Origin of the sequence: Halobacillus trueperi (assembly GCF_003386945.1) — a bacterium.
Taxonomy (GTDB): domain Bacteria; phylum Bacillota; class Bacilli; order Bacillales; family Halobacillaceae; genus Halobacillus; species Halobacillus aidingensis.
This window is the reverse complement of the sequence record NZ_QUAE01000001.1, coordinates 114,711-170,521: the sequence shown is the minus strand read 5'-3', so window position 1 is coordinate 170,521 and position 55,811 is coordinate 114,711. Positions and strand designations below refer to the sequence as shown.

Sequence of the window (55,811 nt, the reverse complement as noted above, 5' to 3'; positions counted from 1 at the left end):
CTTCCAATCCACCTGAACGCATGTCATGATTCGTGCGCTCAGCAAGGTTTTTCTGCTTCGCATTCATCCATGCTTCTCCTTTTCTTAAAGTACCTTCCAGGCTGACAAGGGTGATATCAGAAAAACCGGCATATAAAAGCAATTCAGCGATGGCAATGCCAGCAGCACCTGCTCCATTGATGACGACTCTCGCTTTTTGTTTCGTTTTCTTAACCACTTTCAATGCATTCAGCAATGATGCTAAGACGACAATGGCCGTCCCATGCTGATCATCATGAAAAACAGGAATATCCAACTCTTCTTTCAATCTTTCCTCAATCTCAAAGCATCGTGGAGCTGAAATATCTTCAAGATTTATGCCAGAGAAAGTAGGAGCCAGAGCTTTGACGATTGAAATGATTTCTTCAGGGTCTTGTGTATTCAGGCATATAGGAAATGCATCAATGCCCGCGAATTTTTTGAACAACAAACTCTTGCCTTCCATGACGGGGAGAGCGGCTTTAGGGCCTACATTTCCTAGTCCTAATACAGCTGTTCCATCAGTTACAATCGCCACCATGTTCCCTTTGGACGTCAACTCATCTGCTTCGTCCGGATTTTCTTCAATGGCTTTACTGATCTCTGCCACCCCCGGTGTGTAGACAAGACTTAACTCTTCTTCTGTATCCACCGGTAACTTGCTGGTGATTTCGATTTTCCCACGATAGGCTCGGTGCAAGTCTAGTGTTTCTCTTTTTCTATTGTCTTTGTGCATATTCATTCCTCCATCTACAAGAAATCGCTTTCAAGGTGTGATTCCATCATAGGAATAAACAAAGACCATGCCTACCATATGAAAATAATGATTTTATTGTAATTAAAAAAAGCAGCCTGAGGCTGCTTTTTTCATTGATAGAATGTGGAATGAAGGGCTTTCGATCCATTGATATGATATTGATAGACAGGGCGCCCTACTCCATAGATCAGCGTTTCTTCAAGGATGTCCTCGGATGTTAAAAACTTTAAATATTTCCTCACCGACACCCTGGATATTCCCGTTTCTTGAGCGATGTCGTCGGTAGAAAATGCCGTTCCCTCTTTCTTCTTAATGACCTCAATAATATGCTCCAAGGTATTTTTCGTTAATCCTTTCGGTAATGGAATGTTTTTATCCTTTGAATATTCATTCTTACGGAAAATCTGATCAAGCTCCCCTTGGTTCACTTTCTGCTTATCTTTTAATACAGAAGTATTTTTTTGATAGTGAAGTAAAGCGTCTTGAAAACGATTGAATTCAAAGGGTTTGACCAAATAATCCACCACCCCGAGACGAAGGGATTGTTGGATCTTCTCCTTCTCAGAAGCGGCCGTAATCAAGATCACATCCAAATCATCCTCCCTATTTCTAAGCTCTTTCAACCATTGCAAACCATTTTCCCCAGGCATATAAACATCCAATAACACGAGATCAATGGCAGCCCGGTCCAGCCAGTCATGAGCTTCCTCCGTGTTAGCGGCTGTTGCGATTAACTGAAACCCCTGAAGCTGATTCAAATATTTGCGATTCAATTCAGCCACCATGGGGTCGTCTTCTACGATTAGTACGCGAATCATTCCACATCCTCCTTCGCTTCAAATGGGATGATGACACTCACTGAGGTTCCATTTTGCCAATTGGACTCGATCTCCAATGAACCTTCCAATGACTCCACACTCGTTTTCACCAAATGTAAACCATACCCACGATTGTCGCCTTTCGTTGAAACACCCTTCCTGAACATTTCTTCTTTGAATCGTTCTTCAATCCCACTCCCGTTATCGCTTATATCAATGCTTAACAAATCATCCACATATGATAGGTCAACAGAAACTTTTTTTCCTTCTTCCGTATGGAAACTCTCAATCGCATTATTTACTAGATTTCCTATAATGGTAATCAGTTCATGGGTTACGTTTGAATCCTCTGCCGGGGGAATGATCGTTTCACATTGAACTGTCAAATCGACTTGTTGTTCCCTTGCATAACTGCGCTTCCCAATCATAAATCCAGCCAAAGCCGGGTCCTTAATTTTATCCGTCAACGAGGTGGTCTCACGAACTTGATGGTCGACCAATTGTTTAATGTATGTATGGACCTCCTGATAAGATTTCATTTCAATCATTCCAAGCAGCACGTGCAGTTTGTTCTTGAACTCATGAGACTGAGCCCGAAGAGATTCCGCATACAAACGTACACCAGTCAGCTGTTCAGCCAGTCGATTCACCTCTGTCTTATCCCGGAAAGTCGAAATCGCCCCTACAACAGCTCCATTCACAATCAAAGGAACCCGGTTCACGATAATGGAAGACCCTTGAATGTTCTGCTCTTCATCCACTTCAGCCTCCCCCGTTTGTAAGACACGATCGAGCTTCGAATCAGGAAGATATTCAGCAATCGCAAGTCCCACCGGTTCCTTTTCATAGATGCCTGCTTTTTGAAAGATTTCCTTGGCTGAATGGTTGATAAACGTAATGCGAGCCTCCTCATCTACCGCAATGACCCCTTCTCTCACCGAATGAAACATCCGGTTTCGTTCCTCATAAATCTTCGCAATCGCTGCCGGCTCCAGCCCAAACAGGCTCTTCTTGATGTAGCGCGCCAGAAGAAACGCACCAATGACACCTACGAGGCTTCCGATCAAGGATCCGATTAAAATGTTTTGATGGTTCTTCTCCAATGCAGCTTCCACGGCATCTAAGGAAAGCCCTGTAGCGACCGCTCCCATTTGCTCCCCATCCCTTCCATAGATCGGGGTGAACGCACGCACAGAATGTCCGAGCGTTCCTTCCGAAATGGAAATATACTCTTCGCCGTTCAGAACTCGTTTTTCATCTCCCCCTACAAATGCTTGACCAATCCGCCCGGGGTCTGGATGGGATTGACGGATTCCCTCCATATTCATAACGACGACGAACAGGACGTCACTCGCCTCTTGAATACTCATGGCATAGTCCTGGATCGTCCCTTGAATTTCTTCACTTTCCAACTCTTGTTGAACAATTTGTGATTCAGCGACCGTCCGTGAAATAATCAATGCTTTCTCTTCCAGCTGTCCGCGAATCTCATCACTCGTATTTTCTGTAATCAACAAATCTGTGATTAACAAAGAAAAAAACACAACAAGTAGAACGAAGAAGATAATGATGGTGCTCAATTTAAATCGTGGTTGTTTCATGTCCATTCTCCTAAATAGGAAGTGATTAATCGTACATGCGTCATTAAACAATAACCGTTTTTCAAAATTGTATCAATTTTTAGTATAATAACAAATGTCAGATACAAATTGAAGGAAGGAGTGAGTCCATTGTCAAAAGGACTGATCTTCGATATGGACGGAACACTGTTCCAAACCGAACGAATTCTTGAGGTTTCGTTAGAAGAGACCTTCAACCACCTGAAGGACAGAAGCGAATGGCACGAGGAGACCCCGCTTCAAAAATACAGAGAAATCATGGGGGTACCGCTGCCAACGGTGTGGAAAACGTTACTCCCTAACCACTCGGATCATCAAAGGAAAGAAATCAATGCATATTTCTTAGAAAAACTCACCCTCAATATTCAAAAAGGAAAAGGCGCGCTCTACCCACAGGTGGAAGAAGTCCTGGAAGCTTTGTATAAAGAAGGCCACTCTCTATACATAGCAAGCAACGGTCTGATTGATTATTTACGTGCCATCGTCGAATACTATCGTCTAGACCGATGGGTGACAGAAACGTTCAGTATCGAGCAGATCGACTCGTTGGACAAAACAGATTTGGTGGCGGCCATTAAGGAAAAATACAACTTTGAGCAGGGAATTGTCGTCGGAGACCGCCTATCCGACATTCATGCCGCTAAGAAAAATGGCTTGACTTCTGTAGGCTGCCGGTTTGATTTTGCTCAAGAAGACGAGCTCGCCAAAGCGGATCATGTCATTGATGACTTCTATGGACTAAACCAAGTGATACGAGAAATAGAAAAGATGTACGTTTGACGAAGACATAAAAAATCAGCTTTCCTTAACGCGAGAAGCTGATTTTTTATTGGATACTTTTAAATAGACCGTTCAAGTAATCAAGGTTCTCATATGTTCCTTATTCAATAATACTCAAGAAGGAATAGAAAGGACTTCTTCTAATTCGGGATTCTTCCTTAGCCAAGTATGATGGATCCTTTAGCCTTTTTTATTTCCACCCTTAAAAAAACCTGAATCCGAGGCAGGATTCAGGTTTTAATCGTTTATTTAATTTTGCCTGGGGCTTGTTCGTTAACCACTTTCGTGCGGTCATTTTGAAGAGCAATCTTCAACGTTGGCGCTAACGTACCGCCAAAATGAGACATTTGGTACTCTGGAGATGTACCGCCAAGATCAGCAATGTTCTTGCCATCTAAGTCATGGAAATTATAGAAGCTGATTACTTTCCCGTTCGGAAGCACCATCCAGGAATATGCTTGGTAGGCATGGTTTTCTGGGTTGGCAAGGACAAGGCCACTGTCGTTCAGTGGCTCATAACCTGTTGTCAACTGATCAGAAGAAAAGCCGTACAATCCGTCCGGAGCAGACAAATCAGGACCAAATTTGTGCTCGTGGGTGTTTGTGAACAAGTAGTACTGGTTGCCTTTAGTCACGATATGCGGACGCTCAAGCTCCTGGTTCACGTAGTTCGCTTCAAGAAGGGGCTCCATTGCTTCAAATTCTGTGTAGCTGTCATTGGTCGCTTCTGCGATTCCAATTGCGCCGTTGAACAGTTTTGCAAAGTCTTCATTTACAAAATCGAAAGAGCTTTGGAAGTCTTCGCTGCCGATATAAGCTCGGTCGAGCGTTCGTTCTGCTGGTGTACCTGCAGAGTTTCCTTCAAATAGAATGTAGTCTTTTCCTGTTTTCGGATCTTCGAAGAACCAAGGGTCACGGAACGTGTAGCCGATGTCTCCGGCTTCCGCCTGCCCTTCGGTCTGATAGTACTTACCTTCCGGTTCAAGGATGATCGAGTGGTCGAAGTTAGAGAAAGAGATTCCTTTCCCCTTCGCTTCCACGTCGCCTGTTGCAAGCGCTAAACGCTGTTCGTAGGTGACGTTTTCCTCTCCTTTACGTCCAGTTGCTGTATAGAAAAGGTTCAGCTTCCCGTCTTCAATCATCGCAGAACCAGCCCATTGTCTGGAACCATAAGCCTGCTGTGTATCAAAAGCTTTCCCGCCAAGCTCCCAGTTCTTGCCATCTTTTGAGTAGAAGTAACGAATTGTCGCTACGTCGTGACGCTTACCAGGAAGCAACTCAGAGTCGGCCGTCAATGAGAAAATCACGTAGTATCCGTTTACCTTTGCGACAGAACCATCTTTCTCGCGAAGTGGCCATGTGTCCCATACGTGCAGTTCAGGAGCCATTTTTTCAAAATCAGGCTCAATATAAGGAGCGGTTGTATCATCTGTACGTTCGACCTTGGATGCATCTTCAATCGTCCAGTTGGATGTACCGGATGTGTCAGCAGAAGCGGCTGGAGCAAACCCGAAGGATAATGTCGATACAATCGCAGTTGTCAGCAATACATTGCGGGGCATAAATTTCTTTGCGTTCATTTGTTCTTCCTCCTTTTTATTACAAAAAGATTACGATAAATGCTTGTTAAGAAAGAGAAGCTAGCCGATAAGCTAGCTCCTTCCTGCTTTATTATCCGTGAATTTCGCCTTCGCCCATAACACCCTTGATTTCAGAAGTGTCATCTTTAAGCTTCAGCTTCAACGTCGGCGCAAAAGATCCACCAAACTGGAAGTCGCCATTTTCGTCATAGAATTCGTTGACAAAACTGATGACTTGTCCGTGTGGAAGAACCGCCCAAGAGTATGCCTGGAATGGATCTTCTTCAGGGTTCGCAACCACAAGACCTGTACCGTTCATCGGCTCATAATCACCGAATAGAGAGTCGGCATGGAAACCATAAAGCCCGTCTGGACCTTCCAGGCCGGGAGCGAACGTGAACTGATGAGAAATGGTGAACAAATAATAGTCGTCACCTTTCTGCACAACGTGCGGACGTTCAAGCTGTTGGTTTACACCGTCAGCTTCAAGAAGTGGTGGCATAAGTTCAAACTCTGTCAGATCATCATTTTCTGCTTTCGCAATACCAACGTTTCCGTTGTAATCTTCTGCACCAGCTGGAATAGGACCATCAACGTTACCTATGTTATCGGCCTCCAGTGTCTTATCTGTGCCGCCAGTATTACCTTCAAAGATTAAGTATTCTTCGCCTGTTTCAGGATGCTGGAAGAACCAAGGATCACGGAAGGAATAAATGATATCTCCCGTTTTCTGTGCTTGTGTTTCGTAATAAACGCCGTCAGCTTCTGCAAGGATTTGGTGCTCTCCATTGTTCTTTACTTGGAAACCTTCTTTGTTGTCATAATCCATTTCGAATGTCGTTTTCGCTAGACGCTGTTCGAATGTAGGACCTTCATCTTTCCGACCGGCCGCTGTATAGAACAAATGGATTTTATCATTTTCGTCGATCATCGCAGATCCAGCCCATTGGCGAAAACCAAGTGCTTTATCTTCATCATAAGGAACCGTTCCCATTTCCCAATCTTTACCATTCTTAGAATAGAAAGTACGGATAACGGCATGGTCATGACGGCCGGCCCATGTGTACTCTTTGCTTGCAGTAAGAGCGAACTGGACATAACGGCCATTGATTTTAGCCAGAGAACCATCGCGATCACGAAGCGGCCATGTGTCCCATACCCAGTAATCCGGGGCCACATCTGTGAAAGAATCGATGTTTGGTGCGGTATTTTCGTCTGTCAACGTAAAGTTTGAAGCATCCTCCCGGGACCACGTTGGAGTATCCTCCGCTGCTTGTGCTGAAGAAGCTACAGGAAATGCTGTGAAAGCACTGGACACTACAAGTGCTGTTAAGGCTAGTTTGGATAAAATAGATGATTGCTTAGTCTTCATTACTTAACCTCCCGATAATTTGTAGTTGGGGTGTGCTCCGGAACACACCTTAACTCTAAGGAAGCGAAAAGCACTGGTCAACGGAAGATTTCCCGTCATCTCTTTAAGGGTAAAAAGTCACGAATAGCTTATGAAGTATACATTGGTAACGTTTCACTTTAAAGTTGGAAAGGGTTACAATGTTTTCCAAAATGAGAGGAAATACATAGATTCAATGTAAAATTAACCCATATAAATGAAGCTTAGGGTTTGGTTTAAAACTGGCCATATGAAGGAGTTTAAAAACTTATGGGGTTCTATTCTCCCCGTTCATAAGGAAAGATTACACTCCCTCATTTTTCATGTATCCGATTTCAAAAAATGTTGATCTATCAATGGTTAAACATTGTTTTACAATCATTGAGATAACATTTACAACTAGTTAAAATGGTAGAAAAATTGAATCAATCGGTTTCCTGAATTTTTCTTCATTAAGTTTGAGTCATAATAAGTGAATAGATGCACCTCTTATCCTACGTCCTAGTTGAAATCAGTAAAGTCATGCCTTGAACTTTGTATCCGTGTAGACTTTTCTTTGAAATTCGACAGTCATCTTTCGTGAGTCCCTCCTCCCTCCTGAGAAGGTTAATTTTTCACTAAGAAATAAAAAAAGAGAAGGACAACCGTAAAGGTCCCTTCTCTAAAATCATAAAATCACACATCACCTCTTCTCCCGTTCAAGAATCCGATCCACTTTCGCTTCCACTCTGTCCAGCTGACTCTTCTTTCTTTTTACAGAAAGGAAGATCGATACTGTTCCTATGATCACTCCGATTAACAATACAAAAAATAGAAGTTGAGCGATCATATCACCGATAATGAAACTGCCTGCACTCTCCACTTCTGAACTCCCCTTTTTCGTTCTTCTACCATTATTTAACGTACTTCAAATCAAACGTTTCTTCCCTTTCGCCCCATTCAATGGTCACCTGGATCTCATGATTTTCCTTTGTCACCGCGCAGCCGGAGCAGAAGTTCCCCATTTGTTGAACCATCCCATCATTCAACAAAACGTAGTCTCCCTCTCTACCGCCTGTCGGACTGTCCAGGTTGTAATTGATATGTTCCGGAGCTTCGCCTTCACCTACATAGGTGATATGAAGACTTGTCGATTCACTGTCTTCTGATTTTACATCCGCGATATATTCGACCTCCCATTCTTCGCTTTCTTCTTGAAAATGCAAGGTCTTCTGCCCAAAACACCCTGTCAATACCAAAGCGGTCAACAAAAACAAAATAACCTTAGGATACTGCATGACATGGGCTCCTTTCTTCATTGTTCACATGCATCAAGGACACAATCCCATCAAAAAATACGGTCGGCCGATGAAGATAACTTCCTCACCTGTCTCAAATAAAACGTCATGTTTTCATCCTCATCCCATTGATATGTAAAAGAGAATTCATCCGCTACCTGTCCAGCCAGTGTCCGGAACAAATCACCGGCAACAAACAGGGCATCCCAAATATGTTCCAGATCTCCGTCCGCATAAGTCGCTTCATACATCGCCCAAAATTTTTCGGGTAGAAGCTTTTTGAAATAATTCCCGACCTTCCCCGTAGAAACTTGAAAATCCGTCTGCGTTCCTATCCACCAGGAAACCATCTGATCCAAGTCTCTGCGGATGACACACTCCAACATGAACTGTGCATACGGCATTTCATTGCGCCACAGGCTTTTCGCAACATTCTGCTGACACCACCAAAAATTGTTGCAGCGGGCGAGATACTCCTCTTCCGTCGGCTTTTGCACATGATAATCTTCATCAGTCGCATCAGGAATTTCAGACAGACAGTCATCCTTGTCCATCAAAGGGACGGTCAGCTTATCGTCCCCGTAGTGTTCCTGCATATGAGGAATGGTTTCTATATGTAAATCGATCCGGTTACCATCCGTAAATAGCATCAAATAGCCATAAAAGTCCGCAAACTCCCCATCTTTGCCCTGATCATTTTTATCCGGTTCCTGCATCATCAGCCTTTCACCGAACACATCCACCCACTCCTCATCTTCCAAAAAAGAATTCGTTTCCGTCACAACGTAGACGATGTCATAATCCTGAAAAAGATCTTCTTTTAATGTGGGATTCGTTCGTGAACCATTCATATATACCGCCCGGATCCGCTCATCCTTCTCGGCGACACTCAAAATCAGATCCATCATTTCCTTATCTGATCGCATTCTTTGCTCCCTCCCCTTTACAGTCCATCTTTATGATCCGAATAAACTTCGTATCTTTCCTTCCACTCTCGCCTTTTCATTTCTATAAATACACTTTTCTTCAGACTAATCCATGATAAAACGAAGAAGAACAAATATATGAAAAATGGATTTTCCTGCTGGATGATCTTTTCCTTCACTTGCTTCCCTCCATATACAAGAGCATAGTTTTTTTCCACCTTCTCAATAATAAAAAGAAAAGGAGGTTCCGAAATGCACAGACGTCTCCAATGGCTATTGGCGTTGAACCTTTTCCTTTTCGTATTGTTCAGCTGGGGAGTGATGACAACACCACCCTTCCTCACGGCTATGGATGAATGGGGAATGAAGATTACAGCAGACTCAGACGACCAAACCACCATCCAAATCGCTCGTTTCTTCTCTATAGTAACCAGCTACAAGGTTTGCCTCACTACAGGCTTTATCGTTTCTTTTATTTTTATTTATTTGAACAAGTACCGAACCAGCTTTTTCATCCTATTAGGAGCCGCATGTACCAAGCTCATCAGTGCAGGTTTGAAAGGTTTCTTCAGTCGAGAGCGCCCTCTTGTCGATTCTTTTGTATCAGTCAATGGGGGTGCTTTCCCGAGTGCTCATATGATCTATGCGGTCTTCCTGACAGGGTCCCTTTTTATCCTCTTCTCCGTTTACTTGAAACGTACAGGACGGGGGATTCTTATGCTGGGCGGGTTTCTTGTTGTTGGAATGGTTGGGTGGTCCCGCGTCCATCTCGGCGCTCATTATATAAGCGATGTGCTCGGTGGTTTTTCCATCGGAGTCGTGTGGCTTCTTGTGATGTATCTTTTATCACAAAAGAAAATTTCTAATGATGTTCGGAGGGAAGATTCTTGATAATATGCTCTACGATGTTCTCCACGCTCAGCGTTCCATCGACGACAAGATCGGCATCGGGTTTAATGGACTGGAGCATTTCTACATAAGCTTCTCTTCCATCATTCAAGTAGTATGTCAATTCACCCTTTACGGAGAGCCCTTCACCATCACGAAGCAGTCGTCTAGCCATGGCTATATCTAAAGGTGTATGGATGTAAACCGAATAGTCGATCCAAACCTTCAATTTGTCGTGCTTATAGGAAAATGGATAATCCAGAATGAGAAAAGAAGCGCTTTTTGTTGATTGGATATCCTGAATCAGTGGATCCAGATTCCATTGATTATAGTCGGGGCCCTTTTCCACCCACTCGGTAATGTTTTCCGGTGCACCTTCAAATTCATACGTATCAAAGAAAAGCGCTTCAGCTCCAGGCAAACGTTCTTTGAGTTTCTCCGTAATCGTCGTCTTTCCGCCACCCGAAACAGCTGCCACTGCAATCACCATTGGATGAGTCATTGGTCCCTCTTCCTGAATTTCACTAGTCGATTTCTTTTCCCATGTACCGACATCGCTTCATCTCCTCATGATAGAATCAAAGTATAATATTCCTATAGAAAATTTTAACATAAAGGAGAATACATATGTCGCTGAAGGAAGAACTGAAAGCATTAGAAAACCAACACATACAGTTGAGCACCCGCGAATCCACAGAAGAGCTTGATCACATACTGGCCGATGACTTTTGGGAGATTGGAAGTTCCGGCGTTCCTTATGATAAAAAGTTCTGCCTGGAGCAAGGGGTCGTCCTGACTGAGATGACTCTCCACCATTATGAAATCCAGCCTCTATCAGAGGATACGGTCCTCACTACGTATTATGTCGAGGACACGACAAGAAGCAGAAATACTCTCCGCAGCTCCATTTGGAAAAAGATCGATGGGCGCTGGCAATTGTATTTTCATCAAGGAACCATTACGGATTTACAAAAGGATGAGTATAAAGAAAGGCGTGGACGTTAATCAAGTCATTTCCCAGTCAAAAGTCCTTTTTAAATCCATATACGTTTGTACGCTTTGAGTGATGGGTACAACATAGGAAGAATTTTGAAGAATAGGAGGTTTCGCTATGGGTTCAAAGTCCCTTCATTCTAATCGAAATCATACTAAAAAACGTAACCTATGGTCCGGAGTCTTGTTCGGAATCGGCCTTGCTGCATTTATAGACGAAACGATTTTCCACCAACTGCTTAGATGGCACCATTTTTATGATCAATCCACTACAGACATCGGACTGATTTCAGATGGATTGTTCCACGCGTTCAGTTGGTTCGCAACCATTGGCGGTCTGTTTCTTTTTGCCGATCTAAAACGGAGGAATGGCTTATCACTGAAACGGTGGTGGGGCGGCGTTCTGCTTGGGGCAGGGTCTTTCCAGTTGTATGACGGGATCATCCAGCATAAACTGATGCGCCTGCACCAAATCCGTTATGTAGAAAATGTGATCCCTTACGACCTTGTGTGGAACATATCTGCTGTGCTTATGATTGCTGCCGGTCTTTTCCTTCTTAAACGTACCAGCAAAAAAGGAGCCCCTTCCCATGCATGAGCAACATTCAAGCGGGGGTGGACTCCTTTTTGATTTGGTTCTGTCGTTACCATTCCTGCTTGCCATCCTCTTGTACGTAGGAGCAGGCATCGTTTCTAATCGTTCCCGTCATCTGCAGGAATGGCCGGTTTGGCGACATGTTTTTTGGTCCATCGGAGTGTTATGTGCAGGTATAGCTGTCATCGGCCCGCTAGCAGACCAAGCGCGCATCGACTTTCGCGCTCATATGATGGGGCATTTACTTTTAGGCATGTTCGCCCCACTCCTGCTCGTCCTTGCAGCACCGATGACTCTGTTGTTAAGAACGCTGCCCGTTTCTACTGCCAAAAAGATATCTTCTCTCCTGAGAAGTTCTTATGTACGTGTCATCAGTCACCCCGTCACAGCTTCCATTCTCAACATCGGCGGGTTGTGGGTGCTTTACACAACAGATTTATATCACATGATGCACGACAACCTATGGATTCACATTCTCGTCCATCTGCACGTGTTCCTGGCAGGGTACCTTTTTACAATGGCTATGATTTACATTGACCCTGTCGCTCACCGCTACAGTTATTTGTATCGGGCAATCGTATTCATCTTCGCTCTTGCAGGACACGGGATCCTGTCGAAATACTTGTATGCCTCTCCGCCAGAAGGAGTCAGTCAAAGCCAGGCAGAGACAGGGGCCATGCTCATGTACTACGGGGGCGATGCGATCGATGCCATCCTTATTTTCATCCTTTGTTGGCAGTGGTACAAAGCTACTCAACCGAATAAGAGACTGGCAGCAAGTCCATGAAAAGGAACCCCTACCAAGTTTGATCTAGTTGAGCCGCATAAAAGGAAATGGCTTTTTTATACTTTTCAATCCAGGGACTTTCTGCATGAGAACCCAGCACCGCCAGCAATTGTTCCACCGCTTGGGGGGACTGCTTCAAGTTGTATAAGGTCATCGCGTGAAACACCTGAATCGCGGGATTCCCTGGAAATTCTCGTGCTCCCTTTTCCAGGACCTCCTTCGCTTCATAATACTTCCCGATGCACCTTAGACTGCTTCCCCACTGAATATAGGTCTGAGTTCTACGGTCGCCTTGTATTCCATGGTCAATGGCTTTTTCATAAAAGGGGATGGCTTCCCGCTCCATCCCTTGCGCATCATGCGATACCGCACACAAATAATTCAACTCTGCGTTTTCCTCGTCCCGTTTCAAGCGTTCCAATGCTTCAACTCCAGCCTTCTCAACCTCACCTTCATCCAATAAGAACTGGATTTGATTCATAAAATCCCCCTCCCTCAATGAATTGATATATTCTTTATTCAGTTGATATATTTTGATTTGGTTTGATATATTTTCAATTCTGTCGATAAAATTTCATTATGGCCGATATCCCAACGATTGACTCAAAGCTTCTGCAAATGATCAATCCAGGCATCCAGCCGCCTGCGATCCCCCGGTCCTTCCAGCAGCTTATCGTAGATCCGGTACCCTTCCACATCGTGCTCACGTAACCAGTTCAGCGACTTTTTCGGACCGAGGTACCAGCGTCCGATCATCTCAAAATAAATTTCAAGACTTTCCTTCACCAGCCAGTGAAAGCGATAGCGGCCTTCCATATCCCCTTTTCTTGAACGTATCTTCATCTTGGTCAACCAATCTTTCAAAAACTGCTTCTCCTTCGGCTGCAAAGACGCCGGTCCCTCGTTGAAAATAGAATCAATCTCTGTCATCCATTTTTGGGCAAGGCCATGATCATCAACGAGGACCTCGGCACGATGGACTTTCAAAAAGTTGGCCGGCTCTTTCATATCATCCGTCTTGTGGACCCACACATCCAAAAGCTTGCCACTGAACGTTTCCACTTTATTCTGCGTTTCCAGCTTATCGGAAAAACCAATCAAATCGACATCACTCTCATTCGTAGAGTCCCCGGTTTGATAGGAACCGTACAAGAATACGGTATGACACTTATAGGTCTCTCTCATATGTTCGGTTGCTTTTTCTATAAATGCTTCTCTTTCCATCGCTTCATTTCCCCTTTTCTTCTACAATCAGGATGAACTTCTTAGCCTTACAAACTTCCTTTTCCCGACTTGAACCACAACCCCGTCTGTCACTTGCACCGTTTGATTGGTATCCGTCACTTTCTCCTGGTCGATACGGACACCGCCATTCTTGATCATCCTTCTCCCTTCACTCTTGGAAGGTAAAAGTCCAAGTTCTTTGACGAGATCGACAACGTGTATTTCCTCTTCTCCTTCCCACATCACTTCAGGAATTTCATCCGGCATCGCTTTTTTCTGAAAAACATTGATGAACTGTTCTCGGCTTTGACGAGCTGCCTCTTTTCCATGAAGCATTTCGACAAAAGAAGCGGCAAGCTTCATTTTGGCATCCCGCGGGTGAAGCGTACCTTCATCAAGCTTCCGTTTCACTTCCTGCACTTCTTGAATGGATAACGGAGAAACAAGCTCAAAATACTTCGTGATCAGCGCATCAGGAATCGACATCGTTTTACCAAAAATGTCCTGCGGCCGCTCATCCACCCCGATGTAATTGCCTTTCGACTTCGACATTTTCTCCACACCATCCAGCCCTTCAATCAACGGCATCAACAGGACGACTTGTTTTTCCCTGCCGTAATGCTCCTGCACCTGGCGCCCGAACAACACATTGAATTCCTGGTCGGTTCCACCGAGTTCGATGTCTGAGTCCAGAGCGTACGAATCGTACCCTTGCATGACCGGGTAGAAAAACTCATGAAGGTGGATCGGCTTGTTCGCTTCGTACCGGTTATGAAAGTCATTGCGCTCGAGCATCCTTGCCACCGTCACCGTACTCGCCAGTTTCAACACTTCTGAGAACCCAACTTTGGAAAGCCATTTCGAGTTGTAATGGAGCTCTACTTTTTCCATGTCAATCACTTTGCCGAACTGTTCAAAGTAAGTTTTTGCATTGTGCTCCACTTCTTCATCCGTCAAAGCCGTCCGGGCGATTGACTTGCCCGTCGGATCACCAATCTTCCCTGTGAAATCGCCGATGATCAGCTGAACCGTGTGCCCGAATTCCTGGAACTGTTTCAGCTTATTCAACACAACGGTATGTCCAAGGTGGACATCCGGGGCGGTCGGATCGAGCCCCAACTTCACCTTCAGCGGCTGCTCATTTTTAATCGACTTCGCAATCTTCTCTTTGAACTCTTCTTCCGGAATGATCGAGGAGACACCATAAGATAGAACCTCCCATTGCTTTTCCCATTCTCTTTTTTGTCCATCATTCAATTGTTCCATCATCTTACAGCCCTCCATTTTTTAGAATATAAAAAAGACACGCCCCATCATGGGACGTGTCTTCATCACGCGTTACCACCCAAGTTGAAGATGAATGTTTCATCTTCCCCTTAAAAAGATAACGGATTTACCGTCTTCCACTACTCACATGAGTTTTCGTAAAAGAAGCTCCAGAAGGTAATTCATGAAGAGGTGTGTATCGACTCCCACCAACCGTCGACTCTCTGACAACAGGGATCTCTTCACTACTGGGTTTCTGTCATTGCCGTAGTTATTAAAGTTAGGATTATGTTACGCGGAACGGAAGAAGATGTCAATGTTTTTCTGAATATTTTATTTCTTATGAAACACCCTCCCTCCGTTTCTTCTTTGGAGGAAAAACACACCTCCAATATTGACCGCACCTACGAGAAAAAGGATGCTTGTAAAAAAAGTAGAGGCTTCAGAAACGGGAGTTGTCTTTTCTTGGGGGATGTTCCTTCATAAATTCAGTATAGAAATTTTTTCTTCACTCTCTTCTTGAACCGTGTCACCCATTAGTTGGACCATCCCATTTCCCGCCACCACTGGTGTGAGAAAGTCAGCCTCCGGGATATTTTCCAAAAGAAGCATGAACCTGCCGCCTTTCTCTTGAAAATCTTTCGCCCAGCTGACATCAAACCGATCGATTCCGGCTGTAATTTCCTCTCCGACCTTTCCTTTAAGTACTGCTTCCACATCAAAAGGATAACCATCAAAGATAAATTCACTACCTTCAGATCGACGATCAAAATCGTAAGTCCCGATAACGATGACTTCCGCCCGGTCAACAACCTCTTGAGGATCAAGTTTTTCGTAACTGGTGGCAGAGACCTGCAAAGGAATGCTGCACAGAAAAACAATAATAAGTAACCCGACGTAACGTCTCATCGTACCATCCTCCATTCGTCCATGATTAAGACTCCTGACGCTTCCCAGCGATTTGTCCTATATGGCTGAAAAGTAGCTGTACAGAGATCACCGACAAAAGGAAAACGATTCCCGGTGCCGCTGAATCCCAAATGGACGTCACAATAAAAAACAAAAGTGATGAAACAAGAGCTATCAAAAATATGTATAAAAACAAGCTGATGATGTAATTCATTTTAAATCCTTTCTCTACGATTTCAGTCATAAAAATACAGGAATGGAACAGATGAAAGCCACTCCATTTTCCACCTTTTAGCCAACCAATACTATATTCACCCTATCATAATTTCATGTGAAAAAGGAAAGCGCCCGTAGAAAATACGCTCTCACCGAGCATTTTTTCTACGGGCACTTACTAAGGATTAGTGGTCAACATTTAAAAGGTTTGGGCCGCGTCTTTCGCCCTTGCCATTGCATGTTCTCTAATGTTATCCGCCTGACCCGGATTCGCCGCATGCCCTTCGACAAAAAGACCATCGAAGGACGGGACGCCGAAAAATTGCATAATGATGTTCAAATACCGGTGCCCCATTTCCATTCCAGCTGCAGGTCCTTCCGAATAAATCCCGCCACATGCCTGGATGTGGAAAGCTTTTTTATCCGTCAATAGACCGACCGGACCCTCTTCTGTATATTTAAATGCTTTGCCCGCCACGGCCACCGCATCGATATAGGCCTTCATTACAGGAGGAAAAGAGAAGTTCCACATCGGGGTGACAAAGACGTACTTGTCTGCGGAAATGAATTGATCACTCAACTCTCTCAGTCGTTCGACCTTCCTATTTTCTTCGTCTGAAAGGTTATCTCCCGACTGCAATTTCCCCCACCCGCTGAAAATATCAGCATCTATGTGCGGAATATCTTCTCTATACAAGTCGATATGAATGATTTCATCGCCTGCATTCACTTCTTTGTATGTGTCAATAAAAGCCTTACCCACCCTCATGCTGTAAGAGGCCGTTTCATCGTGTGGATGTGCCGTGATGTATAAAACCTTCTCCATAGGATCCTACCTTTCCATTCAAGATAGTATAGTTTGTATAGAAACGACCATTCTTACTAATAAATGCAGATAAAAAATAGAATCCATCTTGGTTGAGATGGATTCTTATCATTTTCCATTATTCCTGCTCCGTAGTAACATCATACTGATAAGGGTTTGCCGCTATATTTATTCTTGCTTCATCTGTAAGGACAAACACTTCGTCCGTCGCAACTTCTTGGTTCACAGGGGAACGTCCATCGTAGTGGAATGGGGTGTCTTTCATTCTGCCGCCTCCTTCACGCCTTTTTCATTAGCATCCGCTTACGAAATTCGATTATTCTACACTCTTGTTAAAAGGGCTTCTGTTCGGTCCTCGAGTGGATCTATGTTAAGTTTTTCTCTCAGAAAACCTTTCATATTTCTTTTCAAAATAGAATCCCCTAACCTGAATGGTGAAGGGGTTTGTTAAAACATTCCTTAACTATTATACCGCATCCAGTTCGCCTCTCAGGCCTACCTATTCAGATATTACATTGAATAATACTCATTGAAGAATGACTATCATGATTCGTATGTAGCAAAAAGGAAGGATGTTGATTATGAAAAAGTGGCTCAAGTATATGCTCCTTAGTCTCCTGGCCCTGATTAGTATTGGAGTTCTCTTCTTTTTCATCTGGACTCAACAAACCTACGAACCATCGGAAGAGATGACCCGTCTGGTGAAAGAGTCCAAGCAAACAGACGGTTGGGTCGTCCATGAACCTAGAGGTAATGCTAAGGGTGGAATCATCATATATCCTGGAGCAAAAGTCGAGCCAGAAGCCTACAGCTATCTGGCTCAACAACTGGCGAGCAGCGGGTACATCACAGGGATTCCTAATGTAACTCTGAACTTACCCATATTGAACACGAACAAAGCTGATGAAATGATCAATCGCTATCCTGAAGTTGCAGAATGGTATGTGGGAGGTCATTCCCTCGGCGGAGTCGCCGCTGCCTCTTTTGTAAAAGAACATCCTGACAAAACAGACGGATTGATACTCCTCGCTTCATATCCGACTGAAGGAAGCAGCTTCGCAGATACGGAAACTCTGATCCTATCGATCTATGCGGAGAATGATGGGTTAACAACAGAATCCAAAATAAAGGAAACGAAGCCATTGCTTTCTTCGGAAACTAGGCTTTATAAAATCGATGGGGGCAACCATGCCCAATTTGGTATGTATGGTGCTCAAAAAGGGGATCTGCCTGCTGACATCCCTGCAAAAAAGCAGCAGGAAATCATCGTACGTACAATCCATGAGTGGATCCAAAATTAATACTGATACGCTATAAAAGCGGGGCTTCCTCAGAAGTCCCGCTTCTTCCTTTTATTTCACTCGTATATTCGATCCGATTTGGAGGTTTCTAGCATCTATTCCAGGGTTTAATTCGTACAAGTCACTTACGGTAACCCCCTCGTGGAGGCCGGCAATGCCATAAAGCGTATCGTAAGGAGCGACCGTATGGTAGTGGGCGCTCTCAGCTGGTGAAACGCGGACTTCCTGACCTGGCTGCAAGTTCCAAGGGTCTATACCTGGATTTAATTCAAACAGTTCTGTGAGCGTCACCCCTTCATGAAGATTTGCGATGCTGTACAACGTACTTCCCGGTGTAACGGTATGAAATTCTTCATTCGGATAATCATCTTCATCAAATGTTTCCTCTGTTTTCACTGTAATTCGAGACCCTGGTTGAATGATGTCTGCATCAATTCCTGGGTTCCATTTGAATAAATCATCAACGGTCACGTCATCATATTGTTCTGCAAGGCTCCAAAGCGTGTCCCCTTTTTCAAAGGTCACTTGATAGGTTTCCGCCGAAACACTGTAAGCTCCAGCCCCAAGCGTCATCCCTAAAGCGAGTACAGGTGCCAAAATCTTCTTTTTGTTCATCCATGGACCCTCCTTAAGGTTAAAAATGCTTTCAGTATTTGTGTTTCGGTTTCGCTTGTCATCTAAACGTAATATTTTGAAAAAATATAGTTTCTAATGCTCCCTTGAACTATGTAGGACAAAACAAGAACCTGTAAAAAAAGTACGTTATATTGTTGAAGGAGGAAATCAATGTTGTGGTTGATTTTCACTGATCCAGGTGATCGCTTCCAACCGCGTGATACTCGTTGATTTACTCTCTTTACTTTAGTTCCATAGTGCACCGAAGCCAACTCTCTTTTTCTATTTCTCCCCCCTTCCTATCCATACAAATACAATCTTCCAAGTTTAGAAAAAACAATCATTACCATGAAAAAAGCCAGCACTCCTGCTGGCTTCTTATAACCTTCATTTTTCAGCAGGGATTCGATTTTATTAATGAAAGCCACCGAATCCCCCGTGGTTCCCTTGATTTCTAGAATGTTGACGTACTTTGTCCTTCTGAATTTCTGCTTGATCATACCGTTTTTCAACAGAAGTACGCTTTTGTTTATTCATTTCATCTCCGTGAAATTTGTTCCTGTTCCATCCGAAAGCATCGCGCAAAAATCCGTACAATAGTGGCACAACCAACAAACCGACAAGGCCGAGAAAAAACCACATATGCGAAACCTCCTTTTCGTCTTATTACATGTACGTAAAGCCATCAGGATAAGTTTCATAATTCTTCTAGAGCCGTAGCTTCAGCCTATGTTACAGTGGGAAGGCATGTCGTTTTGTTAGGAGGTTTAGGAATGAACATTCAAAACCCTGCAGGTCTATGGGTCCGTGTTTTTGCAAGAGTCATTGACGGAATTCTCATCACCGTAACTTTAGGTATTCTTTTCTATCTCTTTTATGGAGATTTCTTCTATCAAGGATTAACATGGGTGGATATCTTTGGCATTGCTTACGTGGTAGGCTTACCTGTCCTATGGTCCGGATATACCCTTGGAAAACGGGCGGCCGACAACCGGATTGTCCGTGTGGATGCTAGTAAAAACGTACATATCGGAACTATGCTTCTGAGAGAAGTCGTAGGAGGCATGATCTATTCCTTCACGTTTGGCATCGCCTTGGTTGTCAGTGCCGTAATGGTCGGAGCACGCAAGGATAAGCGAGCGATACACGACTTCCTTGCTGGTACCTATGTAACCGAAGATAAACCGGAACAGACCTAATGTCCAAAGCCCTCCTTATTATGAGGGCTTTTTCTATTCATCATCCGGATTAATGATTGCAAGAACTTGATGATCTTCCCACTTTCCATTGATTTTCACATTCTTTCTCGCAATTCCTTCTTTATGAAAACCTGCTTTTTCTAACACACGGATGGATGCTTTGTTATGAGGCATGACTCCTGCTTCTATCCTATGTAAATGGAAATCAACAAAGGCATGATTAACGAGAAGCCTTACAGCCTCTGTCGTAAAGCCTCTTCCATTGTAGTCTTTATCGAGAAAATAACCGATGAACGCACTTTGCAATGAACCACGGAGGACTTGGAACAGATGGACTGTTCCAAGAAGCTGATCGGTGTCTTTATGAAAAATCCCAAAAAAGTACTCCGTGTCCTCGGCAAGGTTTCCACACGCTCCCTCTGCCCTTCCACCGTATAAAAACCATCCGCCCTCCCCATAGAATACTGTTCAAAAAATGAGCGGTTCTTCTCTTCAAAAAGTAGCAAATCTCGGGCATCAAGATTTGCTAATGTTTTAATATAAATAGACGGTCCGATCATCACATGCCTTCCCCTCCCCCTGGTCCTCCACGCCAGCCTTTTTCCCGTGCCACCGCGCGTTCCACTTCTTTTTCCTGCTCCGTCTTTTGCACGGGAGACTGTCCTTGGCGTTTTTTGGTCTTTCTCCTGTCTATGAAAATCATTAAAGCTATGAACAAGACAAGAAACAATCCCCATAAAATGTTCGCAAGCATGGAACCTCTCCTTTCCTGTGCTGATCTTAGGAAAATACTACCTTTTTCTATTATTTCAAAACGTATCCATCCCTTCAATAAATAGACGCCACCATCATGGTGACGCCTGTAATCATTGGATGTTCTTCTTGTCCTTACTAAGAACATAAACCTCATATTCATCGTCTCTAATCGGAGCTGTTTTTTCTCCGGTTTGGATGAAGAGGTCAATCTCTTCTCTAATTTCTTCAGCCATCTCCTCCGCACTTCCATCTGAGCGATCAAGGGAAGTTTTAATTTTGATTTGCAGCGGATACGGATGAAATGAGTGAGCAAAACCTGTGACTGGATATTGTTCAGACTCCATCATTGCCTGGGCAATATCATGGATGGCTCCCGTTTCTTCCCAAAGAATTTCCTGTTCCCTTGCTTTCTTTTCTACTTGCCGGATATCAAGTTCAGGTTCTTCGTTATATTCATGCCCCTCTTCCAACATGATTTCTTCCAAAAGACTTAATCGCGTTTCTGTTTCTGGAACAATCACATTGATATACACTCCCTGAGTCGGGTTCATCTGGACTTGGACAGGGAACATGAGCTCAAAATTTTCCTCTTTCAATCGTGTTATTAGCTTCTCTTCCAGCTCCTTCGTATTTTTATAGTACTGTTCCATTTCCTCTTCGGTCACATCCGACTGCTGAACTCTTTCTTTAAAAGGCTGCACGGAGACCTCATAGTCATGAAAGCCGTTCTTTTCTAAATGTTCCTCAACAATGGTTTGGACCTTCTGTTTCCCATCCTCCATCTCGATCAGTTCGACTATCACTTCCTTGTCATCCCCGCTGACCTGCATGTTCCCGATCTGATACCCTTCTTTTTCAATCGTTTGAGTGGCTTCACTGAAAAACGTCTCCATCCGTTCCATACGATCTTCTTCCTGCTCGATAAACTGACTGATGTAAGGAATTTTAGCAACGACGTGTTCCATCGCAGGTGTGAACAACAATCCACCTAACAAAAGAACAACGACAGCAGCCGCCATCCACAAACGCCCGATTGTTCTCTTCTGTTGGGGTGTAGAACTCTGCAAACGGTGGAACACCTGGTTCTGATGCTCTTCTTTGAACTTCATCTGCTGGACCTTTTCAGGATACTTCCATCGGTTACTCAAATGCCTCTCCTCCTTTCAACATTCTTTTCAAACTGTTCCGCGCCCTGTGAAGTCTGGTTTTGACCGTGTTCACATTGACACCTAAAAGCTCAGCGATTTCCTCCACCGATAACTCTTCGTAATAATAAAAGATGATGACTTCTCTCAATTTCACGGTAAGTTTCAACACTTTTTGAAAAAGGACCTCATTTTCCTCTTCTTTTAAAACTTGTTCAATAATACTGTTAGCTTCCTCTCCTTTTTCCATCTTCATCGGTTCGAATGGAATCAGGTTCCGAAACGACCAGCTTCTGACGTGGTCTTTGCAATGATTGACCGTTATGCGATACACCCAAGTCTTGTAGCTCGATCGATGTTCAAATGTATGTAAATGTTGATAGCAGCGGATAAATACTTCCTGCGCCAAATCCTCTGCCAGTTGCTTCTCCTTCACATAAGTAAAAGCAATTCTCACGACCATGTCCCCATAGGATTCCATTAAGCCGGCTAACATCTCTTTATCTGTTCTTCGCTTCATATGTTCCTCATTCATAAACGTTCTCCCCCCTTTTTTCATTACCTTTGACGAAATCGGACGTCACGAGGTTCCATAAAATTCTTATGTGCTCATCTGAAGGTTATTCTTTTTACATACATGCGGAAATTTCTTACTATGAAAGTCATAAGGAGTGATAAGGATGAAAGAACAAGCGTGGACAAAAGAAGACATTCCTTCTTTAAAAGGTCAAACGGTGATTGTAACTGGAGGGAACAGCGGTTTAGGGTATGAATCTGTGAAAGTTCTTTCCAAACGGGGAGCGACCGTCATTCTTGGCTCAAGGTCGATGAAACGTGGACAGGAAGCCTATCTGTCCATTCAAAAGGAAAACCCGAACGCGGATATTGACGTCATGGCACTAGACTTAAGCGATTTACAATCAATAAAGGCATTCACAGATGCCTTTAAAGAAAAGTATGACAGATTAAATCTTCTGCTTAACAATGCTGGTGTGATGACCACCCCTTATGGAAAAACACATGATGGTTTTGAACAGCAGCTGGGTATCAATCACCTCGGTCACTTCGCACTGACAGGGCAATTGTTCGAAACATTAAAGAAAACGCCAAGCGCTAGAATCGTCAATATATCAAGCAATGCCCATAAATCTGGAAAAATGAATTTTGATAACCTCATGTTTGAAGGTGGAAAAGGCTATACACCAATGAAGGCCTATGCCCAATCTAAGCTTGCCAATTTATTATTCACTCAAGAACTGCAGCGGAAAATCGAAAAGAACGGTTTAGACATGACCGTAACGGCCGCCCATCCCGGTATTGCTAGCACCAATCTCATGAGACACATTGAAGATAAATTCCTCTTTAAGATTCTTGGACGTTGCTTGCGCCGATGACGCAGAAGGCAACAGAAGGAGCACTTCCTGGGTTAAGAGCAGCAACAGACCATGACGTCCAAGGAGGAGAATACTTCGGCCCAGGAGGCAGATGGGAAATGAAAGGTAGTCCTGTCGCCGTCTCTCCAATTACGAAGTCGTACGATGTTATGGACGCCGATCAATTATGGAAAGTATCCGAAGAGCTTACTGGAGTTACCTATCCTTTCAATAATTAATATTAGCTATTCAAAGCTGAAGAGGCCGTTCTCTTCAGCTTTTTCATTTTAAGAATACAGACTTCTAGTTGAATAACCTTCCTTTATTTGGAATAATAAGAAAATAAAGCCGCGAAGAGGAGGAACGAAATGTCTAAGAAAAAGATATGGGGACTCGCTTTTTCTATTAGTCTGCTATCTATGCTTACCATCTATGGACTGGCGATGGACTTCGAATTTTTGAAATATGAAGTCAATGAAAAGCATCAATTGGTTATGTACGATGGCTTAAACGGACCAAATCCGATCATCAACTCTGATGTAAGCGAGGAACAGGAAAGCCTGTCTGTTATGGGTTCCTACATGAGTCAATTCAATCGTTGGTTTCTTGCAGGCATACTGATCGCTCCATTTTTTATTGCTTCTTATTATCTGCTGTTCAGTGAAAAGTGGATGGGGGACCATCCAAAGAAAAAGAAGTACCTTTCTTGGACACTCTCCGCCAATGGAGTGGTCATCACCATTGCAGTCTTTGTCTGGGTCCACTACATCGAACTCGTGAACGAAGCCTACCATAACGTCTTATTCTGAATCCCGATATAGGAAGGCATGATAAGGGACTAGAAGATATTCTTCCGCCTCATTTTCAAACAGGGTGAGATTGGTTTCAAAATGACTGACCTCTAGTTGAAAGTGAAATAAACAAAGATGGAAGTCCTTCATCAGACTTCCATCTTTTCCTTTTACCCAATTAAAATATCTTCTTCCGGATGTTTAACAAGATCAGGAGATTGCTTCGCAAAAGCGAAAGCGAAGGTCAAAGGCCCCAGTTTACCAATCAGCATGGTCCCAATTATCATCACCTTACCTACTAAACTCAAGTCTCCTGTTAATCCCATGGAAAGCCAGACAGTCCCAAAGGCAGAGACACTCTCAAACAAAATCGTTAAAAACGGTGCATCTTCCGTCAAATTCAAAACAAATGTCGTAAAAATGACCACACACATGCCCTTAATGGGTAGAGCCAGAGCTTTGAGAATAATATACCCGGACAGGCTGGCAGACCCAATCGAAAACCCGGCACTGTTAAAGGATGATCTGAAATGAAACACACTTGCATAAATGCCTTGAAACCAACCATATTCAGGAACCCACCGGATCGCCAAGAAAACGACAGCGTTACATTCTACAATAGATGAGAAGATGAGCAACCGTTTGGCAATCTTCACCACACCACTGATCTGCACTGATTCAAGTCCTGTTTAATAATCAGCCGATGCTTCAACCTTATTTTCTTACCGACAGCGATATAGATAACAACGGCAGCACATGTCATAATGCCAAGGCCTCCGAATTGAATAAGCAGCATAATCACCATTTGTCCAAACATCATAAAGGCTGTCGCCGTATCCAATACGATTAAGCCGGTTACTGTCATAGCAGAAGTGGATGTAAAGAGCGCATCAATAAAACTTATATACAATAGCAATTCAGCACCAAATAGATTGAGGACAACAACCGTCACAATCAAAATTTTGAGGTGGGGACCATAATAACCTTTCATTAACAGACCGACATAGTATCTATACACCTTTTATCTCTAAGCTCGAACAGGCGAAATCACATGAACCTGTTCATCATCGCCGCGACTGCGAAGGATCAGTGGGCTCATTGTCCCGTTGTAAAAGAGCTGGATGTCCTCTCCTTTTGTAGCCCTTAATGCTTCTAACAAAAAAACGCTGTCGATATAAACATCCATGGTACCCTCCCCTGAAGCTTTTATTAAAGGAATGTTTTCCTCAATCATGCCCACTTGTGGGGAAAAGGAAGAAATGTTCAGTGTCTTCTGCTTTGTTAAACGCAATTTAATTTGGTGGTTCCCACTATCTTTCGCAAACAAACCAGCTCTGTCCACACTATACATCATACGATTCTTATCTAGGACCAGTTCTGCCTTTGAAGATTTGGATAAGAGAGCTTCCATATCGGGGAATGCTCCGTCAAGCAACTTTGAAATCAATGTCACTTCGCTCGCTTCTATTTTGAATAGTTGATCGGTGATGTGTATCTTCAAACATTCCTTTGTATTCTTAAAAAGTTTCACCAGCTCTCTCAACGTCTTCATAGGCACCGTACACGAGTAATCCTTCCCGCTATTTAGCGTTTTCTTCACAAAAGCCAATCGGTAAGAGTCCGTGGCCATAGCCTGCACCTGATTCTCTGAGAATTCCAAATGAATGCCTGTTAATACGGGACGACTGCCTTCTTTAGCTGCAGCAAAAAGCGTTTGGCGCACCAACTCCACCAAATCCATACTATCCATCGAAATGGAGCCATCCCATTCGACATCCGGGATATGGAGATACTCTTCGGTTGAGAGCGCAGATAAGGAAGTTTTCACTTCCCCGGATTCCATAATCATACGTCCGTTTACTTTCTTCATGTGTACAGGACCAGGCATTTTCTTTACCAAATCCTGAAAAAAATCGGCTGATAATACACAAGCACCTGTCTCAACCGATTCGAACCCACCTTTATGGACGGGTATGACTTTCTTTATCATGATCTCTCCATCACACCCTTCGAGAACAAGTTCCCTTTCCCTTACCTCCATCTTTATTCCATTCAAGACAGGAAGCAGCGACTTTTTACCGAGAACAGAGGCTGTTTCTGAGACTGCTTCCTCCAACGTACCTTTATGTATTCGCAATTCCATGGAAAGACCACCTCCCTTTCTATACTTTACATTCGACACGAACGTACGTTTGACCTTCTTTTATAAAAAAAGAACTCCCTATATTTATAGACAGTTCTTTTACCCTTACCCAACAACCGGTGTGCCACGTTTATTCTTTACATCTTCGATGACCTGCTGATGATCTTGAAATATGTAATCGGGAAGATCATCCAGATAAAAGAAACGATTACTCAGGGACTCTTCATTCTCCTTCACAAACTCCCCTTCATAAGAACAGCAAATAAAACAAATTTCTACGATTGCAGCCTGATCTCCATTTCCAAAGACTTTTTGCTTATGAGGACCAGAGTAAATGCCATACAATTCCATCTCGTTTAATATCAATCCTGTTTCTTCAAAAACCTCTCGCCGAGCTGTCTCTTGAACCGACTCATCCAGTTCCATAAAACCGCCAGGCACTCCCCAGCTTCCTGAATCTGTCCGCAATTGCAGCAATAATTGGTTCTTTTCGTTAAAAACAAGCGCTCCTGCGACGACCATCAGCACCTTCTCATGACCGACCATGGAACGCAAATGACGAATATAATCCATTGCTTTCTCCTTTTTTATGAAGATTCTCTTAATTCTCTATGCATCACATCAACCTTCTGCATCCGTCCGGATACACGATAATCATTCGTATTCAAGCGGAAATAATGACGGGCCCCCGTATAAGTGGTGTACCAAAGGTTATTAATGATGACCATATCTCTTGTTTTTTCATCGCTCTTAATTGGATGGAAGGAAGATCCAAACCGTTCATCTTTCCGTTCAATAACGCCTAACATGCCTTTTTCATCTAACCACATAGCTAATATATCCTTCATCATTTCCGCCCCCTTATTTAAGCTTGAACGACTGTTAACCGACCCCGTTCATCAACTGTGATGGTTCCTATGTTTTTTACGATCACTTTAAGGGGATGAACCTCAGAAACCAGATCAGAAAAAATCCACCGTCTTCCTGGTTCAACGAGAAGGAGATAACAATCGCTTCCATCATCTCCCATAAAATTCAGATATGCCCTGTTTATCGGATCGTTGTCTCTGGATGTTAAGCCGATGCGCTGCAATTCTTCACCAGCTTTTAGAACATGGCTCACCGTCAAACTCATTTCACTAATGTTCAAAAGCGTTTGCATACAAAATGGACCTGCTTGACCTGGGGATTGCTCTCTGGCAATGAACTCCACAATGTTCCCTGCTGGGTCAGTGATATAAAAAGAACGGCCTCCTAGCCTCTCAAACTCGATTTCATCCCTATCGTTTTCCGTATTCAAGGATACTTTTTCCCTCACCCAGTCCTTCGCTTCTTGAAACTGGTTGGAAGGAATATTGAATGCAAAGTGGTAAAAAGGCTTACGCGCTTCTTTTTCTTCCAAGAACTGAAGGACACTATGGCCAACCTTGATAGATAAACATCCTTCTTGTCGTTCGATTTCTGTGAAATTTAAAAGGTCAATATAGAAACGTCTCATTGAATCTATTTCTCTCGCTTTCAGTATTACAGATTCGATTTCCACATCGCTCACCTTCCTTATACATCAAGGATAGCGATTCTTCGCAAAAATCACCTCAGGTAGCAGAATGATTTCATCTACGACTTCAGATGGATAAAAGTTCCTCTGGTAGAATCGTCCAGGGACACATGGGGACCAGTGATCGCCAGTATGACTCAACTCAAAAACTTTCAGGAGAAGAAGCATTTGATGCCGTTATTTCTTGAAACTTCATTCCATCTGTGTCCGTAACTATAAAAGAGAGGAGGGAATCAGGATGTATTTCCCATCAAAAAAAGATGTCTTTTACACCATCACCATCTGGGGCGTCGTCCTTTTTATTGTTTGCATCTACGTCTTCGGAGAAGAGCCCATCGGTTTTCAACTCGTTTCTTACCGTGATCCTTTAGGTTATGTATTGGCAGGGCTGACCATTGGTGTTTTATTGTGGATCTGGTTCCATACAGGATACAAAGTGAAAGATGGGTGCCTTTTCATCCACTCCGGCCCCTTACGAAAGCGTATTAAAATCGAAGACATCACCAAAATCAAACCAACCAAAAGTCCGATGTCTGCGCCATCCTTATCTTTAGATAAACTGGAAATCTTTCACGGAAATTATAAATCCACCTTAATTTCACCACAGAATGAACAAAAGTTTGTTGAGGTTTTATCAAAAGAGAATCATCAATTAGAAATTGATTGTACACTAAAAAAATGAAGTCACCTTTTTCTTCTTTTCATATGGATAGGAATGCTCCAAGAAAATCATCATACAAAGAAACTTAATTTTCCAGGCCCTAAAAGCTTTGCCGTGATAAACGAGAGAAGCACAGAGCCCCCCTTACCGGATGACCATCTTTCCGTTCGATTCCTGCAAGATGGATAATTCGATATATGTCCATAGTCGATTCAACCAATAAAACAGCATCATCGCATACGCGATATGCTTCCTAGCGAAAGGTCTTCCAGCTTCGTATATGTATTCGGACTCCTTTCCTCATAAACTCTAACCCGATTGACCTCAAACGCTGGAAAAGGACGAAATTCCTTATCCGCAGCCGGCGCCATATCGATCAGATCTTGTTTAGACAAACCATGGCTCGTCTTCGCCAGTGTCATATGAGGGACGAAATGATTCAACTCAAAATAAGTGTCGATTTGCTCCCGTGTCGGGGCAGCGACTCGTACCATTTGTTTATGTAGACCATAGAGTTCCGCCGAGCACACACTCAAATAAAGCACATCTTCTCCAAAAAAAGCGGGTGCGCCTAATTGAATCCGGAAAGGCTTCGTTCTCAGACATGTTTCTCTCACTTTATCCAACCATTTCCGGTCTGGAGTTAAACCTCCTTGAGCCTTCAAGGTGATATGAGGCTCGACAACATCTGTAATCGTATTTCCGGTCCACATCTTTTGAAAGTGAATGACCTTCTCTTTAAAACCTTCCGGTGGTACCAGACCGATGAAATGCTGCATCTCAGCTCCCCCTACTCAGGAATGTATTTGTATCGCAACAAACGGCGCCCCTAGCACCCATTTGCTGACCATCCCCATATTTCATCCGTGTATAATAGTTATTCATACTCTCCTACCATTCCTATCCTACTTTCAAATCACCTGAGCTCGTCTCAACCGTTAAATGGAATTCCCCTTCTGCCTTCGTGCCCCGCACTTCATTTTCCTTTTTCACTTCATAATTAAGGCCCGTCCAATTAATCTGCGCTTCTCCCGAATTCGATTGGTAAACGAGTTTACAAGAGGCCGGTTCTTCCTCATAGAAAAAGCGGATGTCCCCGCTTGAAGTAGAAGCTGTCACATCCCCCAGCATTTTTGTTGCTTGGATGCGAATTTCCCCGGACGAGGACCCGAACAGGCCTGTGCCGTAATCAAACTTCTCCCCAAACACTTCCCCACTGCTTGTATGGATGTCCGTGTTCCCACTACGGACCTTTTTCAGTAAAACATCCCCACTGGACGTTTGAATCTGCAAATTCTCGTGAACCACATCTGCAATCGTCACATCCCCGGGACTCGCGGTAAGCGTGGAATGATTGATTGCTATGCCTTTGATGTCGATGTCACCGGAAGACGTATCTACCATTAAAGATCCCACAGTTTCCACTGGAACTTCTATTAAAAGTTTCATATCTTTCCGCATTTGAATCCCGAACCGCGTTTTTTCCTCCGTCACTCTCAATGTCAAATTCTCTCCCTGCCGCTCATGGAATAGCTTGAAGTACTCCTTGTCTTTTTCATAAACGGTACCAGATAAGGTGATGCTCCACGCCTCACCATCCACTTTCACGATTTCCACATCCACAGACGTTGACTCCACATGAAGGTTGTTGATTTCCTCAGTAAACCTTTCTTGATTATGTAGCTGATAGGTCTTTCTTCCATTGGAGCGCTGGTAAAGAAGCGCTATACCAACACTCGCAATCATTAAAACCAGTATAAATTCCATTAAAAAGGACTCCTTTATCATTCAGATTGACTCTTATCCCCATAAAATTCGACAAAAGTTACCAATTCCCTCCCAACTAAAAATCCCTGGTCCAAAATGACCAGGGATTCGTATTTTCTCATCTGCTTCCTTGTGTTGGTTCAAGTCCTTTAACTCGACGCCAATGTCCTCTATCACATAAACACACGATTTTTCACCCTCACCATCCGAACGCGATTATATCTTTGCACGATAATAAAAGGAAGATTGAACAAAATCGCATAGGCTACCATGATCCAGCCCGCCCACGGCGGATTGAACAAAAAGAAAAAAGGAGCAGTGAACATCTGGGCCCAATGCGACAACTCCGAACGATTCGTCTGCTTTTCAAAACGATCCCATTGCGAAGGGTTGCGCAAATGTGCTGCTGTTTTCCCTCTTCGAAACCACTTCCGCGCTTCAGGAAGCCGATCTTTCCACTTTTTCACACCCAGACGCTCATAAACCTTCGCCTGCTTTTCCCACGTTCGCACACGATATAACCCAGCGAAGGCATTCACAAATGCCTCCGGAGCAAGAGAGACAAAACTACTCACACCAAGGTGGATGCACAGCCAGGCGACTATATTGACAACCATTAAGAGGAACTCCTTTTTTTATCAACAATCGAGCGCCCTTTCCAAGTCGTTTGCCGCACGAAAAAGGTCTTCCACAACGAGTATGCAAAAACAAACACGAAAAAAGAGAAGTGTAGTGGGAACAACAGGGCATCATACCATTTGAAGTTACCGATCCCGGCCCAAGTCCTATGAACCAGTACAGCTAAGGCCACATACCCCGCAGCGCCCCACAACCCAAGGACAGGCAGATTGATTAGAAAAGATAAAACGGCGGTGAGCCACACGACGTTCGCCATCGTCATAATCGGTGACGCTGTTTTTGCTCCTGTCGAAAAGCTTTTGGCCCAGCCCTCAATTACTTGTTTCAGATCCGCCTCATACATCCGCATATTCAATACACCACAACCGCTATAGGCTTTCGTTTTTAACCCCTTGGAAGCTGCTAATCTGGTAAAGGCCAGGTGTTCAACAATCTCTCCTCGGATCGCTTCATGACCTCCAAGCTTCCAATAGGTATCAGCAGCTATGACGAGACAGGGACCGAAACCGCCCTGGGTCCCGAGTTTATCTTTCAACACCGTCGTTAAACCGGAGGATGCGATAACGACCAAATGAAAAACGCCGGATAACTTTTCCCAAAACGAGCGCATTTCGTGATAAGGATGAACGGTCAGGACAGAACCTTCGCCGTCGAAAGCATTCACCAGACGGTCCGCCCCTCCATCAGAAAACCATGTATCTGCATCCAAAAACACGAGCGTCTTTCCTTTCGCTGCTTTAGCTCCGTTATAGCAGGCCCAAGACTTGCCCACCCAGCCGGGAGGTAACGGAGGATTGTCCACCACTTTCACGCCAAAACTCTCGGCAACACCTTTCGTCGAATCCTCTGAATCGTCATCGACGACAATGATTTCCCGTTGAGGTTCTGTAGACACTAAAGTCGGCAGCAGACGTTTCAAGTTTTCCGCTTCATTACGGGCTGGAATGATCAATGTGTACATCTCTGTATTCTTACGTTTTCCTTTAGGAAACGATAATTTATGCCAAAAAAGTAGCAGGGTTGATAAAACTGCCAGGATCATTCCCCACATTCCGACCACCTCCCTATGTACTTCCATTGTCACCTCAGGAACTCTTGATTATACAAGGACGAGAGCGGGTACAATGGTTATTAAAAAAAGAGGGTTCAATGATGCTTAAATTATGGATGGCACGATTACTGCGACTTTTCCCCAATCAGGCGGAAAGAAACCTGATGGTCCCGTTTCAATATGTACATAAGAAAGTAGACTTGATTGTCGATATCGGGGTGAAACCTATATCCATCAGCTTGTATTATCCGGCTGCACCTGATGGGAAGCGATTCCCTGTTTATATGAACATGCACGGCGGCGCCTTCATTATGAATGAAAAAAGAATGGACGACCCGTACTGTCGTTTCCTTGCGAATGAATCAGGATGCGTTATCGTCAATGTCGACTATGCAAAAGCGCCCGAGTATCCTTTTCCAAAACCTGTCGAGCAGTGTTACGAGATTTACCAATGGCTCAAAGCCCATGCAGAAGAGCTCCATCTTGATCACGGACAAATGATGGTCGGCGGGCAAAGTTCAGGCGGGAATATGGCCGCTGCCCTTTGCCTTCTATTGAAAGAGCGCTCCGAACGACAGCCGCTTCTGCAAGTACTGTCCTATCCGATGCTCGACTTCGTCACCCCGCACGGCGATAAACCAGAGCCGGATAAATGGCGGGCGAAGTACCCGGAGGCCGCCCATTTTCTCAACTATTGTTATGTCCCAGAAAAAAATCAAGCGGAGCACCCGCTCGCTTCCCCCGTAAAAGCAGAAGAGGTCGATGGGCTGGCTCGAGCGCTTTTCATCATACCTGAATATGATGCTTTTACAATGGAAGGAAAAGCCTACGCAGAAAAGTTGAAACAAGCGGATGTCGATGTAGACGTACACGTTTTTGAAGGGTGCTCCCACGCTTTCACCCACCAGGGACCGCGGGATCAAGCAGAAGAAGCATGGCGTATGATTGCTAAAACGATGCGCCAGGTCACAGAATCGTAACAAAACCTGACCGATTATCCTTTGCCACCCCCTGCTTTTTGACTTATAATGACGGTTAGTGTCGTATTGAGTTTTATTAAAGCAGGTGATCCATTGTTAGAATATAAAGTGTTAGGCTCCGACCCGTCCAAGGAGTATGTCATCTTCCTCCATGGCATCGGTGGAAGCGTCAACATATTTTTCCCACAGATGAAAGCATTCCGCAAGTCTTTCAATATCATCGTCGTGAATTTACCCGGTCACAAAAATTCACCGAGTTTGTCCAGTTATAAAGAGAAGTTTTCCTTTGAAACCGTTACAGACGAAGTCCTCGGTGTCCTTGATCACCTAGGGGTGGAAAAGGCCCACTTCGTAGGGATTTCTCTAGGTTCCGTCGTCATTCAGCACGTCTTGTCCACCGCCCCTCACCGCGTCCAGACCGCTGTGTTAGGCGGAGCGATCACAAGAATCAACCTTTTAGCGAAATTCCTTCTTGTATTGGGGACGATGCTGAAAAATGTCACCCCGCACTTGTATTTGTATTCATTGTGCGCACGCATTTTAATGCCGAGAAAGAACCATAAAGAGTCCAGAGATGCCTTTATCCATGAAGCCTCCCAAATGAAAAGGGAAGATTTCTTAGGGTGGTACAACATCGTTTATTCGGTTCCGGACACGTTTACACACGTGAATGAGAACGCCGCCTCCGTCCCGAAATTGTATATTACAGGGGAAGGCGACCACATGTTCAGAGATGATGTGATGAAAGATACACGGCACATGCCGAACACATCCTTCCTCCTTTTATCTGAGAGCGGACACGTCGTGAACTTAGATAAAACCGAATCGTTTAACAAACTGGCCATTTCCTTCATTCAGTCGGAAGGTCAGATGGATTTGAAGAACGTAACGGAAGAAGTCATCAACTCCAATCACTAAGAAAAGCGCCGGCATCACGCCTGGCGCTTTTCTTTTATTTGGACTCTACATGCTTGACCCATCGAATCGCCCAGTACAAAACAATCCAGGGAAGAATGAACTTTGTTACCCATTCCACAATCGTCATCAAGGTGAGCAAAATAAAATAAGGGTTCACTCCAAATTGCGGGAGCGTAAAGTAAAGAACGACGATGAACGCCAAACCAACCATGCCATCTTTCCACTCTATTTTCCTGCTTCCTATTTGCATCTTCCAACACCTCTTGCCGGGTTTATATAAACTTCCAATACCTTAGCGATGTGTACTTTTCCGCTTCCTTACTTCCATATCCTTTTTGACTATGAGAGAATGCAAATCCCTTTGCTTCATAGAAAGGAATGCCCTGATCATTGCCTTCCTGTACAGAAACCCATAGCTTCTTTGCTACGCACTCCTTTTTCTGCTGTTTAACAAAAGCTTCCAGCAGCTTTGTCCCGATCCCTTCCCTTTTTCTGGAGGGATCAAGGTACATGACATAAAGCTCACATGCCTCTTCATCGATCATCCCGCCTCCACAGGCGCCGACAACCTTCCCCTTGTCTACAGCAACAATATATCCGCTCCATTCTTTTCCTGTATGCGTGACCTCATCCATGATCCTTTCCCGTGTGTAAAACTGCTGGATGATTTGTTCTATGTAATCCGCCGGGTATAAATCCGCATAAGTGGTGCGGTTACCCTCTGAACAGACACGCACAATCCCGTCAACGTGAGGCGGTTCTGCTTTTAAGATTTCCACGATATCTTATCTCCTTTCTAATCTTTTTATAGCTCTATGGAATCGTGTTTCCTCTGATTTATTTAAAAATCCCAATCTCTCAAAATAAAAATTGAAAGATTGAGCTTTCGTTCGTTTAATTCCACGCTGGATGGTTTGATACACAGCCACAAGCTAGTCATCATTTGATTCTCAAAAAATGGTGACTGTCGTTCGAACTACATCCTCTACTTCCATTATACCGCCAATAAAAAAAGATTTACAGACTACCTTTCCAGTCCTTCATCTCCTATACTGTTACATACAAATCTAAATAAGAGGTGTTTCCGTATGAATGAAAAAAAAGATGTCATCGATCGCGGTCCTTTCTTTCATGGTACGAAAGCAGAATTGAAAATCGGAGACCTATTAAGGCCACAGCACTTATCCAATTACCAGGACAAAAAATCCAACTATATCTACTTTACTGCCACATTGGATGCGGCTAAATGGGGGGCTGAATTAGCGAAGTCTACCTCTCAAGAGCGAATTTACATTGTAGAACCATTAGGGGAGTTTGAAAATGATCCGAACGTGACGGATAAAAAATTCCCTGGAAACCCAACACGTTCTTATCGATCAAAATCACCTTTGAAAATAACAGCTGTGTTAAGTTCATGGGAAAGACATTCTGATGAAGAAATAAATCAAATGCTTACCTTTTTACAAAAGTTACGTGAACAAGGAAAAGATGTGATCTACGATTAATTTTTATCACCTATGAATTTAAAACCCCATTCATGAATTCGTATAATGAATGAATTTCTTAGAAAATAGAAATGACCATGAAGATTCATGGTTGTCTTAAAACTTGAAGAGACCCTCTATCTAGAGGGTCCCCCTACGCTTCCCCCTACGCTTCCCCCACATTCACCCATTATCGTCTCTTACATTCCTAAGAGGTGCTTTTGAGTTCTGCCTCTTCTTTGAAATACCCGGATTTGCTTGGCATAAGAACCAATTTGATCTGCCAAAAGCTCAGCACCAGTAATAACATCGAAGCAGCAATGATACTGTATCGAACCGGAATGATCTCACCTGTAAAACCAATCAATAAAATAAAGATGACCTGAAGAACACTTTGAAAGATTCCATATATGCTGGAGATTCTCCCCATCATTTTCACCGGAACGTTATTTTGATAAAAAGTCATAAACCCAGTACCAGAAAAGGAGTTGAAAAATCCTAAGATCATAAATCCAATGGCTACCGTCCAGAAGGAAACGGAGAAAGCATAGACTAAATAACCAACCGATACCAGCAAATATCCACTGGCCATTAAAGCTTTGATCGACAGTTTTCCAGCCACAAGCGACACAGTAGCTGCTCCTAAAATAGAACCTACCCCTGTAAGACTTATGAGTAAACCGTAGTCTGTCTCAGACAAATGTAATACCTGTTGAGTAAAGACAACCTCTTGCGCATCCATACCAAGGGCAACAATCATAAACAATTGAGCTAAGAAGTACACTTTTACAATGAAGAGGTTGCTCTGACTGAATCTAAACACTTCTTTCCAATCGCTTCTTAACATCTTCAAACTAAATGTATGTACGGTTTGATCAGCCTCCGTATTCACGTTTGGTAATAAATACACCATGATACCAGAAACAACAAAAGAAAAAGCATTCAGCCAAATGGATAGATGTACAGATGTAATAAGCAGAAGTGCACCAGAAATAGCCGGGCCGATCAAAAAGGCACTTGAAGTAATCAAACTTCTAAAAGAGTTGAATTGTTTCCGTCCCTTCTCAGGAACAACCTTTGTAATATAAGTAATGGCTGCCGGTTCAAAGAACGCTTTTGAAATGGAGAGGAAAAATAGACACACATAGATCGGCCAAATTGAATTGAAAAAAGGAATAATCGCAACTAAAGCTGCACGAATGAGGTCTGTGCCAATCATGATTCTTCGTATGTTCAAACGGTCGATCATACTCCCAGACCAAAATTTCGTTACCATCGAAGCGATTGGACCAATAATCCATAATCCAGCTACTGCAGCAGCTGACCCTGTGAGTTGTAAAACTAAGACATTTATGGCAACAAGATAAATAAAGTCCCCTAGAGTAGAGATGCCCAATCCAAACAGTAGCAAAAACGAATTCTTCTTTTGGGAGAAGCTTGATTGACGAATAATAACACCCCATTTAAGAATCCATTCTACAAATATTGGGAATTACCTGTGAATATGATTAGTTGTCACAAAACATTCATAACTAAAATAGCACGCCTCCGTCCTGCAGACCTCCACACTCTTGGTCTGAACGTAAATATCCAATAAAATTTTATATTTTTTTACTTGAATAATTAGTGAATCACCTGCTAAAATTAGGGAACATTTGTTAATAGTTACCATTTCCGCAATAACATGAATGGTTAATTCAAAAAGGAAGTACCCCCTTTTTATCATCGATATTAGGATCAGCTTTCACTTTTATTCAATATCCTCTGACCACAAAGTTCCCTATTCTAAGAAAATATCATTTCCGTTAAAGTTGAACGATGCATAAAAAGGCAAGGCACGCCCTGTTATGCCTTCTAAAAATACATTTGATTAGCAACGAACAGAAAAGTTTCGGCTCTTGAACTTCCGTCATTATGAAGTCCCTTTACATTCTAGTAAAGGGATTAAAGTTGCATCATCATTTTTTTAGGAGGCATAAACAATATGAGATCTGTAGGTGTAAGCTTAGTTATTCTTGCAGCTATATGCTGGGGCGTTAGTGGCGGAATTGCAGATACTTTGATGAATAAGGGGTGGGATCCTATTGTGATCTCCCTTTACCGAGGGGCTGTTGGTTTTGTGTGTTTTTTTGTATGGTTTCTTTTAAGCATGAAACAAAATAGGAGCTCCTCGAGTCAATTGTACATATGGTCCTTATTGGCTGGTGTAGGTGTGGCTGGGAATTTCACTTTTTATTTTCTTACGATCCAGGCTTCAAGCGTGGCTGTTGCTTCTACTTTAATGTACACAGCACCGGTTTTCGTCCTTGTCATCTCATTTTTATTACGAATTGAACGCTCGACTTGGTTTAAATGGGGGTGTATATTAGGGGTGCTTATGGGGATTATCCTCCTTACAGGTGCTTACAACACCGATTCGATATCCGTGGGTGTTTTAGGTGTGGCCTCCGGGCTTGCTGCCGGTCTTTCCTATGCATTATTTATCTTCGGATTTAAAAACGCCTCTTCCATCGGAAAGCCACAAACCACTTTAACCACCGCATTTTTTTCATTTTGTCTTATCCTTCTGCTTTTCGCGGACATGGGAGAAGTCGCTAGCGTAATGACCTCAAACGACATAGGCTGGTTTCTTTTATTGGGAATTTTGGGGGCTGGAATTTCGTTCATATTGTATGTCATCGGCATTCAGTGGACGGCTCCAACGACAGCTTCAATGGTCGCAATGGTTGAACCCGTAACCGCTTCGCTATTTGGCTTTCTGCTTATCGGAGATCATTTGACCATTATTCAACTTTTTGGAATGGTGCTCATCCTGTTTACAGTTGTCGTGCTTAGTTTAAGGAAGCCTTCTCAACCTTCAGAGGAAAAAATAGCGGTAAATCAACATTAAATATGCCACCCTATCATTACTGGAGACACAACCTCATCGACGACCATGTTACTTCAGATAAACGAACTCCTTCTTTTTTCATAGCACTAACCTACCATTTTACATAAAAATCCAATTTTTACATTCTTTTTACCGAACATTCACATAACCATCAAACTTCTCCTCTACTCTTTGGACAGTGTTTCCAAAAGGAGGATTTAAATGAAGAGGAGAAATAAGAACATGTTCAGAAGTTTTGTGATGTCGAGTCTACTATTAGGTGCAGCACTAATAGGTGGTGATCACTCCGTCATAAAGGCAGAAGAGACTCAAAGTTTGCTAGTCACTGAAATAGCTCCAAATATTCAAGGGCCTGAGGATTACGAGTATTTCGAAGTATATAATTCCTCTACAGAAAAAATCAATCTGGAAGACTACTCTTTCCAATATGTCTACACAGATGGAAGCTATGATGATATTACTCTTTCAGTTCCCGACTACACGGTCGAATCGAAGGAAACGGTTGTTTTATGGTTTAACAAAACAGGAGCCGCCACAGAATCCTTTCGAGAGCATTTTCCTTCTACAAGTGAAGACGTGACGATTTTAGAGTTTAGTGGTGAGGGATTCACCGGGATGTCGAACGGTGGGGACAGGGGTATTACGATTACTGACGCCAATCAAGGACTTGTGATTTCTGCCGTTTATTCGAAAGAGGAAGTTTCCGAAGATCTCTCTAAACACTTCCAAATTCAATCAGGAAATGCACAAATGAATACATATCAAACGTCCTCACCTGCTACGCCGGGAGACATTCATGCAGAACAGGTAGTCGTCCCATCTGAGGATAATTCTGCACCCGTCATCACTCATACTCCAGTCACCACTGTCGATGGTGGCCAGAATTTAACCATCCAAACGAAAATAGAGGATGATCAGGATGTCATCACTGCAACGTTGCACTACCAGACTCATCCGCAAATGAACTGGCAGTCTGTTTCGCTTACAACAGAAGACCAAACCAACTTTGCAGCCGAGATTCCTTATGAGCAATTTTTAGGAGAGTCACTTACTTATTTTATTGAAGTGACAGATGGGTCAAACACCGTTACCTACCCTGAAGATCGAACAGAACCCTTTTCAGCAGCGGTAACCATCGAAGATTCAGCAGATCCTCAATCCGTGCCCAAACTGTTACTGACCGAAGTCACACCGGACACGGTCAATGTAGGTGGCAGTGACGGGTATGAGTTTATCGAAGGTTACAACAATACCAGCCAGCCTATTAATCTTAAAGACTACCAAATCATCTACCGGTACCCCGGTTCTTCCCAGCTCGAATGGGATTTGACAGAAGACTTGACCATTGGACCTCAGCAGCCCTTTGTTATATGGATTAAAAATGGGGCCAATGATGACCTCACCATTGATGATTTCAATAAAAACTACGGAACGGACCTGACGAAAGAAGAACTGACGACCGTCTCGTCTGATGGCATGGCAAATGGCAGCCAGCGTTCCATTATTATTGCCGATGACCTCGGAACAGAATTATCTGTCAGTACGTACAACACGAATGGAATGGATACAGCAGAAAATCAAGGCATCACTTACAAGTACCCTTCTTCCGGCACATCCATGGTAAAAACAGGAACCGCCCCTTTGGGAACCCCTGGAATCCTGTTAAATGGACAGACGCCTGCAGAACCGGTAGAAGTTTCCGATGATACAGAAGCGCCGTTCATCAGCCATGAACCGATCGATTCTGTGAAAAGTGGTAATGACCTGAAGATTGAGGCTCAGGTCACAGATAATAAACAAATCAACACCGTCTCCCTTTCTTATAAAAATGTAGAGGCAGAGGAATGGATGCGCCTTGATATGAAGGCTGTCCAAGGAAAAATGGATGTTTATGAAGCTGTCATCCCTTCCAGAGATACAAGAACAGGTAACCTTACTTACAAAATTGAAGCTACAGATGGGGTCCATGTGGCAGAAACAGAAACGTACACGGTAAATGTACAAACAGCTGACTATGACGCGGAGCAGGTGCCGACACTTCTAATCACAGAAGTCGTTCCTGATTCAGTGAACGTCAATGGACTGGATGGTTATGAGTATATTGAAGTGTATAACAACAGCTCTAAAGATATGAATTTCAAAGATTATAAGCTTCGTTACCGATACCCAATGGAAGGACCTGCTGCCGACCTTCTTTGGAGTCCTGAGCAGGAAGATGTCATGATACCTTCTGGCCAGAGTGTCGTTTTTTGGATAAAAAACACAGGAAATCAAGATCAAACTGCCGGTGATTTCAATGAGAACTACGGGACAGATTTAGAATTCGGGCAGAACCTCTTTACTATCCAATCTAATGGCATGTCAAACTCAGGGAATCGCGGGCTCGTTGTAGCAACCAACACGGGACATGACATCATTACGACCGAATACAACGATGAGGCAAATAAAAAAGATCCATCTTCCAATAAGGGCATCGTTTACGCCTTTCCTACCGATGGTTCCAACAAGATGGTTAAGGTGAGCAGCGCTGCAAAAGAAGCAACGCCTGCTTCCGTAGAAACCTATCAGATCCCAGAGATTTTAGTAGAGACGATAGAAGATCAGGAAGAACCCGTACTGGAAGACCTGACAAACATCAAAGAAGTCAATGAACAAGAAAACCTTCAACTAAGATTTGATGCGAGGGATAACCAAGAAGTAAAAACCGTCACTCTCTACTACAAAAACAATACCCAAAAGGAATTCACGAGCGTTGACCTTCAAGAGGATTACGATGATGGTTTTTATCATCATACGATTTATTCCCCTGTCATGATCGGCAAAGAGAATATTGAATATTATCTAGAGGTTTCCGATGGTACAAACACCATCACAACAGAGAAGAAATCCGTCCAAATCATCGGAAACGACCAGCAGACAGGTCTTCGCCTAAATGTGGAGGATGAAAAGGTCTTAACAGGAGAGACGCTCTTGAAAGCTACCTCTTCAAGTGAAAATTATGATCAAATTGAACTGAGCATTGACGGACGTTCAGTAACATCAGAAACGTACCGATCGCTAGAACAACCAGCCTATTTTGCTTTTGATGTAAAGAAAACTAATTTGTACTTCAAGAATGGGGTAACGATGGACGACGAAACCCTTCTTATTTTTGATGATACCGTCAACACGTATCAGACCATGACAGTCCCTATTGAACCAGAAAACATTCCATACGGAGAATCGACAACGATCGCCATCAGGTCCGGAACAAAGGTCTCCCCTTTTGATCAGGAATCTGAGGAAAACCGGGATGATTTTTATGTTAAAAATGTCCGGATGGTGTTGAGTGACGGTACCGTCATTTATGATCCGAAATACAATAAGCCGGATCAAGAGCTGTCAATTGGAGATGGCGGGGCGTCCATCCCCACCCTTGAATTCAGCTTCGATTTTCCAGAAGAACCGTTCATTTCAAAAACATATAAGTGGGATACCACCGCTTATGAGGAAGGAAACCACACCATTGAAACATCTGATGGCGGGGACACCAAACAAGCAGAGGTTGTCGTCGATAATTCTGCGCCGGTAATCACTGCTTCCGTGGACGAAAATACAGAGTACAAAGGAGAATTCACACTAGATGCGGACATCGAAGATCAATGGTCCGGCGTAACAGAGGTAACGGCTCTCCTTGATGGGGAAACGATCGAGCTTCCGTACCAGACATCGTCAGCGAAGCTATCTCCGGGGGAACATCGCTTTGAAGTAACAGCTACAGACCTCGTCGGAAACCAAGCGGAGGAACAAGTAACCTTTACCGTTGTTGAAGAACACCCATATCAACCTGAAGTCCTATCTCCAACAGACGGCGCTGAAAATGTAAAAAACAATGCTTCTCTCTCTGTGAAAGTGAGCGATCCAACGGCTGATGATATGCTGGTCGAATTCTATAAAGGAGCTGAATATAAGCCAGGTGATTCGGAAATCCAGGTATATTCAAGCAGTTCAACGACAGAACCTCCTACAGAACTCAGCAGCAGCAGCGACAAATTGCTCCAGGAAACCGATATAGAAAAAATCACTTCCAACGATCAAACCTATTTCACGACGACTTCAACAGAAAAGTTCCCTTATCACCGCTTTGAAGTTGAAGTCGGGCAGGAGTTGACGGAATCGGATCGTGTGGAACTGAACTGGGAGGGAAAGTCACTCCCAGGAAGAAAGGTCTCCATGTACGTGTGGAATTTCTCTACCAGTGAATGGGACTTAAAGCAATGGAAAGTGGCAGAAGAGCAGGATTTTGCACTCACTGCCCAGCTTAAGGACATGAGCTATATTTCTGACGGAAAAGTACAAGTGCTCATTCAGGATGAAATCGCAAAAGAAACACCATTTGATTACACCCTCGTTTGGATGTCAGATACCCAGTATTATTCAGAAAGTTACCCTTACATTTATAAAGATATGGTCGACTGGGTAGCAGCGAACAAAGAAACACTCAACATCCCTTACGTTTTCCATACCGGAGACTTGGTGGATGAATGGGATGATAATCAGCAATGGAGCTATGCTGATGAATATATGAATGTGCTTGAAGGTGCCGGACTTCCTTATGGTGTTCTTGCTGGGAATCACGATGTTAATCAGAAAAACAACGATTACTCCCATTACTCCAAATATTTCGGGGCATCTCGATTCGAAAACCAGCCCACTTATGGTGAATCATACAAAGACAACCGCGGCCATTACGATCTCGTAAGTGTAAACGGCAATGACTTTTTAATGCTTTATATGGGCTGGGGCGTCACACAGGAAGACCTGGACTGGATGAACAGCGTTCTAGCTCAATATCCAGACCGGATGGCATTCCTGAGCTTCCATGAGTATCTCCTGGTATCAGGAAACCGCAGTCCGCTTGGAGAAGACATCTACAAGCAAGTCGTAGAACCAAATGAGAATGTGGTTGCTGTGTTGAGTGGCCACTATCACGACAGTGAAACACTTATTGATGAAATTGATGACGATGGTGACGGTACGGCCGACCGGAAAGTATATCAGATGCTTGCCGACTATCAAGGCGGGCCAGAAGGCGGACAAGGGTATCTGCGACTTCTCCATGTCAATCCTAACGAAAATAAGATTTATGTAAAAACATACTCGCCTTATCTGGATGATTACAATTACTATGACGCCGCCACTTACCCAGGTAAAGACGAATTCATTATCGACCTCCCTCTTCAACCAAAAGAGAAAGAGGTTTCAACAGACACATTTGAAGTCAATGTCTTCACGGATCAGGAAGTTGGAAAAGCAAGAACAGCGAAGTCCGATCATAAGGCCAAGGTTTTATGGAAGGATCTGAATGAAGAAACAGAATACAGCTGGTATGTTAAAGTCTCCGACCAATTTGGTGGAGAAACGATATCGCCCGTCTGGTCTTTTACAACAGAGGCCAATCATAAGAAAGATAAAGGAGAAGATGAAAAAGACAAGAAAAACAAGAATGACCAAGTGAAACCTTTGAAAGTGAAAGAGAAAAAAGGGAAATGGGAAATCAAACTTCCGAACACTCTAAAAAATGAAAACATAGGGGAAGCCTCCATCAGGATTAAAAATGAAGAAGACAAGAGAATCAAAGGAACAATCCTGATGAAAAAGAATGGGAAAAAGATTGAATTTACACCTGACAATACTGTATCAAAAGACGATACGTATGTTTTATGGATAGCGGGCTTAGAAGAAGAATACGTTTTTAAACTTGATTACTGATCATAGAGAAAGGGCCTGCGGATGTATAGCGCAGTGCCCTTTTTTCAAATTCACATAGGATAACACACAAACTCCACCGATTGATAAGTTTGTGTATTCTTCTCCTTCATTAATTACACCCCTGTGAAAATCGAATCGAAAATGGCATAACACATGAAAGATGCCTCGCCATCCTTACTGAAAACATAGGTTGTGATTTAATTACGAAGTCATACATAAAATAGCTTATCTATAATTATGGGGGGTTTTTATGCATAATGTTTTACTGTTCTGCGACCCAGGAATTGATGACTCACTGGCCATCATGTACGCACTTTTAAATCCAAAAATAAATGTAGTGGGTATTGTTTCAAGTTATGGGAACGTTCCTCAGAAACAAGCCATTCAGAATGTATCGTACCTATTAAAGCTGGCTGGGAGGGAAGATATCCCTATCATTGGCGGCGCAAAAAGTCCACTCAGTAGGAAATCGCTGTATTTTATCCGGAAATCCACGGGGAAGAAGGACTTGGGCCCATCCGCCCTCCAGAGACAGTAGAAGGAGAAGTCGTAAATTTCGATGAGATCTTTAAAATCATCGATTCATACGCAGACAATCTAATGATTCTGGATGTAGGAAGATCTACATCTTTGGCTATTGCTTTTTTATTGGGAGGCCAAGAGAAATTACGAAAGGTAAAGGCCATTTATTGTATGGGAGGCGCCTTTTTAGTACCTGGAAACGTTACCCCTGTTGCAGAAGCTAACTTTCATGGGGACGCAATCGCTGCCAACCTCGTTTTAAACAAATTAAATCATATCTATATCACTCCATTAAACGTTACAAATCATGCCGTCATTACTCCCGAAACCATTCAAAGCATTACCTCCCAGTCTTTTAATGCGTTTATCCCCCTTATTAAGCCGATTTTTGATTACTATACCACTGCTTATAAGAAATTGAATCCGGGCCTTTCGGGCAGTCCGTTGCATGATGTATTTACTGTGTTTGCCTTAGTAAACCCAGAACAAGTCGGGTATATCAAACGCCAGGCTTCTGTATCTATAAACTTTGATAATACAAAAGGTGAAAGTATCGCCGACTTCAGGGCGAATTCCAGTGAACAAGCGACAGAGAATACAGATCATATCGCCATATCGTTCAACTACAAGGCGTTTGTAAATGATTTTGTCACGGTGATGACTACTCGATATATATAAAACGGTTATAACCTTTTAAAATGATCAACCTCTCTCCAAAGTCCTTCTGCCATCAAGTTCCAACTATTAATGCTTATACATAAGGACAGGGCCCCTCTGCATATCTTCATAAAAAAGCGCAAAAAGGAGGGGCGAAATGATCATTCATGCTGTAGAAAATGGTGACTCCCTTTGGAAAATCGCCCAGCGGTACGGAGTCGATATCAATCAAATCATCCTTCTGAACCAACTGAACAATCCTGATATGGTCGTGATTGGTCAGGCGCTCGTCATTCCTGAGCCGAATAAAGAATACGTCGTCCAGCCGGGAGACAATTTATGGAACATTGCGAACCGCTATGGTGTCCGGGTGCAGGACTTGGCTGAGAAAAACAACATATCGAACCCAGCGCTCATTTTTGTCGGTCAAATGCTCCTTCTTCCCTTTACAAATTACACGGTTCAACCAGGCGACAGCCTCTGGAAAATCGCCAACCAGTTCGGCGTGTCAGTTTCTGAAATTGCTGAAGCGAATGGCATTGAAAACCCGGCGGTCATTTCTATCGGTATGACACTCGCCATCCCTTCCCCTCTTCGACCTGTGAAAGAAATCAACGCTTACATTACGAGAACGAATGCAGAAGGAGCGAGGGAAGTAAACACTCTCGGCAGCCATTTCACCTACCTCTCTCCTTTCACACGGACCATCCAAACAGACGGAAATCTGACAGATTTGGATGACGCAGCGGTTTTACAGGCGGCCGCTGCCCAAAACATATCCCCGTTGCTGGTGGTCACTAATTTCGTCGGAGGCAGCTTCGATTCAGATCTTGCAGCCACTTTTTTACGAAACCCTGGGATTCAAGATACCTTTATCGAAAACCTATTGGAACAGATGCGTGCGAAAGGCTATTCAGGAGTAAACTTCGACTTTGAATATGTGTATCCGGAAGATAAAGAAAATTACAATGCTTTTCTTAGAAAAGTCGTCGGCCGTTTGCGTCCGGAAGGTTTCAGCGTCTCCACCGCCCTCGCGCCAAAAGTACGCGAAGATCAGCAAGGACTGCTTTATGAGGCCCATGATTATGAAGCCCATGGGGACATTGTTGATTTCGTTGTGCTCATGACATATGAATGGGGCTGGTCAGGGGGAAGACCGTGGGCCATCGCACCAATCAACAAGGTCCGTGAAGTGCTCGATTACGCCGTCACCGTCATTCCGCGTGATAAAATCCTAATGGGCATGCCTTTGTATGGACGTGAATGGGAAATCCCATGGGTGCAGGGTACATACGCCCGAACGGTCAACCCACAGGAAGCGATCCAACTCGCTGCAAAATACGGGGTCCCCATCCAATACAATGAAGAATATCAATCGCCTTTTTTCCGGTATACCGATGAAAGTGGGCAGGAGCATGAAGTTTGGTTTGAAGACGCAAGGAGTGTGCAGGCTAAATATGATACGCTCGAAGAGTACGGTCTGAGAGGCGCAAGCTACTGGGTTCTAGGCAGCCCCTTCCCACAAAATTGGCCGGTTCTTCAGCGTAATTTCAAAGTGAAGAAAATGTGAGGTCTCCTTTCCTTGGGAGGCTTACTTTTATTCTAATATTTTCAAAGTAAATCCACCCGCTTCTACTTTTCTCTTTCTCCCGTCCACATCTACGATATAAATGAACGGCTCATCCGTGGGATGGATCTCCCCCACCTTTTGATCTCTTTCTTTGAAAAAGGAGCGGATTTCACGTTCATCCTCCGGGTCGACCTTTGCAGTCTCTTCCACATTCTGTTCATATGTAAAATCAACCTCTTCCGCTTCATGTTCCGTACCTTGATCATGAATCCCCTGCAATAAATGGATAACTTCCGCAAAACTTAAAAACAGAACCCCCGTCACGAGGCTGCTGATTAAAACACTAATACCCTGAACCCCTGTCCCAAACCTTTGGTCTAGAATAATGACAAAGAACGCAATCACTCCAAGGCCCATGATCCCAAACGCACAATAAGTCAATAGCTTTGCGATTCTATTGGATCTTTTCAATGGTCTATCACTCCCTTGTCCTTGTTTCCGCCACCCAGCTTTACCACGACATCCTGGCCTTCTTTTAGAGACAATCTTCGTGCGCAAGTAACGATGAATTGTTCGTTATTTTTTTCTCCCACTTAATGAACAAACATAGTAGAAATAAAAAAACCAAGAGGAATCGCCACGTCTTTTTCAAAATGCGCCTCCTTTACTCTTTATTCTCAGCAAGCAATTCCTTGATTTGTTGTAAATATTGGATTTGCTCATCTTGTCTATCTGTTATCCGCTTCGTCATTCTTTCCAATGTTTTCGTAATCGACCATAAGGAAAGAATGATAATGATACTTATAAAAAAAGCCACTTGTTTCCCCTCCTTCTCACTCTTTTACGGTGCAAAATTTTATAAGTTTCATAGAAAAGGAGAGCTTTTTCCCACGAAGGGATTATAGTAAAATGATAGCCATACAAAAACCAGGAGGATCTCATGAATAAAAAAGAAGGACTCGTCATTTCCTTGATTCTACTTTCCTTTGCCAGCCTGTTTATATGGTACAGCTCAGGATCGAAATCACTCACAGGACAGTCCAAAAGTTGGTCAGGTCACTATGTAGGTGATGAAGAAAACGGAACCATGTTCAGAGAGCTCATCCTTACATACACGGGAGATTCGGTTATTGACGCCCCCCCTGTTACCTACACAGTGGACACAGAATCCACGTGGGGAGGGAAAGAAATCCACTGGAAAGGAACGAAGCGGCTCTCCGGCCAACAACTATACCTGGAATCAAAATGTAATGACTGTCGCATCGCTCTCAAAAGTGAAATGACAGTCACGTTAGAATGGGAAGGAAAAAAAGAAAAACTCGTGTTGTCCAAATAAAACGTCTAGAGCGTTTGGTCTCTAGACGTTTCTTAAGTTCCTCCCGATTCAGAATCTCACGAAAACCCTTTATTTTATTGTCCTCACTTTTTCCTGCTGTTTCCTAACATTCTCTTTATGAAAAGGAGAATTCAAGTCCTCATCCACTACACTGAACACATTTTGATCGGGGTCAAAGAAGTCAAAATGCTTCATCCCACCAAATTCTTGAATGTCCGTCGTTTCAACCCCTGCATCATTCAACCTCTTGAACGCGGCTTCGATATCGTTGACAACAAAATTGAAATAGCTATTCTTTTCGCTTTTGTTAATCTCGAATTCCGTAGGCTGTGGATGGGTCACTTCAATAAGTCCGAACTGGGCGGAGCCTTGAGGAAAGAAAAACCCCGCGCCTCCCTCCCATGAATCGATCTCCTGCACACCCAAGTGTTCCTCATACCATTTTTTCGATTTCTCAAGGTTTGTCACAGGGACAAACACACTCCCCAATTGAAACATGCTAAACTCCTCCTTTTTTTTCATGGAACCACCGACCCGTAAACATCAGGTTAACAAACATCCTTATGTATTTCCCTGCTGATCTTAATCATTTCCAACCTTGATTTTCAGTAAAAGTACCGTCGTATCTTGCTTGATCATACGCTTTACTTGTGCCGCATTCTGCAAATCAAAAGCTTCCATCGAACCTGAAGATGACTGAAAATAAGCTCCCAATAAGACTTCTTCTCCTAATTCAAGCTTTATTCCTTCTTCATCAATGGCATATTCCCATGTACTGATACCCGTTTCGTTTAAAGAAAGCGGACTCTCCCTTGGCATTAAAGATACGCCTGGAGCATACAAGTGCAGCAACGCCCCATCTCCCCCGCCTCTAATGATTCCGATTCCCAACTGCCCTTTTTCAGTCTGTTCTGGATTTTTCCCATAGGAAAGTTCAACCAACGGTTCTTCTATTTTCTTACCATCGTGATAGCTTTCCACCCAGACTCTCACCCATCGTTCATCTGCTTTTGGGAGCGTGAATTCAAAATCATGAATTTGACCGATTCCTAAATCCTTGTAGGTCTTTTCATAATCCGATTCAGCATTCGCTTTAATGAAGGGGTCTGTTCCCCCAGCCACCGCACAGCCGGATAAGATGAACAAGACGACAAGGGTAAAAACCTTCTTCATGTTTCACCTTCTTTCTTTAGGGATGACCACGTGACCAGTCATGAATAGAAAAACAAGCAGTGCGATCACCAATCCACTCATGAACAACACTCCTAAGTTTTCATTGAACATCTCTTTACCAGCATGCGCCTTAGGTTCTGGGATCGGGTCTTTACGGTCTTTCACATAACTCAAATGCTCAACCGTATTTCCTCCCGCTGCAGGCTCCCACCCGTATTTCCCTTTTTCCAACCAGAGTTCAATTTCGTCTCCTTCATATATATCCATCTTACTTCCGCCTGCCATGGCAACCCATGAGGGAATGTACGTGTAAAACACTTCTATGGAACGCTCGCGATTTATAGAACCTGGAGCCTTCCTATATTCCTGAACGCTCAAGCGCATTTTTCTTAATTGCTTAGGAGAGTCATCTGTAGATAAGTCTTTCACGAGTACATCGCTCTCCACACTTCCAACGAGATGGAGAGGAGCTTCCATCTTGATCTCTTTCAGTTCTTCTGGGTCCATAGCGCCATAAGTTGTAGCAGGAATGAATAAAGCAATGAATAAAAGCATCAGGAATGGATGGAGTATCCAGTATCTCAAAAGGCTCTCCCCCTTCCAATCAAAGACTTCTGCCCCCCATTATCCCATTTTCTTTATTTTCTGTAAATTTAACCCACATTCTTCAAGGATGAAGGGAGTTGTAAAAACAATAGAGAACATATAAAATCCATATATAACTTGATATCCTCACCTGAAGGAGCATAATTGTATGTTCAATAATTTAAAAACCAAATTCAATCAATACTTTGACCGTTTGACTCCTTTTCAGGTAATCGTATTGTTCTATGCTTCTGCAGTCATTGTTTCAACCATTCTTGTAAGCCTGCCATTCTTACATAAGGAAGGCGTAGATTTAAGCTTTATTGACGCGCTCTTTACTGCCGTCAGCGCCGTAAGCGTAACCGGGTTAACCGTTGTATCAACGATGGATACGTTCAATACCGCTGGATACTTTGTGTTAATGTTCATCCTCCAGTTCGGGGGTATCGGTGTTATGACACTGGGTACATTCATCTGGCTGATGCTTGGTAAAAAAATCGGCCTGAGAAGAAGACAACTCATCAAAACCGACCAGAACCGCTCTACGTTTGCAGGGATGGTCAAACTAATCAAACAGATCCTATTGATCATTCTTCTAATTGAATTGGTAGGTGCCATCATTTTAAGCATCTACTTTACCCAATACTTCCCGACAACGGGTGAGGCCATCGTTCAAGGTATGTTCGCATCGGTCAGCGCGACCACGAATGCCGGTTTTGACATTACAGGTGTGTCCCTTGTTATATTTGAAAATGATTATTTCGTCCAATTCATCAACATGCTTTTATTAACTCTTGGTGCGATTGGTTTTCCTGTTCTTATTGAGATTAAAGATTATCTGACACATAAACAAAAGAACGTGATTCACTTTTCCCTATTTGCAAAATTGACGTCCGTTACGTTCGGAGTGCTCGTGGTCGTCGGGACCGTCCTGATCTACCTTTTGGACAGAAACCATTTCTTCGCGGACAAGTCCTGGCACGAGGCTTTCTTTTTCTCCCTCTTCCAGTCCGTGACCACACGGAACGGAGGGCTCGCCACTATGGATGTAGCGGAATTCAGCGTTCCGACTTTGCTCGTCATTTGTATCCTCATGTTCATAGGTGCGTCTCCAAGTAGTGTAGGAGGAGGAATTAGAACGACAACCTTTGCGATTAGTTTGTTAAGCGTCATCTCATACGCTCGAGGGAAAAGTCATGTGCGTGTATTCAGGCGTGAAATCGATCCGGATGATATCTTCCGTTCGTTCATCGTCATTAATACAGCCATTGCGATTACAGGCATCGCGGTGATTTTATTGAATTATTTCGAACCGCAGTTTTCTTTGATGCAGATTTTATTTGAAGCGTGTTCGGCATTTGGTACGACCGGGCTGTCGATGGGCATCACCCCTGACTTGCATACAGCCGGTAAAATCATTATCATCACTCTCATGTTTATCGGAAGGATCGGCATTTTCTCCTTCTTGTTCATCATTCGAGGGAAAGGCATCAAAGACAAATATCATTATCCGAAAGAACCGATGATTATCGGCTGACAGGAGGAAACCAACGATGAAGAAAACATTTGCTGTTGTAGGACTCGGCCGTTTCGGCGGGAGCATCTGCAGAGAACTAAGCCGGGAAGGCATGGAAGTGCTTGCTTTAGACCTTGATGAAAACAAAGTCAATGAATACCGGGACATCGTCTCTCACGCTGTCATGGCTGATTCTACCGATGAACTCGTACTCAAAGAGTTGGGGTTCAGGAATATTGATCACGTCATCGTAGCGATCGGTGATAACATCCAAGCAAGCATGCTGACGACATTAATTTTAAAAGAGATGGGCATACGCATGATCACCGTCAAAGCCCAGAACGATTACCACGAAAAAATATTGAACAAAATCGGGGCCGACCAAGTCGTCCACCCGGAAAGAGATATGGGAAAACGTATCGCTCATCACATCATATCTGATAATATTCTTGATTATATCGAGCTATCGGATGACCACAGCGTCGTCGAGGTAAAAGCAGGAAGGAAAATGAGTGGAAAGACGTTGATCGATTTAGATATCCGCGCCCAGTACGGGTGTAACATCGTAGCGATCAAACGCGGAAAAGATGTCATCGTCTCCCCAATGGCTACCGAACAAGTGAATGCCAGCGACATTCTGATTGTCATCGGAGCCGATAAAGACGTCAACCGTTTCGAAAAAAACCTCGTCGTCGAGGATTAATAAAAGCAGCAGCTGTCAGACAGCTGCTGCTTTTTTTCATGATTTGAATATCGCTTGAGTGATGCGTGTGACCACTCCGTAAACCAACCGGAACATCAACCGAAACATAACAAGACCCATGATGAAGCTGAGCCAAAATTCTCCGTGACCGGTTAAAATAGTGGTGTTCACTGAAGGAACTCCTCATCATTTTTATTAGTCTCTTCCTATCTGAAATCGCTCGTCTTTACCTTGAATCTATTACTTGTCACTCCACTTGAAGTAACGGGAAGCTAGCACAATGGAAACGACCGCAATTCCTAGTAAAATCCCGACTTCAAAGCCGAATTCAGAGATTGGAGCCTCATTCCAAGTTCCACGCAGCAACTGAATGACATAATACAAAGGTAAAACCTTCGCTACGTACTGAAGAATCGTCGGCATCATCTCCAGTGGGAATGTTGCACCAGAGAGAAAAAGCATCAAGTTTAGAAAAAGGGAGCTAATGGCTGCCGCCGACTGCGTGTTTTTAGCCAGAGCCGTAACGAACAGAGCAAACGGGAAAAAGGCGAGAATACTGATGAATAGAGCCAAAAGCGTACTACCGATATACATCGGGGGCTGAAGGTTGTACATGACCATTCCGAAAACCATAAGCAATAGGGCAGAAATGATGAAGATCACCGTTCCCTGCATCGTATGGGCGGCGAGGATCTTCCACGGTTGAAGGGGAGTCGATTGATACCTGCGGAGTACACCGGTTTCCCGGTAACCTGCGAGAACGGTACCTAAAGTGAAAAACGAAGTGGTGACAATATTGACACCGATCCAAGACGGGATGAAGACTTCAGCAAAGGTAAAAGGACCAGCCATGTCGCCGCTGAACATCGAACCGAATAACCAGATCATCACAACAGGAAATAGGAACGTCCAGAAAACACTGAGACGATCACGGAAAAACATTTTCGTTTCCAAGTTTGCCAGCTTCACAACCGTATTCATCCTGTTTTCTCCTTTTCTAAGTATTGAACGAACAAGTCATCCAGCGACCCTCGATCAAACTTGAAGTTCTTCAATTCGATATTCTCATCATGGCAGTATGTGAAAATTTGATACGCGGTCTGTTGGAGGTCCTCACTGAACACTTTAAAATCAGCTTCGTCTTTTTCCACCCGAACCACATCACTCAGGGTTAACAGGTACTCATAGGACATTCGTTCACTTTCAAACCCGATATAATGGGTCGCCACATCATCCAGTAGAGCATCCGGATTGTTCAATGCTTTCAGCTCTCCGCTATATATCATCGCAACACGATCGCAAAGCTTCTCCGCTTCCTCCATGTAATGGGTTGTCACAACGATCGTGCTGCCCTTATCTCTTAAGGTGCGGATCATTCCCCACATTTCGCGTCTTGCATGAGGATCGAGGCCCATACTCGGTTCATCCAGAAACAACAGTTCAGGCTGGTGCAGCGTAGCCAAAGCAAGGGTGACCCGCTGTTTCCAACCACCAGAAAGATCTTCGAAATGGACATTAAGTTTCTCACCAAGACCGAGCATCTCAATCAATTGATCCTTTTGTGTTTTTCCTTTATAAAAGCTTGAAAACAAATCCAGCGCTTCTTTCACCTTCATCTTCTTCTGAATAGAGGTAGCCTGGAACTGCACCCCGATCCTTCGATTCAGTTCGCGCAGCTGTTTCTCAGGATTCAGCCCCAGTACCTCCACTTCTCCAGACGTTGGTTTCTGAATACCTTCCAGAATCTCAAGTGTCGTCGTTTTTCCTGCTCCATTCGGGCCGATGATCCCGAAGATTTCCCCTTTTCTTACCGTAAATGAAAGGTTTTTAACCGCTTGAGTGGCGCCGAACGACTTGGATAAGTTTTCAACCTGGATGACGTGTTCGATGATGACCGCTCCCTTCTTTCAAGTTTTATATATGTATCTACGCGTAGATGTCAGAAAAGTTCCAAAAGAAATCTTAATGTCTCATGCCATCTACTTCAAGATATCTTTTTGAGACTTTTGCGCGGGTTAGGGAAATGATCCATCTCCGCCACAGGTAGCGTATCGAAATTCAAAATAGCAACTCACTATGTGTATGCAATTACAGGATTAGTTTTCCTCTTTTTTAAAAGTTTTCTTTATCCCGATTCCTATTGATGTACCAATCAGACCGCCTATACCGAGACCAATAAAAAGCCTCCAATCAACCTCTCCACCATCCCATAAACTTATAAGGAATATTCCTGCAAAAACACCGGCCATCCAGCCAATCCAGGACTTAAAGAATCTTTTAATAAAAGTACCCCCTTCCCATTCGGTATGTGTTTTAGTTTTTATCATCCACTATGGGGTTTTAGTATGGTTGATAAAGCAGAAACATCCAACTCTTCACTTTCAATGACAATCGCTGTCAAACCGGTTTCCGTTTTCGTTTCATGCCACTCGCCTTTTTCCCAATAGACGGCATCCCCACTACTTACAGGAGTAAACCTCTCCTCTTCACCTTTGACCATCCCTTTTCCTTCGACCACAAGCAATAGCTGTGGAACGACGGCTTGATGGTAACCGATCACTCCATGTGTATCTAAATGCATGCAACCTATGTGAGCATCTTTATGAGTCTTAGCGATGCGAGACATGATGAAATCCGATTGGAACTTTTCAACCTTTTTACCCGTTTCTTATTTAAATGAATAAATATCCATGTTTACCTCCTGATCAAGTTTGATGAATGGATAAGCTTCTTATAAGTTCATGCAGACGATTGGGAAGCCGCCGGCATATACCTCGTATAATATGCGCCTAACATAAGGAGGAAAATCGTGAGGACCCAACTTATGATGCCAAGGCCATCCAACCAGTAAGCCACAAGATTCAGTACAGCAACGGAGTAGCAGCAGATAGACGTGAGGGCTGTTTTCCATCCCTTTACCCCTGCCTTCTTACGCTTATGTACAAATACAGCCACCGATGTAAAGAGCCCTAGAAGCAACAAGCTTGAGAGAAGTATTTTCACCAAAATCAATCCCTTCTTCTTTGTTAATAATTTTCCATATAAGCCGTAAACTGAATGGAAAATCCGACTAGAAGCAGAATGCCTACAAGAAGACAACCGATATGGATCACTCTCTGAAACAACGTTTCTTCCTTCACTTTTTTAATCGTCACAAGCGGCAGCAATGTCAAGAGAACGCCAAATAGTAAAGCTAAATCCATAACTTATCCCCCTATTATTGAAATAAATGATGAAACAAACGATCTTTGCCATCAAAAAACTGCTTCATGATGGTGTAGTGGTTGGTCGCTTCAAGCGAGGTCTCTTTCATTCCGTTTTCCGTCAACTCCATGATTTTCGCATCAGGATAGGCCATTAACAATGGAGAGTGTGTGGAGATGATAAACTGGGAGCCTTCAAGAACAAGGTCATGAATTCTTCGAAGCATAGACATTTGCCGTAGAGGTGAAAGAGCAGCTTCCGGCTCATCGAGAATGTATAATCCTTTTCCTTGGAAGCGCTCGGTGAACGCTGCAAAAAAGGATTCGCCATGCGACTGCTCATGCAGCGATTTTCCTCCGAACGAATCGATGATCTTTCTTCCACCTATCTCTCTATCCAGATCTTCAATGTTCGTCGCGACATTATAAAAACTTTCCGCCCGGAAGAAGAAGGAATCCTTCGGTCTATGCACTCCTTTGGCGAGACGGAGATATTCATCTAAATTCGAGTGGGAGTCATAGCTGGAAAAATTGAAGTTAAGTGTCCCGCCCTCCGGATTAAAACCGAGCGCAATCGCCACGCCTTCAAGCAAAGTCGATTTCCCCATCCCGTTTTCACCAATAATATAAGTGACATTCGGATGTAGCTGTAAAC

67 protein-coding genes, 2 pseudogenes and 1 other annotated feature (2 of these 70 cut by a window edge) are annotated in these 55,811 nt (G+C 43.5%); of the genes and pseudogenes, 21 read left to right on the top strand and 48 right to left on the bottom strand.

The window, feature by feature from the left end:
• The 3 genes from DYE48_RS00885 to dcuS form a co-directional block, all read right to left on the bottom strand.
• Positions 1-754: the 5' portion of an NAD(P)-dependent malic enzyme gene (locus DYE48_RS00885; protein WP_115821981.1), read on the bottom strand. It extends 434 nt beyond the left edge of the window; the window shows 754 of its 1,188 coding nt (coding positions 1-754); it begins with the start codon at positions 752-754; the stop codon falls past the left edge of the window.
• Between the two features lie 131 nt (positions 755-885).
• The gene (locus DYE48_RS00880) at positions 886-1,593 is read right to left on the bottom strand and encodes a response regulator (protein WP_115821980.1); all 708 of its coding nucleotides are present in this window, start codon (positions 1,591-1,593) and stop codon (positions 886-888) included.
• Complete coding sequence (dcuS, locus tag DYE48_RS00875) at positions 1,590-3,194, bottom strand: DcuS/MalK family sensor histidine kinase (RefSeq protein WP_115821979.1); 1,605 nt, start codon at positions 3,192-3,194, stop codon at positions 1,590-1,592. The genes DYE48_RS00880 and dcuS overlap by 4 nt, the downstream gene beginning before the upstream one ends.
• 120 nt (positions 3,195-3,314) lie before the next feature.
• On the opposite strand from dcuS, the gene DYE48_RS00870 reads away from it, so the two are divergent.
• Positions 3,315-3,992, top strand: a complete 678-nt coding sequence (locus DYE48_RS00870) for an HAD hydrolase-like protein (protein ID WP_341865602.1) — start codon at positions 3,315-3,317, stop codon at positions 3,990-3,992.
• Positions 3,993-4,237: 245 nt separating this feature from the next.
• Here the strand turns inward: DYE48_RS00870 and DYE48_RS00865 are convergent, their stop codons facing one another.
• The 6 genes from DYE48_RS00865 to DYE48_RS21050 all read right to left on the bottom strand — a co-directional run bounded on the left by DYE48_RS00865 (position 4,238) and on the right by DYE48_RS21050 (position 9,344).
• Positions 4,238-5,572 carry a glycoside hydrolase family 68 protein gene (locus DYE48_RS00865; RefSeq protein ID WP_115821977.1) on the bottom strand — a complete coding sequence of 445 codons (1,335 nt, stop codon included), beginning with the start codon at positions 5,570-5,572 and terminating at the stop codon, positions 4,238-4,240.
• 91 nt (positions 5,573-5,663) lie between these two features.
• Entirely contained in the window at positions 5,664-6,944 is a 1,281-nt protein-coding gene (locus DYE48_RS00860; RefSeq protein ID WP_115821976.1) for a glycoside hydrolase family 68 protein, read from the bottom strand.
• 700 nt (positions 6,945-7,644) lie between these two features.
• Complete coding sequence (locus DYE48_RS00855) at positions 7,645-7,824, bottom strand: hypothetical protein (RefSeq protein ID WP_115821975.1); 180 nt, start codon at positions 7,822-7,824, stop codon at positions 7,645-7,647.
• A gap of 31 nt (positions 7,825-7,855) precedes the next feature.
• Entirely contained in the window at positions 7,856-8,239 is a 384-nt protein-coding gene (locus DYE48_RS00850) for a hypothetical protein (RefSeq protein WP_115821974.1), read from the bottom strand.
• A gap of 50 nt (positions 8,240-8,289) precedes the next feature.
• On the bottom strand, positions 8,290-9,165 hold the full coding sequence (locus tag DYE48_RS00845; protein WP_115821973.1) for an aminoglycoside 6-adenylyltransferase: 876 nt from the start codon (positions 9,163-9,165) through the stop codon (positions 8,290-8,292).
• 17 nt (positions 9,166-9,182) lie between these two features.
• Complete coding sequence (locus tag DYE48_RS21050) at positions 9,183-9,344, bottom strand: hypothetical protein (protein WP_167449411.1); 162 nt, start codon at positions 9,342-9,344, stop codon at positions 9,183-9,185.
• Between the two features lie 73 nt (positions 9,345-9,417).
• Here DYE48_RS21050 and DYE48_RS00840 point away from each other — a divergent pair, with 73 nt between their 5' ends.
• Entirely contained in the window at positions 9,418-10,056 is a 639-nt protein-coding gene (locus DYE48_RS00840; RefSeq protein ID WP_115821972.1) for a phosphatase PAP2 family protein, read from the top strand.
• On the opposite strand, the gene DYE48_RS00835 is transcribed toward DYE48_RS00840, so the two are convergent.
• Positions 10,028-10,555 carry a nucleoside/nucleotide kinase family protein gene (locus DYE48_RS00835; RefSeq protein ID WP_115821971.1) on the bottom strand — a complete coding sequence of 176 codons (528 nt, stop codon included), beginning with the start codon at positions 10,553-10,555 and terminating at the stop codon, positions 10,028-10,030. The genes DYE48_RS00840 and DYE48_RS00835 overlap by 29 nt on opposite strands.
• A 125-nt stretch (positions 10,556-10,680) precedes the next feature.
• Here DYE48_RS00835 and DYE48_RS00830 point away from each other — a divergent pair, with 125 nt between their 5' ends.
• The 3 genes from DYE48_RS00830 (at position 10,681) to DYE48_RS00820 (ending at position 12,428) form a co-directional block, all read left to right on the top strand.
• Positions 10,681-11,058, top strand: coding sequence for a nuclear transport factor 2 family protein (locus DYE48_RS00830; protein WP_425269274.1), 378 nt, complete (start codon positions 10,681-10,683; stop codon positions 11,056-11,058).
• A gap of 106 nt (positions 11,059-11,164) precedes the next feature.
• Complete coding sequence (locus tag DYE48_RS00825; RefSeq protein ID WP_115821969.1) at positions 11,165-11,644, top strand: DUF2243 domain-containing protein; 480 nt, start codon at positions 11,165-11,167, stop codon at positions 11,642-11,644.
• Positions 11,637-12,428 carry a cytochrome c oxidase assembly protein gene (locus DYE48_RS00820; protein WP_115821968.1) on the top strand — a complete coding sequence of 264 codons (792 nt, stop codon included), beginning with the start codon at positions 11,637-11,639 and terminating at the stop codon, positions 12,426-12,428. Before DYE48_RS00825 ends, DYE48_RS00820 begins: the two co-directional genes overlap by 8 nt.
• Positions 12,429-12,438: 10 nt before the next feature.
• Here the strand turns inward: DYE48_RS00820 and DYE48_RS00815 are convergent, their stop codons facing one another.
• The 6 genes from DYE48_RS00815 to DYE48_RS21045 form a co-directional block, all read right to left on the bottom strand.
• Positions 12,439-12,909 (bottom strand): tetratricopeptide repeat protein, encoded by a 471-nt coding sequence (locus DYE48_RS00815; RefSeq protein WP_115821967.1) that lies wholly within the window; start codon positions 12,907-12,909, stop codon positions 12,439-12,441.
• Positions 12,910-13,031: 122 nt separating this feature from the next.
• Positions 13,032-13,652: a nucleotidyltransferase domain-containing protein gene (locus tag DYE48_RS00810; protein WP_115821966.1), complete on the bottom strand. Its 621-nt coding sequence runs from the start codon at positions 13,650-13,652 to the stop codon at positions 13,032-13,034.
• Positions 13,653-13,679: 27 nt separating this feature from the next.
• Entirely contained in the window at positions 13,680-14,921 is a 1,242-nt protein-coding gene (tyrS, locus tag DYE48_RS00805) for a tyrosine--tRNA ligase (protein ID WP_244199340.1), read from the bottom strand.
• Between the two features lie 44 nt (positions 14,922-14,965).
• Positions 14,966-15,190, bottom strand: a binding site (T-box leader).
• A gap of 208 nt (positions 15,191-15,398) precedes the next feature.
• Positions 15,399-15,827 (bottom strand): hypothetical protein, encoded by a 429-nt coding sequence (locus DYE48_RS00795; protein WP_115821963.1) that lies wholly within the window; start codon positions 15,825-15,827, stop codon positions 15,399-15,401.
• 415 nt (positions 15,828-16,242) lie between these two features.
• On the bottom strand, positions 16,243-16,869 hold the full coding sequence (locus tag DYE48_RS00785; protein WP_115821961.1) for an FMN-dependent NADH-azoreductase: 627 nt from the start codon (positions 16,867-16,869) through the stop codon (positions 16,243-16,245).
• 118 nt (positions 16,870-16,987) lie between these two features.
• Complete coding sequence (locus DYE48_RS21045; protein WP_167449410.1) at positions 16,988-17,134, bottom strand: hypothetical protein; 147 nt, start codon at positions 17,132-17,134, stop codon at positions 16,988-16,990.
• Positions 17,135-17,450: 316 nt separating this feature from the next.
• On the opposite strand from DYE48_RS21045, the gene DYE48_RS00780 reads away from it, so the two are divergent.
• Positions 17,451-18,170 carry an alpha/beta hydrolase gene (locus tag DYE48_RS00780; protein WP_115821960.1) on the top strand — a complete coding sequence of 240 codons (720 nt, stop codon included), beginning with the start codon at positions 17,451-17,453 and terminating at the stop codon, positions 18,168-18,170.
• A gap of 51 nt (positions 18,171-18,221) precedes the next feature.
• Here the strand turns inward: DYE48_RS00780 and DYE48_RS00775 are convergent, their stop codons facing one another.
• Together DYE48_RS00775 and DYE48_RS00770 are read right to left on the bottom strand one after the other, a co-directional pair.
• Positions 18,222-18,785: a muramidase family protein gene (locus DYE48_RS00775; RefSeq protein ID WP_115821959.1), complete on the bottom strand. Its 564-nt coding sequence runs from the start codon at positions 18,783-18,785 to the stop codon at positions 18,222-18,224.
• 414 nt (positions 18,786-19,199) lie between these two features.
• Positions 19,200-19,427, bottom strand: a complete 228-nt coding sequence (locus tag DYE48_RS00770; RefSeq protein ID WP_115821958.1) for a hypothetical protein — start codon at positions 19,425-19,427, stop codon at positions 19,200-19,202.
• Positions 19,428-19,558: 131 nt separating this feature from the next.
• Here DYE48_RS00770 and DYE48_RS00765 point away from each other — a divergent pair, with 131 nt between their 5' ends.
• On the top strand, positions 19,559-19,984 hold the full coding sequence (locus DYE48_RS00765; RefSeq protein WP_115821957.1) for an RDD family protein: 426 nt from the start codon (positions 19,559-19,561) through the stop codon (positions 19,982-19,984).
• A 33-nt stretch (positions 19,985-20,017) separates the two neighbouring features.
• Here DYE48_RS00765 and DYE48_RS00760 read toward each other — a convergent pair.
• From DYE48_RS00760 to DYE48_RS00745, 4 genes and pseudogenes are all read right to left on the bottom strand, one after another.
• Positions 20,018-20,547, bottom strand: a pseudogene (locus tag DYE48_RS00760) (GNAT family N-acetyltransferase).
• Positions 20,544-20,738 carry a hypothetical protein gene (locus DYE48_RS00755; protein ID WP_115821956.1) on the bottom strand — a complete coding sequence of 65 codons (195 nt, stop codon included), beginning with the start codon at positions 20,736-20,738 and terminating at the stop codon, positions 20,544-20,546. The pseudogene DYE48_RS00760 and the gene DYE48_RS00755 overlap by 4 nt, the downstream one beginning before the upstream one ends.
• Before the next feature lie 112 nt (positions 20,739-20,850).
• Entirely contained in the window at positions 20,851-21,888 is a 1,038-nt protein-coding gene (locus tag DYE48_RS00750; RefSeq protein WP_115821955.1) for a DUF4179 domain-containing protein, read from the bottom strand.
• Positions 21,881-22,420: a sigma-70 family RNA polymerase sigma factor gene (locus DYE48_RS00745; protein WP_115821954.1), complete on the bottom strand. Its 540-nt coding sequence runs from the start codon at positions 22,418-22,420 to the stop codon at positions 21,881-21,883. Before DYE48_RS00745 ends, DYE48_RS00750 begins: the two co-directional genes overlap by 8 nt.
• Before the next feature lie 145 nt (positions 22,421-22,565).
• On the opposite strand from DYE48_RS00745, the gene DYE48_RS00740 reads away from it, so the two are divergent.
• From DYE48_RS00740 to DYE48_RS00735, 3 genes are all read left to right on the top strand, one after another.
• A complete protein-coding gene (locus DYE48_RS00740; RefSeq protein WP_244199339.1) occupies positions 22,566-23,279 on the top strand; it encodes an oxidoreductase in 714 nt (237 codons plus the stop codon).
• Positions 23,276-23,497, top strand: coding sequence for an SDR family NAD(P)-dependent oxidoreductase (locus DYE48_RS21325; protein ID WP_244199338.1), 222 nt, complete (start codon positions 23,276-23,278; stop codon positions 23,495-23,497). Before DYE48_RS00740 ends, DYE48_RS21325 begins: the two co-directional genes overlap by 4 nt.
• 129 nt (positions 23,498-23,626) lie before the next feature.
• Positions 23,627-24,067, top strand: coding sequence for a hypothetical protein (locus tag DYE48_RS00735; RefSeq protein ID WP_115821953.1), 441 nt, complete (start codon positions 23,627-23,629; stop codon positions 24,065-24,067).
• Positions 24,068-24,219: 152 nt separating this feature from the next.
• On the opposite strand, the gene DYE48_RS21320 is transcribed toward DYE48_RS00735, so the two are convergent.
• The 6 genes from DYE48_RS21320 to DYE48_RS00710 all read right to left on the bottom strand — a co-directional run bounded on the left by DYE48_RS21320 (position 24,220) and on the right by DYE48_RS00710 (position 27,735).
• The gene (locus tag DYE48_RS21320; RefSeq protein WP_244199337.1) at positions 24,220-24,723 is read right to left on the bottom strand and encodes a potassium transporter TrkG; all 504 of its coding nucleotides are present in this window, start codon (positions 24,721-24,723) and stop codon (positions 24,220-24,222) included.
• Positions 24,702-25,067 carry a potassium transporter TrkG gene (locus DYE48_RS21315; RefSeq protein ID WP_244199336.1) on the bottom strand — a complete coding sequence of 122 codons (366 nt, stop codon included), beginning with the start codon at positions 25,065-25,067 and terminating at the stop codon, positions 24,702-24,704. Before DYE48_RS21315 ends, DYE48_RS21320 begins: the two co-directional genes overlap by 22 nt.
• A 9-nt stretch (positions 25,068-25,076) precedes the next feature.
• Complete coding sequence (gene dnaN / locus DYE48_RS00725) at positions 25,077-26,192, bottom strand: DNA polymerase III subunit beta (RefSeq protein WP_115821952.1); 1,116 nt, start codon at positions 26,190-26,192, stop codon at positions 25,077-25,079.
• 105 nt (positions 26,193-26,297) lie between these two features.
• Positions 26,298-26,765 (bottom strand): NUDIX hydrolase, encoded by a 468-nt coding sequence (locus DYE48_RS00720; protein WP_115821951.1) that lies wholly within the window; start codon positions 26,763-26,765, stop codon positions 26,298-26,300.
• Between the two features lie 14 nt (positions 26,766-26,779).
• A complete protein-coding gene (locus tag DYE48_RS00715; protein WP_115821950.1) occupies positions 26,780-27,040 on the bottom strand; it encodes a hypothetical protein in 261 nt (86 codons plus the stop codon).
• Between the two features lie 17 nt (positions 27,041-27,057).
• Positions 27,058-27,735, bottom strand: a complete 678-nt coding sequence (locus DYE48_RS00710) for a hypothetical protein (protein WP_115821949.1) — start codon at positions 27,733-27,735, stop codon at positions 27,058-27,060.
• Positions 27,736-27,988: 253 nt separating this feature from the next.
• On the opposite strand from DYE48_RS00710, the gene DYE48_RS00705 reads away from it, so the two are divergent.
• A complete protein-coding gene (locus DYE48_RS00705; protein WP_115821948.1) occupies positions 27,989-28,432 on the top strand; it encodes a PH domain-containing protein in 444 nt (147 codons plus the stop codon).
• A 209-nt stretch (positions 28,433-28,641) separates the two neighbouring features.
• On the opposite strand, the gene DYE48_RS00700 is transcribed toward DYE48_RS00705, so the two are convergent.
• The 4 genes from DYE48_RS00700 to DYE48_RS00685 all read right to left on the bottom strand — a co-directional run bounded on the left by DYE48_RS00700 (position 28,642) and on the right by DYE48_RS00685 (position 31,868).
• Positions 28,642-29,190: a 2'-5' RNA ligase family protein gene (locus DYE48_RS00700; RefSeq protein WP_115821947.1), complete on the bottom strand. Its 549-nt coding sequence runs from the start codon at positions 29,188-29,190 to the stop codon at positions 28,642-28,644.
• A 121-nt stretch (positions 29,191-29,311) separates the two neighbouring features.
• Entirely contained in the window at positions 29,312-30,178 is an 867-nt protein-coding gene (locus DYE48_RS00695) for a DUF4097 family beta strand repeat-containing protein (RefSeq protein WP_167449409.1), read from the bottom strand.
• A gap of 173 nt (positions 30,179-30,351) precedes the next feature.
• A complete protein-coding gene (locus tag DYE48_RS00690; protein WP_115821945.1) occupies positions 30,352-30,795 on the bottom strand; it encodes a glycosyl-4,4'-diaponeurosporenoate acyltransferase CrtO family protein in 444 nt (147 codons plus the stop codon).
• Positions 30,795-31,868 carry a glycosyltransferase family 2 protein gene (locus tag DYE48_RS00685; RefSeq protein ID WP_115821944.1) on the bottom strand — a complete coding sequence of 358 codons (1,074 nt, stop codon included), beginning with the start codon at positions 31,866-31,868 and terminating at the stop codon, positions 30,795-30,797. Before DYE48_RS00685 ends, DYE48_RS00690 begins: the two co-directional genes overlap by 1 nt.
• A 101-nt stretch (positions 31,869-31,969) precedes the next feature.
• On the opposite strand from DYE48_RS00685, the gene DYE48_RS00680 reads away from it, so the two are divergent.
• Both DYE48_RS00680 and DYE48_RS00675 read left to right on the top strand, forming a co-directional pair.
• A complete protein-coding gene (locus DYE48_RS00680; protein WP_115821943.1) occupies positions 31,970-32,848 on the top strand; it encodes an alpha/beta hydrolase in 879 nt (292 codons plus the stop codon).
• Between the two features lie 93 nt (positions 32,849-32,941).
• The gene (locus tag DYE48_RS00675) at positions 32,942-33,766 is read left to right on the top strand and encodes an alpha/beta fold hydrolase (protein ID WP_167449408.1); all 825 of its coding nucleotides are present in this window, start codon (positions 32,942-32,944) and stop codon (positions 33,764-33,766) included.
• A gap of 34 nt (positions 33,767-33,800) precedes the next feature.
• Here DYE48_RS00675 and DYE48_RS00670 read toward each other — a convergent pair whose 3' ends face one another.
• Together DYE48_RS00670 and DYE48_RS00665 are read right to left on the bottom strand one after the other, a co-directional pair.
• The gene (locus tag DYE48_RS00670) at positions 33,801-34,016 is read right to left on the bottom strand and encodes a hypothetical protein (RefSeq protein ID WP_115821941.1); all 216 of its coding nucleotides are present in this window, start codon (positions 34,014-34,016) and stop codon (positions 33,801-33,803) included.
• A 22-nt stretch (positions 34,017-34,038) separates the two neighbouring features.
• Positions 34,039-34,545, bottom strand: a complete 507-nt coding sequence (locus tag DYE48_RS00665; protein WP_244199335.1) for a GNAT family N-acetyltransferase — start codon at positions 34,543-34,545, stop codon at positions 34,039-34,041.
• Between the two features lie 309 nt (positions 34,546-34,854).
• On the opposite strand from DYE48_RS00665, the gene arr reads away from it, so the two are divergent.
• Positions 34,855-35,271 carry an NAD(+)--rifampin ADP-ribosyltransferase gene (gene arr / locus DYE48_RS00660; protein ID WP_115821939.1) on the top strand — a complete coding sequence of 139 codons (417 nt, stop codon included), beginning with the start codon at positions 34,855-34,857 and terminating at the stop codon, positions 35,269-35,271.
• A 187-nt stretch (positions 35,272-35,458) separates the two neighbouring features.
• Here the strand turns inward: arr and DYE48_RS00655 are convergent, their stop codons facing one another.
• On the bottom strand, positions 35,459-36,661 hold the full coding sequence (locus DYE48_RS00655) for an MFS transporter (RefSeq protein ID WP_244199334.1): 1,203 nt from the start codon (positions 36,659-36,661) through the stop codon (positions 35,459-35,461).
• A 573-nt stretch (positions 36,662-37,234) separates the two neighbouring features.
• Between DYE48_RS00655 and DYE48_RS00650 the strand changes: the two genes are divergently transcribed.
• The 4 genes and pseudogenes from DYE48_RS00650 to DYE48_RS00635 all read left to right on the top strand — a co-directional run bounded on the left by DYE48_RS00650 (position 37,235) and on the right by DYE48_RS00635 (position 46,640).
• Complete coding sequence (locus DYE48_RS00650; RefSeq protein WP_115821937.1) at positions 37,235-38,140, top strand: DMT family transporter; 906 nt, start codon at positions 37,235-37,237, stop codon at positions 38,138-38,140.
• A gap of 201 nt (positions 38,141-38,341) precedes the next feature.
• On the top strand, positions 38,342-43,891 hold the full coding sequence (locus DYE48_RS00645) for a lamin tail domain-containing metallophosphoesterase family protein (RefSeq protein ID WP_115821936.1): 5,550 nt from the start codon (positions 38,342-38,344) through the stop codon (positions 43,889-43,891).
• A 250-nt stretch (positions 43,892-44,141) separates the two neighbouring features.
• Positions 44,142-45,091 (top strand): annotated as a pseudogene (locus DYE48_RS00640) (nucleoside hydrolase).
• A 136-nt stretch (positions 45,092-45,227) separates the two neighbouring features.
• Positions 45,228-46,640 (top strand): glycoside hydrolase family 18 protein, encoded by a 1,413-nt coding sequence (locus tag DYE48_RS00635; RefSeq protein WP_115821935.1) that lies wholly within the window; start codon positions 45,228-45,230, stop codon positions 46,638-46,640.
• 27 nt (positions 46,641-46,667) lie between these two features.
• On the opposite strand, the gene DYE48_RS00630 is transcribed toward DYE48_RS00635, so the two are convergent.
• Positions 46,668-47,111, bottom strand: a complete 444-nt coding sequence (locus DYE48_RS00630) for a hypothetical protein (RefSeq protein ID WP_115821934.1) — start codon at positions 47,109-47,111, stop codon at positions 46,668-46,670.
• Between the two features lie 193 nt (positions 47,112-47,304).
• Positions 47,305-47,457, bottom strand: coding sequence for a hypothetical protein (locus tag DYE48_RS21040; RefSeq protein ID WP_167449407.1), 153 nt, complete (start codon positions 47,455-47,457; stop codon positions 47,305-47,307).
• A gap of 123 nt (positions 47,458-47,580) precedes the next feature.
• Here DYE48_RS21040 and DYE48_RS00625 point away from each other — a divergent pair, with 123 nt between their 5' ends.
• Positions 47,581-47,976, top strand: coding sequence for a hypothetical protein (locus tag DYE48_RS00625; protein WP_115821933.1), 396 nt, complete (start codon positions 47,581-47,583; stop codon positions 47,974-47,976).
• Between the two features lie 69 nt (positions 47,977-48,045).
• Here DYE48_RS00625 and DYE48_RS00620 read toward each other — a convergent pair whose 3' ends face one another.
• The 3 genes from DYE48_RS00620 to DYE48_RS00610 form a co-directional block, all read right to left on the bottom strand.
• Positions 48,046-48,474: a VOC family protein gene (locus DYE48_RS00620; RefSeq protein ID WP_115821932.1), complete on the bottom strand. Its 429-nt coding sequence runs from the start codon at positions 48,472-48,474 to the stop codon at positions 48,046-48,048.
• A gap of 84 nt (positions 48,475-48,558) precedes the next feature.
• Positions 48,559-49,149: a hypothetical protein gene (locus DYE48_RS00615; protein WP_115821931.1), complete on the bottom strand. Its 591-nt coding sequence runs from the start codon at positions 49,147-49,149 to the stop codon at positions 48,559-48,561.
• A gap of 3 nt (positions 49,150-49,152) precedes the next feature.
• Positions 49,153-49,734 (bottom strand): hypothetical protein, encoded by a 582-nt coding sequence (locus DYE48_RS00610; RefSeq protein ID WP_115821930.1) that lies wholly within the window; start codon positions 49,732-49,734, stop codon positions 49,153-49,155.
• Positions 49,735-49,903: 169 nt separating this feature from the next.
• On the opposite strand from DYE48_RS00610, the gene DYE48_RS00605 reads away from it, so the two are divergent.
• On the top strand, positions 49,904-51,271 hold the full coding sequence (locus DYE48_RS00605; RefSeq protein WP_115821929.1) for a TrkH family potassium uptake protein: 1,368 nt from the start codon (positions 49,904-49,906) through the stop codon (positions 51,269-51,271).
• 16 nt (positions 51,272-51,287) lie between these two features.
• Positions 51,288-51,953: a potassium channel family protein gene (locus DYE48_RS00600; protein WP_115821928.1), complete on the top strand. Its 666-nt coding sequence runs from the start codon at positions 51,288-51,290 to the stop codon at positions 51,951-51,953.
• A 36-nt stretch (positions 51,954-51,989) separates the two neighbouring features.
• Here the strand turns inward: DYE48_RS00600 and DYE48_RS21450 are convergent, their stop codons facing one another.
• The 8 genes from DYE48_RS21450 to DYE48_RS00570 all read right to left on the bottom strand — a co-directional run.
• Positions 51,990-52,124, bottom strand: coding sequence for a hypothetical protein (locus DYE48_RS21450; RefSeq protein ID WP_279629288.1), 135 nt, complete (start codon positions 52,122-52,124; stop codon positions 51,990-51,992).
• Positions 52,125-52,193: 69 nt separating this feature from the next.
• Positions 52,194-52,934, bottom strand: a complete 741-nt coding sequence (locus tag DYE48_RS00595; protein ID WP_115821927.1) for an ABC transporter permease — start codon at positions 52,932-52,934, stop codon at positions 52,194-52,196.
• On the bottom strand, positions 52,931-53,842 hold the full coding sequence (locus tag DYE48_RS00590; protein ID WP_115821926.1) for an ABC transporter ATP-binding protein: 912 nt from the start codon (positions 53,840-53,842) through the stop codon (positions 52,931-52,933). The genes DYE48_RS00595 and DYE48_RS00590 overlap by 4 nt, the downstream gene beginning before the upstream one ends.
• A gap of 207 nt (positions 53,843-54,049) precedes the next feature.
• On the bottom strand, positions 54,050-54,202 hold the full coding sequence (locus DYE48_RS21035) for a hypothetical protein (RefSeq protein WP_167449406.1): 153 nt from the start codon (positions 54,200-54,202) through the stop codon (positions 54,050-54,052).
• Positions 54,203-54,276: 74 nt separating this feature from the next.
• Positions 54,277-54,579 (bottom strand): cupin domain-containing protein, encoded by a 303-nt coding sequence (locus DYE48_RS00580; protein ID WP_167449405.1) that lies wholly within the window; start codon positions 54,577-54,579, stop codon positions 54,277-54,279.
• 113 nt (positions 54,580-54,692) lie between these two features.
• Complete coding sequence (locus DYE48_RS00575; RefSeq protein WP_115822254.1) at positions 54,693-54,956, bottom strand: hypothetical protein; 264 nt, start codon at positions 54,954-54,956, stop codon at positions 54,693-54,695.
• A 23-nt stretch (positions 54,957-54,979) separates the two neighbouring features.
• Entirely contained in the window at positions 54,980-55,156 is a 177-nt protein-coding gene (locus DYE48_RS21030; RefSeq protein ID WP_167449404.1) for a hypothetical protein, read from the bottom strand.
• Positions 55,157-55,170: 14 nt separating this feature from the next.
• Positions 55,171-55,811, bottom strand: the 3' portion of a protein-coding gene (locus DYE48_RS00570) for an AAA family ATPase (protein WP_115821924.1). Its footprint extends 115 nt past the window's final position; only the last 641 of its 756 coding nucleotides appear in the window; its start codon lies off the right edge, out of view; the stop codon is at positions 55,171-55,173.

Excerpts from the sequence above, each read along its gene's own strand:
- DYE48_RS00865 (WP_115821977.1), bottom strand. The coding sequence starts at position 5,572 with ATGAACGCAAAGAAATTTATGCCCCGCAATGTATTGCTGACAACTGCG.
- DYE48_RS00680 (WP_115821943.1), top strand. The coding sequence starts at position 31,970 with ATGCTTAAATTATGGATGGCACGATTACTGCGACTTTTCCCCAATCAG.
- DYE48_RS00810 (WP_115821966.1), bottom strand. The coding sequence starts at position 13,652 with ATGGAAAGAGAAGCATTTATAGAAAAAGCAACCGAACATATGAGAGAG.
- DYE48_RS00835 (WP_115821971.1), bottom strand. The coding sequence starts at position 10,555 with ATGACTCATCCAATGGTGATTGCAGTGGCAGCTGTTTCGGGTGGCGGA.
- DYE48_RS00605 (WP_115821929.1), top strand. The coding sequence starts at position 49,904 with ATGTTCAATAATTTAAAAACCAAATTCAATCAATACTTTGACCGTTTG.
- DYE48_RS21035 (WP_167449406.1), bottom strand. The coding sequence starts at position 54,202 with ATGGCCGGTGTTTTTGCAGGAATATTCCTTATAAGTTTATGGGATGGT.
- DYE48_RS00625 (WP_115821933.1), top strand. The coding sequence starts at position 47,581 with ATGAATAAAAAAGAAGGACTCGTCATTTCCTTGATTCTACTTTCCTTT.
- DYE48_RS00830 (WP_425269274.1), top strand. The coding sequence starts at position 10,681 with ATGTCGCTGAAGGAAGAACTGAAAGCATTAGAAAACCAACACATACAG.
- DYE48_RS00735 (WP_115821953.1), top strand. The coding sequence starts at position 23,627 with ATGTCTAAGAAAAAGATATGGGGACTCGCTTTTTCTATTAGTCTGCTA.
- DYE48_RS00785 (WP_115821961.1), bottom strand. The coding sequence starts at position 16,869 with ATGGAGAAGGTTTTATACATCACGGCACATCCACACGATGAAACGGCC.
- tyrS (WP_244199340.1), bottom strand. The coding sequence starts at position 14,921 with ATGATGGAACAATTGAATGATGGACAAAAAAGAGAATGGGAAAAGCAA.
- DYE48_RS21325 (WP_244199338.1), top strand. The coding sequence starts at position 23,276 with ATGACGCAGAAGGCAACAGAAGGAGCACTTCCTGGGTTAAGAGCAGCA.
- DYE48_RS00645 (WP_115821936.1), top strand. The coding sequence starts at position 38,342 with ATGAAGAGGAGAAATAAGAACATGTTCAGAAGTTTTGTGATGTCGAGT.
- DYE48_RS00850 (WP_115821974.1), bottom strand. The coding sequence starts at position 8,239 with ATGCAGTATCCTAAGGTTATTTTGTTTTTGTTGACCGCTTTGGTATTG.
- DYE48_RS00685 (WP_115821944.1), bottom strand. The coding sequence starts at position 31,868 with ATGTGGGGAATGATCCTGGCAGTTTTATCAACCCTGCTACTTTTTTGG.
- DYE48_RS00860 (WP_115821976.1), bottom strand. The coding sequence starts at position 6,944 with ATGAAGACTAAGCAATCATCTATTTTATCCAAACTAGCCTTAACAGCA.
- DYE48_RS00775 (WP_115821959.1), bottom strand. The coding sequence starts at position 18,785 with ATGAACAAAAAGAAGATTTTGGCACCTGTACTCGCTTTAGGGATGACG.
- DYE48_RS21045 (WP_167449410.1), bottom strand. The coding sequence starts at position 17,134 with ATGAAAGACACCCCATTCCACTACGATGGACGTTCCCCTGTGAACCAA.
- DYE48_RS00825 (WP_115821969.1), top strand. The coding sequence starts at position 11,165 with ATGGGTTCAAAGTCCCTTCATTCTAATCGAAATCATACTAAAAAACGT.
- DYE48_RS00715 (WP_115821950.1), bottom strand. The coding sequence starts at position 27,040 with ATGAAGGATATATTAGCTATGTGGTTAGATGAAAAAGGCATGTTAGGC.
- DYE48_RS00635 (WP_115821935.1), top strand. The coding sequence starts at position 45,228 with ATGATCATTCATGCTGTAGAAAATGGTGACTCCCTTTGGAAAATCGCC.
- DYE48_RS00595 (WP_115821927.1), bottom strand. The coding sequence starts at position 52,934 with ATGAATACGGTTGTGAAGCTGGCAAACTTGGAAACGAAAATGTTTTTC.
- DYE48_RS00695 (WP_167449409.1), bottom strand. The coding sequence starts at position 30,178 with ATGGAATTTATACTGGTTTTAATGATTGCGAGTGTTGGTATAGCGCTT.
- dnaN (WP_115821952.1), bottom strand. The coding sequence starts at position 26,192 with ATGGAATTGCGAATACATAAAGGTACGTTGGAGGAAGCAGTCTCAGAA.
- dcuS (WP_115821979.1), bottom strand. The coding sequence starts at position 3,194 with ATGAAACAACCACGATTTAAATTGAGCACCATCATTATCTTCTTCGTT.
- DYE48_RS00745 (WP_115821954.1), bottom strand. The coding sequence starts at position 22,420 with ATGAATGAGGAACATATGAAGCGAAGAACAGATAAAGAGATGTTAGCC.
- DYE48_RS00700 (WP_115821947.1), bottom strand. The coding sequence starts at position 29,190 with ATGCAGCATTTCATCGGTCTGGTACCACCGGAAGGTTTTAAAGAGAAG.
- DYE48_RS00705 (WP_115821948.1), top strand. The coding sequence starts at position 27,989 with ATGTATTTCCCATCAAAAAAAGATGTCTTTTACACCATCACCATCTGG.
- DYE48_RS21030 (WP_167449404.1), bottom strand. The coding sequence starts at position 55,156 with ATGGATTTAGCTTTACTATTTGGCGTTCTCTTGACATTGCTGCCGCTT.
- DYE48_RS00670 (WP_115821941.1), bottom strand. The coding sequence starts at position 34,016 with ATGCAAATAGGAAGCAGGAAAATAGAGTGGAAAGATGGCATGGTTGGT.
- arr (WP_115821939.1), top strand. The coding sequence starts at position 34,855 with ATGAATGAAAAAAAAGATGTCATCGATCGCGGTCCTTTCTTTCATGGT.
- DYE48_RS00815 (WP_115821967.1), bottom strand. The coding sequence starts at position 12,909 with ATGAATCAAATCCAGTTCTTATTGGATGAAGGTGAGGTTGAGAAGGCT.
- DYE48_RS00740 (WP_244199339.1), top strand. The coding sequence starts at position 22,566 with ATGAAAGAACAAGCGTGGACAAAAGAAGACATTCCTTCTTTAAAAGGT.
- DYE48_RS00780 (WP_115821960.1), top strand. The coding sequence starts at position 17,451 with ATGAAAAAGTGGCTCAAGTATATGCTCCTTAGTCTCCTGGCCCTGATT.
- DYE48_RS00845 (WP_115821973.1), bottom strand. The coding sequence starts at position 9,165 with ATGCGATCAGATAAGGAAATGATGGATCTGATTTTGAGTGTCGCCGAG.
- DYE48_RS00650 (WP_115821937.1), top strand. The coding sequence starts at position 37,235 with ATGAGATCTGTAGGTGTAAGCTTAGTTATTCTTGCAGCTATATGCTGG.
- DYE48_RS00580 (WP_167449405.1), bottom strand. The coding sequence starts at position 54,579 with ATGTCTCGCATCGCTAAGACTCATAAAGATGCTCACATAGGTTGCATG.
- DYE48_RS00615 (WP_115821931.1), bottom strand. The coding sequence starts at position 49,149 with ATGAAGAAGGTTTTTACCCTTGTCGTCTTGTTCATCTTATCCGGCTGT.
- DYE48_RS00620 (WP_115821932.1), bottom strand. The coding sequence starts at position 48,474 with ATGTTTCAATTGGGGAGTGTGTTTGTCCCTGTGACAAACCTTGAGAAA.
- DYE48_RS00795 (WP_115821963.1), bottom strand. The coding sequence starts at position 15,827 with ATGAGACGTTACGTCGGGTTACTTATTATTGTTTTTCTGTGCAGCATT.
- DYE48_RS00720 (WP_115821951.1), bottom strand. The coding sequence starts at position 26,765 with ATGGATTATATTCGTCATTTGCGTTCCATGGTCGGTCATGAGAAGGTG.
- DYE48_RS00770 (WP_115821958.1), bottom strand. The coding sequence starts at position 19,427 with ATGTGGTTTTTTCTCGGCCTTGTCGGTTTGTTGGTTGTGCCACTATTG.
- DYE48_RS00600 (WP_115821928.1), top strand. The coding sequence starts at position 51,288 with ATGAAGAAAACATTTGCTGTTGTAGGACTCGGCCGTTTCGGCGGGAGC.
- DYE48_RS00755 (WP_115821956.1), bottom strand. The coding sequence starts at position 20,738 with ATGCTTGCGAACATTTTATGGGGATTGTTTCTTGTCTTGTTCATAGCT.
- DYE48_RS00880 (WP_115821980.1), bottom strand. The coding sequence starts at position 1,593 with ATGATTCGCGTACTAATCGTAGAAGACGACCCCATGGTGGCTGAATTG.
- DYE48_RS00840 (WP_115821972.1), top strand. The coding sequence starts at position 9,418 with ATGCACAGACGTCTCCAATGGCTATTGGCGTTGAACCTTTTCCTTTTC.
- DYE48_RS00820 (WP_115821968.1), top strand. The coding sequence starts at position 11,637 with ATGCATGAGCAACATTCAAGCGGGGGTGGACTCCTTTTTGATTTGGTT.
- DYE48_RS00765 (WP_115821957.1), top strand. The coding sequence starts at position 19,559 with ATGAACATTCAAAACCCTGCAGGTCTATGGGTCCGTGTTTTTGCAAGA.
- DYE48_RS00690 (WP_115821945.1), bottom strand. The coding sequence starts at position 30,795 with ATGGTTGTCAATATAGTCGCCTGGCTGTGCATCCACCTTGGTGTGAGT.